Source organism: Paenibacillus sp. FSL W8-0186, from assembly GCF_037969765.1.
Lineage (GTDB): Bacteria > Bacillota > Bacilli > Paenibacillales > Paenibacillaceae > Fontibacillus > Fontibacillus woosongensis.
In genome coordinates this window covers 1,616,715-1,674,385 of the sequence record NZ_CP150207.1, presented here as the reverse complement: position 1 = coordinate 1,674,385, position 57,671 = coordinate 1,616,715, and the positions used below count along the sequence as shown (strand labels likewise).

Annotated in this window: 54 protein-coding genes and 5 tRNA genes (2 of these 59 cut by a window edge); 11 read left to right on the top strand and 48 right to left on the bottom strand. The window is 52.1% G+C overall.

The window, feature by feature from the left end:
- From MKX50_RS07225 to MKX50_RS07215, 3 genes are all read right to left on the bottom strand, one after another.
- A protein-coding gene (locus tag MKX50_RS07225) for a TetR/AcrR family transcriptional regulator (protein WP_213589159.1) crosses the window boundary here: on the bottom strand, positions 1-581 show its 5' portion. 16 nt of this gene lie to the left of the window's left edge; only the first 581 of its 597 coding nucleotides appear in the window; the start codon lies at positions 579-581; its stop codon lies off the left edge, out of view.
- A gap of 5 nt (positions 582-586) precedes the next feature.
- A complete protein-coding gene (locus tag MKX50_RS07220) occupies positions 587-1,219 on the bottom strand; it encodes a YigZ family protein (protein ID WP_339158967.1) in 633 nt (210 codons plus the stop codon).
- A gap of 132 nt (positions 1,220-1,351) precedes the next feature.
- Entirely contained in the window at positions 1,352-2,707 is a 1,356-nt protein-coding gene (locus MKX50_RS07215; RefSeq protein ID WP_155609440.1) for a glucose-6-phosphate isomerase, read from the bottom strand.
- 175 nt (positions 2,708-2,882) lie between these two features.
- Here MKX50_RS07215 and MKX50_RS07210 point away from each other — a divergent pair, with 175 nt between their 5' ends.
- Positions 2,883-3,779, top strand: a complete 897-nt coding sequence (locus MKX50_RS07210) for an NAD(P)-dependent oxidoreductase (RefSeq protein WP_339158965.1) — start codon at positions 2,883-2,885, stop codon at positions 3,777-3,779.
- A gap of 124 nt (positions 3,780-3,903) precedes the next feature.
- On the top strand, positions 3,904-4,275 hold the full coding sequence (locus tag MKX50_RS07205) for a hypothetical protein (protein ID WP_213589162.1): 372 nt from the start codon (positions 3,904-3,906) through the stop codon (positions 4,273-4,275).
- 618 nt (positions 4,276-4,893) lie between these two features.
- Here MKX50_RS07205 and tkt read toward each other — a convergent pair.
- The 11 genes from tkt to MKX50_RS07150 all read right to left on the bottom strand — a co-directional run bounded on the left by tkt (position 4,894) and on the right by MKX50_RS07150 (position 22,333).
- A complete protein-coding gene (tkt, locus tag MKX50_RS07200) occupies positions 4,894-6,918 on the bottom strand; it encodes a transketolase (protein ID WP_213589163.1) in 2,025 nt (674 codons plus the stop codon).
- Between the two features lie 183 nt (positions 6,919-7,101).
- A complete protein-coding gene (locus MKX50_RS07195; RefSeq protein WP_339158962.1) occupies positions 7,102-10,026 on the bottom strand; it encodes a VWA domain-containing protein in 2,925 nt (974 codons plus the stop codon).
- Entirely contained in the window at positions 10,010-12,022 is a 2,013-nt protein-coding gene (locus MKX50_RS07190; protein WP_339158960.1) for a BatA domain-containing protein, read from the bottom strand. Before MKX50_RS07190 ends, MKX50_RS07195 begins: the two co-directional genes overlap by 17 nt.
- A gap of 39 nt (positions 12,023-12,061) precedes the next feature.
- Positions 12,062-13,051, bottom strand: a complete 990-nt coding sequence (locus MKX50_RS07185; RefSeq protein ID WP_213589166.1) for a DUF58 domain-containing protein — start codon at positions 13,049-13,051, stop codon at positions 12,062-12,064.
- Positions 13,048-14,040, bottom strand: coding sequence for a MoxR family ATPase (locus MKX50_RS07180; protein ID WP_283927508.1), 993 nt, complete (start codon positions 14,038-14,040; stop codon positions 13,048-13,050). Before MKX50_RS07180 ends, MKX50_RS07185 begins: the two co-directional genes overlap by 4 nt.
- A 28-nt stretch (positions 14,041-14,068) precedes the next feature.
- Entirely contained in the window at positions 14,069-15,742 is a 1,674-nt protein-coding gene (locus tag MKX50_RS07175; protein ID WP_339158958.1) for a phage tail tape measure protein, read from the bottom strand.
- 57 nt (positions 15,743-15,799) lie between these two features.
- Positions 15,800-16,741, bottom strand: a complete 942-nt coding sequence (locus MKX50_RS07170) for an ABC transporter permease (protein WP_213589168.1) — start codon at positions 16,739-16,741, stop codon at positions 15,800-15,802.
- Positions 16,728-17,666 carry an ABC transporter ATP-binding protein gene (locus MKX50_RS07165; protein WP_155609448.1) on the bottom strand — a complete coding sequence of 313 codons (939 nt, stop codon included), beginning with the start codon at positions 17,664-17,666 and terminating at the stop codon, positions 16,728-16,730. Before MKX50_RS07165 ends, MKX50_RS07170 begins: the two co-directional genes overlap by 14 nt.
- Positions 17,663-19,996 (bottom strand): DUF4350 domain-containing protein, encoded by a 2,334-nt coding sequence (locus MKX50_RS07160; RefSeq protein ID WP_339158955.1) that lies wholly within the window; start codon positions 19,994-19,996, stop codon positions 17,663-17,665. Before MKX50_RS07160 ends, MKX50_RS07165 begins: the two co-directional genes overlap by 4 nt.
- Before the next feature lie 249 nt (positions 19,997-20,245).
- Positions 20,246-21,145 (bottom strand): formyltetrahydrofolate deformylase, encoded by a 900-nt coding sequence (gene purU, locus MKX50_RS07155; protein WP_213589170.1) that lies wholly within the window; start codon positions 21,143-21,145, stop codon positions 20,246-20,248.
- Between the two features lie 72 nt (positions 21,146-21,217).
- Positions 21,218-22,333, bottom strand: a complete 1,116-nt coding sequence (locus MKX50_RS07150) for a deoxyribonuclease IV (protein WP_339158953.1) — start codon at positions 22,331-22,333, stop codon at positions 21,218-21,220.
- A 136-nt stretch (positions 22,334-22,469) separates the two neighbouring features.
- Between MKX50_RS07150 and MKX50_RS07145 the strand changes: the two genes are divergently transcribed.
- The 3 genes from MKX50_RS07145 to MKX50_RS07135 all read left to right on the top strand — a co-directional run bounded on the left by MKX50_RS07145 (position 22,470) and on the right by MKX50_RS07135 (position 24,765).
- Positions 22,470-22,943, top strand: a complete 474-nt coding sequence (locus MKX50_RS07145; RefSeq protein ID WP_196427054.1) for a DUF2621 domain-containing protein — start codon at positions 22,470-22,472, stop codon at positions 22,941-22,943.
- A gap of 96 nt (positions 22,944-23,039) precedes the next feature.
- Entirely contained in the window at positions 23,040-23,975 is a 936-nt protein-coding gene (locus MKX50_RS07140) for a TIGR01777 family oxidoreductase (protein WP_213589172.1), read from the top strand.
- A gap of 154 nt (positions 23,976-24,129) precedes the next feature.
- Positions 24,130-24,765, top strand: coding sequence for a hypothetical protein (locus MKX50_RS07135; RefSeq protein WP_339158950.1), 636 nt, complete (start codon positions 24,130-24,132; stop codon positions 24,763-24,765).
- A 93-nt stretch (positions 24,766-24,858) separates the two neighbouring features.
- On the opposite strand, the gene MKX50_RS07130 is transcribed toward MKX50_RS07135, so the two are convergent.
- The 19 genes from MKX50_RS07130 to MKX50_RS07040 form a co-directional block, all read right to left on the bottom strand.
- Complete coding sequence (locus MKX50_RS07130; protein ID WP_339158948.1) at positions 24,859-26,505, bottom strand: DUF6382 domain-containing protein; 1,647 nt, start codon at positions 26,503-26,505, stop codon at positions 24,859-24,861.
- Positions 26,506-26,525: 20 nt separating this feature from the next.
- Positions 26,526-27,038, bottom strand: a complete 513-nt coding sequence (locus tag MKX50_RS07125; RefSeq protein ID WP_213589175.1) for an A24 family peptidase — start codon at positions 27,036-27,038, stop codon at positions 26,526-26,528.
- Positions 27,039-27,052: 14 nt separating this feature from the next.
- A complete protein-coding gene (locus MKX50_RS07120; RefSeq protein WP_339158946.1) occupies positions 27,053-28,054 on the bottom strand; it encodes a pilus assembly protein in 1,002 nt (333 codons plus the stop codon).
- On the bottom strand, positions 28,023-30,248 hold the full coding sequence (locus tag MKX50_RS07115) for a hypothetical protein (protein WP_339158944.1): 2,226 nt from the start codon (positions 30,246-30,248) through the stop codon (positions 28,023-28,025). Before MKX50_RS07115 ends, MKX50_RS07120 begins: the two co-directional genes overlap by 32 nt.
- Before the next feature lie 24 nt (positions 30,249-30,272).
- Positions 30,273-30,926, bottom strand: a complete 654-nt coding sequence (locus MKX50_RS07110) for a TadE/TadG family type IV pilus assembly protein (RefSeq protein ID WP_339158942.1) — start codon at positions 30,924-30,926, stop codon at positions 30,273-30,275.
- Positions 30,926-31,123, bottom strand: coding sequence for a Flp1 family type IVb pilin (locus tag MKX50_RS07105; RefSeq protein WP_155609457.1), 198 nt, complete (start codon positions 31,121-31,123; stop codon positions 30,926-30,928). Before MKX50_RS07105 ends, MKX50_RS07110 begins: the two co-directional genes overlap by 1 nt.
- 29 nt (positions 31,124-31,152) lie before the next feature.
- Positions 31,153-32,028, bottom strand: coding sequence for a type II secretion system F family protein (locus MKX50_RS07100; protein WP_213589179.1), 876 nt, complete (start codon positions 32,026-32,028; stop codon positions 31,153-31,155).
- A gap of 19 nt (positions 32,029-32,047) precedes the next feature.
- Positions 32,048-32,848, bottom strand: a complete 801-nt coding sequence (locus MKX50_RS07095; protein WP_339158940.1) for a type II secretion system F family protein — start codon at positions 32,846-32,848, stop codon at positions 32,048-32,050.
- Positions 32,848-34,107, bottom strand: coding sequence for a CpaF family protein (locus MKX50_RS07090; RefSeq protein ID WP_339158938.1), 1,260 nt, complete (start codon positions 34,105-34,107; stop codon positions 32,848-32,850). The genes MKX50_RS07095 and MKX50_RS07090 overlap by 1 nt, the downstream gene beginning before the upstream one ends.
- Positions 34,104-35,261: a hypothetical protein gene (locus MKX50_RS07085; protein ID WP_339158936.1), complete on the bottom strand. Its 1,158-nt coding sequence runs from the start codon at positions 35,259-35,261 to the stop codon at positions 34,104-34,106. Before MKX50_RS07085 ends, MKX50_RS07090 begins: the two co-directional genes overlap by 4 nt.
- Positions 35,262-35,409: 148 nt before the next feature.
- Entirely contained in the window at positions 35,410-35,841 is a 432-nt protein-coding gene (locus MKX50_RS07080; protein ID WP_155609460.1) for a thiol-disulfide oxidoreductase DCC family protein, read from the bottom strand.
- Between the two features lie 169 nt (positions 35,842-36,010).
- A complete protein-coding gene (locus MKX50_RS07075) occupies positions 36,011-36,289 on the bottom strand; it encodes a hypothetical protein (RefSeq protein ID WP_213589182.1) in 279 nt (92 codons plus the stop codon).
- A gap of 165 nt (positions 36,290-36,454) precedes the next feature.
- A complete protein-coding gene (locus tag MKX50_RS07070) occupies positions 36,455-36,880 on the bottom strand; it encodes an organic hydroperoxide resistance protein (protein ID WP_339158932.1) in 426 nt (141 codons plus the stop codon).
- 98 nt (positions 36,881-36,978) lie between these two features.
- On the bottom strand, positions 36,979-37,890 hold the full coding sequence (locus tag MKX50_RS07065; protein ID WP_339158930.1) for a hypothetical protein: 912 nt from the start codon (positions 37,888-37,890) through the stop codon (positions 36,979-36,981).
- Positions 37,891-37,904: 14 nt separating this feature from the next.
- Complete coding sequence (locus MKX50_RS07060) at positions 37,905-39,128, bottom strand: FtsX-like permease family protein (protein ID WP_213589185.1); 1,224 nt, start codon at positions 39,126-39,128, stop codon at positions 37,905-37,907.
- Complete coding sequence (locus MKX50_RS07055) at positions 39,125-39,829, bottom strand: ABC transporter ATP-binding protein (RefSeq protein WP_213589186.1); 705 nt, start codon at positions 39,827-39,829, stop codon at positions 39,125-39,127. The genes MKX50_RS07060 and MKX50_RS07055 overlap by 4 nt, the downstream gene beginning before the upstream one ends.
- 90 nt (positions 39,830-39,919) lie before the next feature.
- A complete protein-coding gene (locus MKX50_RS07050) occupies positions 39,920-41,638 on the bottom strand; it encodes an alkaline phosphatase (RefSeq protein WP_213589187.1) in 1,719 nt (572 codons plus the stop codon).
- A 196-nt stretch (positions 41,639-41,834) separates the two neighbouring features.
- A tRNA-Leu gene (locus MKX50_RS07045) sits at positions 41,835-41,917 on the bottom strand.
- 62 nt (positions 41,918-41,979) lie between these two features.
- Complete coding sequence (locus MKX50_RS07040; protein ID WP_213589188.1) at positions 41,980-42,342, bottom strand: helix-turn-helix transcriptional regulator; 363 nt, start codon at positions 42,340-42,342, stop codon at positions 41,980-41,982.
- Between the two features lie 222 nt (positions 42,343-42,564).
- Between MKX50_RS07040 and MKX50_RS07035 the strand changes: the two genes are divergently transcribed.
- Positions 42,565-43,200: a PAS domain-containing protein gene (locus MKX50_RS07035; RefSeq protein ID WP_213589189.1), complete on the top strand. Its 636-nt coding sequence runs from the start codon at positions 42,565-42,567 to the stop codon at positions 43,198-43,200.
- A gap of 22 nt (positions 43,201-43,222) precedes the next feature.
- Here MKX50_RS07035 and MKX50_RS07030 read toward each other — a convergent pair whose 3' ends face one another.
- Together MKX50_RS07030 and MKX50_RS07025 are read right to left on the bottom strand one after the other, a co-directional pair.
- A complete protein-coding gene (locus MKX50_RS07030; protein WP_213589190.1) occupies positions 43,223-43,933 on the bottom strand; it encodes an AzlC family ABC transporter permease in 711 nt (236 codons plus the stop codon).
- A 14-nt stretch (positions 43,934-43,947) separates the two neighbouring features.
- The gene (locus tag MKX50_RS07025) at positions 43,948-44,265 is read right to left on the bottom strand and encodes an AzlD domain-containing protein (RefSeq protein ID WP_213589192.1); all 318 of its coding nucleotides are present in this window, start codon (positions 44,263-44,265) and stop codon (positions 43,948-43,950) included.
- Between the two features lie 194 nt (positions 44,266-44,459).
- Here MKX50_RS07025 and MKX50_RS07020 point away from each other — a divergent pair, with 194 nt between their 5' ends.
- On the top strand, positions 44,460-45,317 hold the full coding sequence (locus tag MKX50_RS07020) for a Cof-type HAD-IIB family hydrolase (RefSeq protein WP_213589193.1): 858 nt from the start codon (positions 44,460-44,462) through the stop codon (positions 45,315-45,317).
- A gap of 149 nt (positions 45,318-45,466) precedes the next feature.
- On the opposite strand, the gene MKX50_RS07015 is transcribed toward MKX50_RS07020, so the two are convergent.
- The 6 genes from MKX50_RS07015 to MKX50_RS06990 form a co-directional block, all read right to left on the bottom strand.
- A tRNA-Leu gene (locus MKX50_RS07015) sits at positions 45,467-45,549 on the bottom strand.
- A 193-nt stretch (positions 45,550-45,742) separates the two neighbouring features.
- Positions 45,743-45,817: transfer RNA gene (locus MKX50_RS07010), tRNA-Glu, on the bottom strand.
- A 143-nt stretch (positions 45,818-45,960) separates the two neighbouring features.
- Positions 45,961-46,052 (bottom strand) — tRNA-Ser (locus MKX50_RS07005).
- Positions 46,053-46,059: 7 nt separating this feature from the next.
- A tRNA-Asn gene (locus tag MKX50_RS07000) sits at positions 46,060-46,135 on the bottom strand.
- A gap of 269 nt (positions 46,136-46,404) precedes the next feature.
- Positions 46,405-46,650 (bottom strand): hypothetical protein, encoded by a 246-nt coding sequence (locus tag MKX50_RS06995; protein WP_213589194.1) that lies wholly within the window; start codon positions 46,648-46,650, stop codon positions 46,405-46,407.
- Positions 46,651-46,719: 69 nt separating this feature from the next.
- Positions 46,720-47,193: a SprT family protein gene (locus MKX50_RS06990; protein ID WP_213589195.1), complete on the bottom strand. Its 474-nt coding sequence runs from the start codon at positions 47,191-47,193 to the stop codon at positions 46,720-46,722.
- A 128-nt stretch (positions 47,194-47,321) separates the two neighbouring features.
- On the opposite strand from MKX50_RS06990, the gene MKX50_RS06985 reads away from it, so the two are divergent.
- Both MKX50_RS06985 and cmpA read left to right on the top strand, forming a co-directional pair.
- Positions 47,322-47,672, top strand: a complete 351-nt coding sequence (locus MKX50_RS06985; RefSeq protein WP_213589196.1) for a hydrolase/acyltransferase — start codon at positions 47,322-47,324, stop codon at positions 47,670-47,672.
- Between the two features lie 76 nt (positions 47,673-47,748).
- Positions 47,749-47,886, top strand: a complete 138-nt coding sequence (cmpA, locus tag MKX50_RS06980) for a cortex morphogenetic protein CmpA (RefSeq protein WP_213589197.1) — start codon at positions 47,749-47,751, stop codon at positions 47,884-47,886.
- A 159-nt stretch (positions 47,887-48,045) separates the two neighbouring features.
- On the opposite strand, the gene MKX50_RS06975 is transcribed toward cmpA, so the two are convergent.
- From MKX50_RS06975 to MKX50_RS06965, 3 genes are all read right to left on the bottom strand, one after another.
- On the bottom strand, positions 48,046-48,681 hold the full coding sequence (locus MKX50_RS06975) for an XTP/dITP diphosphatase (protein WP_213589198.1): 636 nt from the start codon (positions 48,679-48,681) through the stop codon (positions 48,046-48,048).
- On the bottom strand, positions 48,678-49,436 hold the full coding sequence (gene rph / locus MKX50_RS06970; protein WP_213589200.1) for a ribonuclease PH: 759 nt from the start codon (positions 49,434-49,436) through the stop codon (positions 48,678-48,680). The genes MKX50_RS06975 and rph overlap by 4 nt, the downstream gene beginning before the upstream one ends.
- 209 nt (positions 49,437-49,645) lie before the next feature.
- Positions 49,646-50,707 (bottom strand): GerMN domain-containing protein, encoded by a 1,062-nt coding sequence (locus MKX50_RS06965; protein WP_213589202.1) that lies wholly within the window; start codon positions 50,705-50,707, stop codon positions 49,646-49,648.
- A gap of 165 nt (positions 50,708-50,872) precedes the next feature.
- Between MKX50_RS06965 and MKX50_RS06960 the strand changes: the two genes are divergently transcribed.
- Positions 50,873-51,433: a phosphatidylglycerophosphatase A gene (locus MKX50_RS06960; RefSeq protein ID WP_213589204.1), complete on the top strand. Its 561-nt coding sequence runs from the start codon at positions 50,873-50,875 to the stop codon at positions 51,431-51,433.
- 75 nt (positions 51,434-51,508) lie between these two features.
- Here MKX50_RS06960 and MKX50_RS06955 read toward each other — a convergent pair whose 3' ends face one another.
- From MKX50_RS06955 to MKX50_RS06945, 3 genes are all read right to left on the bottom strand, one after another.
- Entirely contained in the window at positions 51,509-52,519 is a 1,011-nt protein-coding gene (locus MKX50_RS06955) for an MBL fold metallo-hydrolase (protein ID WP_213589206.1), read from the bottom strand.
- The gene (locus tag MKX50_RS06950; protein WP_213589208.1) at positions 52,516-53,259 is read right to left on the bottom strand and encodes a class I SAM-dependent methyltransferase; all 744 of its coding nucleotides are present in this window, start codon (positions 53,257-53,259) and stop codon (positions 52,516-52,518) included. Before MKX50_RS06950 ends, MKX50_RS06955 begins: the two co-directional genes overlap by 4 nt.
- Positions 53,260-53,451: 192 nt before the next feature.
- Positions 53,452-54,708: a peptidylprolyl isomerase gene (locus tag MKX50_RS06945; RefSeq protein WP_213589210.1), complete on the bottom strand. Its 1,257-nt coding sequence runs from the start codon at positions 54,706-54,708 to the stop codon at positions 53,452-53,454.
- Between the two features lie 259 nt (positions 54,709-54,967).
- Between MKX50_RS06945 and MKX50_RS06940 the strand changes: the two genes are divergently transcribed.
- Positions 54,968-56,323 (top strand): dipeptidase, encoded by a 1,356-nt coding sequence (locus MKX50_RS06940; RefSeq protein WP_213589212.1) that lies wholly within the window; start codon positions 54,968-54,970, stop codon positions 56,321-56,323.
- 398 nt (positions 56,324-56,721) lie between these two features.
- On the opposite strand, the gene thiC is transcribed toward MKX50_RS06940, so the two are convergent.
- Positions 56,722-57,671 carry the 3' portion of a phosphomethylpyrimidine synthase ThiC gene (thiC, locus tag MKX50_RS06935; RefSeq protein WP_213589214.1) on the bottom strand. Its footprint extends 832 nt past the window's final position, so the window shows 950 of its 1,782 coding nt (coding positions 833-1,782); its start codon lies beyond the right edge, outside the window; its stop codon occupies positions 56,722-56,724.

The following is a 57,671-nucleotide window of genomic DNA, read 5'->3' as shown; positions in this document are numbered from 1 at the left end:
TAATTGCTCTGGCTGAGCATTTTGACATGAGCAATGGCAGCAGGCCTAATTTCTTCGAACGTCAACCGATCTTGAATATAGAACGATATGAACCCATGGATTCCCAAAAACATACTAAGCGGAAATGCTTGATTGTTTTCCATCGGATGTCTCTCTTCCTTCAGAAACTTTCTGACGATCGATTCGAATATATCGAAACACTTTGCCTGCTCGCTGCGACAATAGGCCAATATTTCTTCATCCCGAAGCATGAACATAATTTCATATTGATGCGGATGCTCCAGGCCGAACTTAATGAACTCCAGCATCAACTGTTCAATTTTGGTCAGCCCTTCGACCGGCGGTGATTTCGGGACATGGCTGCACAGCTGGATCAGATGGTTAAAATCCTGCACCACGATGGCGTAAAACAGCTCCGCCTTCTCTTTAAAATGGTAATAAAGAGAGCCGTGACTATAGCCTAAATGCTGCCCGATGCTTCTCATCGATATCCCCCGGTATCCTTTGGTGATAAACAAATGCCTGGCCGCATCCATTATTCTTTCCCTCGACAATTCCTGCTCTACTGCTCTTCTTGCCATAGGCGTTATTCCCCTTCAATAAAGTAAACCCGGTTACCTTCCTTCAATACGACCTGTCCTTGTGTCAAATCGACCAGCCAAGCCTTAAAAGCTTCAGCTTCGCTCTCCAGCGGCAGACATAACAATGTAACGTTATCCGCAAAAGCAGTCTCTCCCGTCCGGATTTCCCGGTTTCTCAGCTCATTCTCGACCTTGCCCAGCCAGGTATAATCAAGCTCGGCAAATACTTCGCGATGAAGCACACGGGTAATGACCTCTCCTGCCTCGGTTGCCGCAACCGCACCATCGGTGTAAGCCCGGATCAAACCGCCTGCCCCAAGCATGATGCCGCCGAAATATCTTGTTACGACGATCGCTACATTTTTGAGACCCTGCTGCTTAATCACTTCCAGAATCGGTTTGCCCGCCGTCCCGCTCGGCTCTCCGTCATCCGACTGCTTCTGGATTTCGTCCCGTTCCCCAATCATGTAGGCGGAACAGTTGTGGGTGGCATTCCAGTGCTTCTTCTTAATTTCTTCAATAAACGCAATCGCTTCGGCTTCGCTTTCTACCGGCTTGATCTGCCCGATAAAACGCGACTTCTTGATCACGATTTCCTTTTCTCCGGCTCTGCGAACCGTCTTATAACGCTCTAGCATAGTTGATCATCCTTATAGAATGTGCCAAGAAGCAGCTCAACCGGCATACTCCGGCGAACTGCTTCCCTGGCGCTAATATCTTCTGGTTGAAACGATGTTGTCCCTTGTCCTATTGAAAACTGCTTCAAAATGCTATTCGGACAATCTTGCTTCCAGTTCTGCTTTTTCTTTCTCAAAGCCCGGTTTGCCGAGCAATGCAAACATATTTTTCTTGTAGGCTTCAACACCCGGCTGGTCAAACGGATTTACTCCGAGCAAGTAGCCGCTGATGCCACAAGCTTTTTCAAAGAAATATACGAGATAGCCGAAAGAATACGGCGTCAAATCAGGTACGTTAACGATCAGGTTAGGCACTTGTCCGTCCGTATGAGCGAGCAGCGTACCTTGGAAAGCCTTCTTGTTCACGAAATCCAGCGTCTTGCCGGCAAGGAAGTTCAGTCCGTCCAGATCGGCAGGATCGGATTCAATCGTGATATGGCTAGGTACTTCGGTCACTTGGATTACCGTCTCGAAAATGTTCCGGTTCCCCTCTTGAATAAACTGTCCCATCGAGTGAAGGTCTGTACTGAAGTCTACCGATGCCGGGTAAATTCCTTTGTAGTCTTTGCCTTCGCTTTCGCCGAACAGCTGCTTCCACCATTCGGACACGTAGTGCAGGGATGGCTCGTAATTCACAAGAATTTCTGTTACTTTGCCTTTGCGGTACAGGGCGTTGCGCACTGCCGCATATTGATAGCTGGCGTTCTCGGCCAGGTTAGGGTTGCTGAATTCCTTGGCAGCCTCTGCAGCGCCTTGCATCATTTCCTCGATGTTGATGCCTGCCGCTGCGATTGGCAGAAGACCAACTGCCGTAAGTACGGAATAACGTCCGCCTACATCGTCCGGAATGACGAAGCTCTCGTAGCCCTCTTCCGTTGCCAGCTTCTTAAGAGCGCCTTTCTCACGGTCAGTAGTAGCGTAAATGCGCTTGCGCGCTTCTTCTTTACCGTATTTCTTCTCAAGGGCGGCGCGGAAAATGCGGAACGCGATCGCGGGTTCCGTCGTCGTGCCGGATTTGGAGATAACGTTAACCGAGAAATCCTTGCCTTCGATGAGGTCAAGCAAATGATTTACATAAGTGGAGCTGATATTGTTGCCGGCAAAATAAATTTCCGGAGTTTTGCGTTTGTCTTTCGGAAGCAAATTGTAGAAGGAGTGCGACAACGATTCAATCGCTGCACGCGCGCCAAGGTAGGAGCCGCCGATCCCGATGACAATCAGAACGTCGGAATCGCTTTGAATTTTGGCAGCAGCCTTCTGGATACGGCTAAATTCTTCCTTATCATACTCTGTCGGCAGATTGATCCAGCCGAGATAGTCCGAACCGGCCCCCGTGCCGTTATGTAACTGTTCATGAGCCAGACGCACCGACTCCGTCAAGTAATCTATCTCATGCTGACCTACGAACTGGAGAGCTTTGCTGTAATCAAAAGTGACTTTTTTAGACATGGTATTTCATTCCTCCGTCTACACAATATTGTTTCTATCTACTGCCCTATCCACAATTAAACTTACACCTAGGATACTGTAAATTCCGAGTGAAGACAAGGCACAATATGCAGTATTCCAATAGTCGTGATAAAATAATTAAATGCTGTTCAATTCCTTATGGAAGGTGATTGCAATGAAAAAAATCGGATTTATCGGCCTTGGCACAATGGGTGCTCCCATGGCCGCAAACTTACTTAAACAAGGCTACGAGGTTACCGTGTTCAACCGCACAGCGGAAAAGGCTCAGCCGCTCGTCGAGCAAGGAGCGGTTCTCGCAGCCACTGCGAAGGAAGCGGCGCAGGCTGCCGATACCGTAATTACGATGGTCAGCGACGATGCCTCGATTAGCGCCGTTTACGATGGCGATGAGGGTCTGCTGCAGGGACTGCGCCCCGGCAGCACCGTGATTGACTGCAGCACGATCTCTCCGTCGCTTGTTCATAGATTAGCCGGCGATATTGCCCGGCTCGGCGGACAGTTCCTCGATGCCCCCGTTACCGGCAGTTCTCCGGCCGCTCATGCTGGGACGCTCGTATTCATGATCGGCGGATCAGCCGAAGCGCTGGCCGAACAGCGGGACATCTTTGAAACGATGGGCCAGAAAATACTTCACATGGGACCAAACGGCAGCGGAGCCGTCGCCAAGCTGGCGCACAACACGATCGTCGGCATCAACAACCTCGCCCTAGCTGAAGGCTTCGCCATCGCCGCCAAATCCGGGCTGCCTGCCGACCTCTTCCTGGAGCTCGTCCAAAACGGCTCAGCCGGCAGCAAGCAAGCCGAGCTGAAGGGACGCAAAATTATCGAGCAAGACTTCACCAACCAGTTCTCCCTCTCCCTGATGCTCAAGGATTTGAAGCTTGCTTCCTCACTGACGGACGGCGCTGGCATCCCCGCCCCCATGCTGAACATGGCCAAAAGCATGTTCCAGGCCGGCCAGACCGAAGGCTACGGCGACGAGGATCTCTCCTCCGTCGTTAAGCTGTACGAGGCCTGGATCGGCCAGACGATCGGCGGCAGCAAGCTGTAGCCGGTCGGTGGCCGTGTTGACCGTACCCTGACCAATACGGGAAATCCGGTTGGGCCGGGGCTGGGTCCGGCCTGCTTGGCCAAGACTGGCACGGGTCTAAGGCAAAGGGCCGGTCGACTCTGTCGTGCCGGTTGAGCTGGTAGTGCTGGCTGTTCTGGCCGGGCTGGTCGATACGGCAAGCCGGGTTGAGCCGAGCCTGGTGGACCATCGGATACCCCGGGATGGAGCCTACCCAGGGCGTGGGCTGCTGGCGGGAGCACAGGGCCAGTTGAGCCGGTTGTGCTGCCGTGCTCGTCAATACGGGAAGCCCGGTTGGGCCGAGCTTGGTGGACCATCGGATGCCCCGGGATGGAGCCTACCCAGGGCGCAGGCTACTGGTGGAAGCACTAGGATGTTGGCGGTGCCTGAGACGCAGGTTGCTGCGAAAGTGTCGGGAACCTGGCAGAGACTGAGGCAGGGCTGCCGACAGAAGCACCAGGATGTTGGCAGAGACTGAGACGCAGGTTGCTGCGAAAGTGCCGGGAACTTGGCAGGGACTGAGGCAGGGCTGCCGACAGAAGCACCAGGATATTGGCAGAGACTGAGGCAAGACTGCTTGCAGATGCGCTAAGCCCACCTGGCCAAGAGGCAGCTGTGCCCTTGGGTTTGTGGTTCTAGCCAGTGCCGAGCAGCATAGCACTCTAACGGATATGAGATGCGTTATTTGTAACTTTTAGACGCGTTCTAGCATCTAACGGTTTCAGGAGGCGCTATCCTAGGTAGAACTGCCTCTATTCGTCTGAAATCTAACTAATAACGTTTCCTGCATCCGTTAGCTTCACATTTTCCACTATTTTAGTTAAATAGCGGAACCTAGTTCCGTTAAGCTCCCATGTGCCCATTCTGTGCGCATTCCCTGTCCTGAAATTCCGCTCGTTTGGCGCGTTGATCTTCTGATCACAGATTTGGAATCATCGCCGAATTACTCGCGTACAACAGAAGTTCTCGTGCGACAGGACGCAGAACACAACACCGCATGATGGCGGCAACCCGACGTCTTCACCCGTACTAACGATGAACAAAAGACAGGCCCCTTGCGTCCGCACGGTGCCTGCCTTTTTCATGCTCATCTAGTCTATTTCAACTGCTCTTTTACATGCTTCACAACGTTCTCGACCGTAAAGCCGTACTCTGCAATGACTTTGTCGCCAGGTGCAGATGCGCCGAACGTGCTAATGCCCATAATAGAGCCTTTCTCGCCAACGTAACGCTCCCATCCGAACGGATGTGCCATTTCAATAGCTACGCGTGCTTTAACGTCTGGGAGAATAACAGAATCTTTGTACGTTTGATCCTGCTTGTCGAACAGATCCCAGCTGGACAGGCTGACAACGCGAACATGGATGCCTTCCTCAGCAAGCGCCGCTTGTGCTTTAACCGCCAATTGCACCTCAGAACCAGAAGCAATCAGCTGAGCAACCGGTTTGCCGTCCTTCGCTTCAGATACAACGTATCCGCCGCGTTGTACACCTTCGCGGGCTTTCTCGGCCGTACCTTCGAGCACAGGCAAGTTTTGACGAGTCAGTACCAGCGCTACCGGATTGCCTTTGTTCTCTACCGCATAAGCCCAAGCCGCAGATGTCTCGTTGGCATCAGCCGGACGAATCACCGTCAGGTTAGGAATGATGCGCAGGGAAGCAAGCTGTTCAATCGGTTCATGCGTAGGTCCGTCTTCGCCGACTGCGATACTGTCATGCGTAAGAACATAAGTAACCGGAAGCCCCATCAACGCAGACAACCGTACTGCCGGACGCAAGTAGTCTGTAAAGACGAAGAACGTACCGCCGAATACTTTAAGGCCGCTATGCAGCGCAATACCGTTCATCGCAGCAGCCATGGCAAACTCGCGAACACCAAAATACAGGTTGCGGCCTTCACGCGATTCAGGTGTGTAGAGCGGCAATCCTTTCAGGTGAGTCATCGTCGAGCTTTCAAGGTCAGCGGATCCGCCAAGAAGTTGAGGAACGCCGCCAGTCAAGCCGTTAAGCGCATTACCGGACGCCACGCGCGTCGATACCGGTTTGTCCTCTGCACTGTATTTAGGAAGATCAGCATCCCAGCCCTCTGGAAGATCGCCCGCAATAGCAAGCTCGAATTGAGCTGCCAGCTCTGGGTATTCTGCTTTGTATTTCGCAAAAAGCTCATCCCAGGCTTTATTTGCAGCAATGCCTTGTTCTTTAACTTTTGCAAAATGCTCGCGCACTTCTTCAGGAACGTAGAAGTCCTCTTCATATACCCATTTGTAATATTCTTTCGTCAGCTTCGCTTCATCCGCGCCGAGCGGTGAACCGTGCGTTCCGCCGGATCCGCCTTTACCTTGCTTGTTCGGGCTGCCGTAACCGATAACCGTCTTCACTTCGATCAGTGTAGGACGCTCGGTATCCGCTTTGGCCTCAGCGATAGCTTTTTCGATCGCATCCAAATCATTGCCGTCTTCTACAAGCAGCGTTTGCCAGCCGTATGCGTCAAAACGCTGTCTTACATTCTCGGAGAAGCTCAGGTTCAATTTGCCGTCCAGCGTAATGTCGTTGGAGTCGTACAGGAAGATCAGCTTGCCAAGCTTCAGATGGCCTGCGAGAGAAGCCGCTTCACTAGCTACGCCTTCCATCAGGTCTCCGTCGCCGCAAATACCGTAAGTATAGTGGTCGATGATTTTGTAATCGCCCTTGTTGTAAGTAGCCGCCAATTGAGTTTCGGCCAGAGCCATACCCACGGCCATCGCAATACCTTGTCCAAGCGGACCTGTCGTCGCATCTACCCCTGCGGTATGTCCGAATTCAGGGTGACCCGGCGTTTTACTGCCCCATTGGCGGAATTGCTTGAGGTCGTCAAGAGAAAGATCATAACCGCTCAGGTGCAGCAGGCTGTAGAGCAGCATGGAGCCGTGTCCGGCGGACAAAACGAAGCGGTCGCGGTTGATCCAGGTTGGTTGGTCAGGGTTGTGCGTCATCGTTTTGGCGAACAGCTGGTAACCCATTGGCGCTGCCCCCATCGGCATGCCCGGGTGGCCCGACTTAGCTTTCTCGATCGCATCTATGGCAAGAGTACGAATCGTAGTGATCGACAAATTTTCGATGACCTTGTTGTCTGAAAGTGGCATTCTAGCTTCCTCCTTAGTAATGAAGAAATACGTTTTGTTTACAAAACAATCACTTTGAAAAAATCATTTTGACTTTATATATTGTAACACGTTGTTAAGCACCTTTCCATATCCCTTTTTGTCATACCCTGCCCTGGATGATGACTTTTTTATGCATTTCCCGGGAATATGAAGAAAATGCGGCTAGCGCCGCCCCCGCCGCTTGGCCTCCAGCAGCCGGCCAAGCGTGCCCTCGCCCGGCGCCTCGGCTGCGCCGGGCCCCGTGCCTCCGGCTTCCTCCTGCGGAGGGGAAGCCGGCCTGGCCCGCGGCGCTGGCCCCGCGGGCTCTCCGCCCGTCCCGCCAGCAGGCGGACGGGCCCTATGCGGCGCAGGCTCCCCGGGGGCGATACTATCGCCCCCGCCCTCTGCGCCGTAGAAGCTGGCCGTTCGCGCCTTGCGCGCGGCCAGCCGGGCCAGCCCGGCGTCCGCTCCCGCAGGGGCGGCGCCGGCTTCTGCCGCTGCAGGCGTACCGCCGCGGCGGCGCCAGGGCATGGCGGCGGCAGCAAGCCGCTCCGCCATGCGGCCCCAGGGCAGCGCCAGACGGCGCACGGCGATGTCGGCGAGCCAGAGCAGCAGCGCGGCGATGAGCAGCGCGCGCTCCCAGCTGAGCAGCGACTTGTGCGGCTGCACCGGGAAGTCGAACGCCGCGCCCGGCTCCTCCCAAGCCAGCACGCGTCCGCCCGTTAAATCGGCCAGCTTGGCCAGCTGCTCCCCGGCGTCCTCTGTCACGATCCGGTACTCCGGAGAATAGGGAATTACGAACCCTGTGCCCGTTCCCCCGCCTTCCACGACTTCATCCCCGCGCTTGCCCTGCAAATGAAGCAGAAAGGAGCCCGGCTCCCTTACTACCGTCACTCCGCTGTAGATTCCGGGTGATGTCTGGATGAGCGGCACGGCAGCATCATTCAGATCCTCGCCGGAAATGACCGCTTCCAGCTCATCGGGCGGTACTACGCCTTCCGATGCAGCCACTTCAAAATAAACCTCATTCCCCTTCACCGTCGTGCTCACTTCAAATGGAGCAGCCGAAAATTGGGGGAAAGTCCATTTCACCATATCCGCAAACGCATCCGGGAAGCCCGGCCAACTCACCCAATCACGCGACCATTTTCCCGTCAAATCGCTCGTCCAGGCCACGGTTCGTCCAGAACCGTATTGCCAACGGGCGAGCAGCGGGTCGGGTTCCGGGCTCGCCAGCACCGTCTGCGCCGTCGATTTGGCCGATGCGGCTACATAACCGTAGATGGTCGGCAGCCCGCCGGATAACGATTCGCGCCAGTCTCCAGGCTGCACAATCGCCGGAACAAAAGGTTTGTCCACAATATAGGTTCTGGCGATCACGGCCGCTTCCCGGCTGAATATCGTAGGCAGCGTCGTTGCGTCTTTAACGAAATAATAACGCCCCTTGGCCCCTCGGGCGAGCGATTCCAGCAGCTGTGTGTCCGCGCCGTCGCCGACAGCCACGGTCGACATCGTCATATGGTTGTCATTCATCGTGTTTAGCAGCTCAGTATAACCCGAATTGACCGCCGACTGTCCATCCGTGAGCAGGATGATATGCTTGCGCTGGGCCTCAATGCCCAGCAGTTTATCCGTCGCCTCCGCTACGGCAGGGTAGATATCCGTCCCGCCCGCGCTCGGAATGCTGTTGATTTTGGCAATAACATCGTCTTTCTGGTCGCCGAGCTTCGTCGGCTCTACGACCCACCACGGCCTGTCGTCAAATGCGACAACCCCAACCGTGTCCTTGGAGCGCAGCATCTCCACCGTCCGCATCGCCGATTCCTTGGCCAGCCTGATGTTGTCTCCTTCCATGCTGCCCGAACGGTCTATGACGAGAATCAGCCCCAGAGACGGAATTTCCCGCTTGCCCTGCAGCTCCATCGATACCGGCAGCAGCTTCTCGATCGGCGTCTTGAAATATCCGCCCATGCCGAAGCTCTCTTCTCCGCCGACCATCATAAAACCGATGCCGTAGGAACGTACCGCCTGCTCGATAAGCTCCATCTGCTTGCCGCCAACCTGTTCGCCGGACACATTATTGAAAATAATGCTGTCATAGCCGGCATATTTCGCCAACTCCACCGGAAGCATGCCGGGGTCGATGACTGCATATTGAATTAATCCTGATTTCAGCGCGTTCTCCAGATTGGAGGACGTTCCCGGCTTGCCTTCCACGATCAGCACCTTCGGGCTGCCGGTGACGCGGGTAAACGCATAACTTTCATTGTTCGCCGCCTGCTCATCCCCGTCTATGAATATTTCCGCCTTGTAGCGATGAAGCCCCGGTTCCTTGGCCAGGCCTTGCAGGGCGAAGCGGTTCTCCCCCCGCTCCAGCGCAACCGTTTTGCGCCCGATCTCCCGGTTATCCTCATACAAGCGAAGCTCTCCGCTGCCGGAAAAAGTACTGCGTAGCGCTACCTCGAACGTAAAAGACTCCGCTCTATACAGCTTCTCCGGAAGATGCAGCGATTCGACGGCGACATCCTTCCGCTCTTTAGACGGGGCCTGGAGCACGTCGACAGCAATCCCTCTCTCCTTCAGCATTCTTGCTGCGGAGAGGGCATCTCCTACATTTTCTTCGCCGTCCGAGATGACGACGATCCGCTGGTTCCCTTGGCCCCCGAACAGACTGCCGGCCAGTTGAAGCCCCTTCTCCAGATTGGTAAAAGCCGCATTCACCTCGGCCCGGGCTCCGCCATTAGACAGCGGCAGGGGATCGAGATTCTTCTCGATGGCGCCATCCAGCCCGGCTGATACGACGGCAATGCTGTCCTGCTCCCCTTTGGCCCCCGCTGCCTGCACGGCCCAGGCCAATGCGGTATCCGTATCCTCCATGCTGGCGGAACGGTCGATCAGAAACACGACTTCCTTATTTTTAACCAATGTAAAGGTCTGAAAACCGGCCAGGGCCAATATCAGCAAAATAACGATCGCCGCCCGCAGGCCGACGGCCCATTTCTTCCTCCCGCCATGCAGGCGGAAATCCGAACGGTACGCGTAAAATGCACCAGCAGCGGCCAAAATCAGCAGCAGCAATACCCACGGATGATTAAATTGAACGCCCACGCTGGTACACCCCCCATTCTGCGATAATGACGATCAGCGCCAGCAATGCGGCCAAATACGTAAGAGAATGCTTGGCACTTCGCTCAGGATTAGGGCCTACACCGCCCGAAGACTGGCCTGCGCCTGTGCTGTTCCCTGTGCCATTCCCTGCGGCCCCTCCTGCAGACGCGCCTACACCGCCGCCGCCAAAACCAAGCGGCTTAACCTGCCCGATTGCCGATTCGGACGGATGGGCAATCACCTCGAGATTATATCCGGGCAATACGCTGCCATCCGCGCCTTTCATCTCAAAGCGCCATAAGCCAGGAAGCGGCGGTACGGTTTGTACCGCTGCCAAGCTGTGGTCTTTAGCGGCAGCCGGAATTGGAGCAGCGCCTGCGTCCACAGCATAACCGTCCGCAGCCACCCACGAGGCCTGCGCTGCTTCAACGTTGAACGGCATCTCCAGCTCCGCGCCGGCAACCATGCGGCCGAGCCCTGTCGTTCTGCCCGCCTGCAGCCACTGGACGGCGTTATTGACCATGACCGGGAACTCCGGACGAAGCGGCAAATCGCCGTCGCTTAACGCGAATAGAAAGACCAGCCGGTTAACCCCGTTCTCCGTGCCGGCATAGGCCGCCGGCGTAGAACCGATTTCCATGAGCGGTTTGCCCCATGAAGGCATGTCTCCTGCCAGAACGGCTGCAGCCGGCGGATCATTCAGCGATATATAGCGGGTTACCGGATGATTGGCGACGGTTGTTCTTCCGCTGTCCGGCTGTATCTTCCCGCCATCTCCCCCTAGTGTCCAGGAAGGCGTCTCCTGAATCAGGCGGCTCCACTCGCCGGTCTTCAGATAGGCCGGAGTTATGCCATCGATAATGATCATATCCGGCTTATCCTTGGGAAGAGCTGGTCCCTTATCTCCTTCGCTATCCGGTTCGTTTGAGGGCGCACTTGTCCCCGGCTCCATGCGGGTCACCCTCGCGCCGGACAGCTGGAGCGCTTTTTCCAGGAATAGATTTCCCTCTGATATAAGCAGCACATGGGGAGCTCCGCCTTTCTCACGAAAAGCATAAGCCTCGTTATCCGCCGCATAATCGTCGTCCCGCTCCAGTTTTATTTTATAAACGTCCGAGGCGGGGAGCTCATCGAAGGTAACGGTCACGGCTTTGCCACTCTCCACCTTCACGGATTTTGAAGCCAGAAGCTGGCCGTCCCCAAACAGATTCAAGCCGGTTTCAAACGGCCTTGCGCCGTAATTCCGAATAACCGCCACTCCAGTGCTGTGATCACCGTCATTTTTTATCCCAAACTGCTCTACCGCAGCATTGCTTGTTCCTTCACCTTTCAGGGATACAATCTCCACCGGAGCAGCAAACAATATATCGTCCGCCCGCTCGCTCCACTGTTCATCGGTAAATACGAGCACGCTCGCATCGGGATCATCCTGAGTCATAGCCGCGGCAAGCGACATCGTTTCCCGGTAGGCGGCTTTGCCGAACTTGGCCTCCAGCTTGTCTACCTGATCACGGATAGCCTTCTGATCTGTCTCGCGAGTGAGCAGCACTTCCGGCTCCGTCCCCAGCTTGAGCAAGGTAACCTCGCCATCCGCACCCATCGAGTCGATATATTCATGAACCTTTATCTTGAGACGATCCAGCGCCGTAGAGGAAGAAGGAGTATCCTTTCCCGGTTCCCCTTTCCGCTGCCCGCTCATACTCGCCGAAGCATCGACGACAATGACCGTATGTCCCGACAGGCCGCCTTTGACCCAAATGAATGGCGTCATCAGGGCAAGCACAAGCAGCGCCGCGGCCAGAAGCTGCAGCCACAGCAGCAGCCGGTTTTGCAGCTTTTGCCATGGACGGTTGGCCTCGATATTGCGCAGCACGCGATTCCACAGCATATGGCTGGGAACCAGCGTATCCACATACTTCCGCTTAAACAGATACATCAGTATGATCAACGGGATCGCTAAAGCGAACCACAGTCCGGACCAAGAGGCAATTCCCATCCCTTCACCTCCTTCTTGTTGCCTAAGTCTCGCATATTGCTAACCGAGCACCCCAGCTCCGCGCAGCGTTTCGAAGATCCCTGTCTCTAGCGGAACACCCGTGTTCATCTGTATATAAAAAATAGCCCGCTCGCTGCAGAATCGCGCAATATCCGCTTGATATGCCTGCAGCGTTCGTCTGTATTCCTCCAGCACCTTTCCGGTCAGGGCTATTTCCTTGCCCGTCCCAAGCTCGCTGTCCACCAGCCGCAAATCTCCGCTTAAGGCAGGCGAGATTTCCTCCGGCGATAATACGTGAACCAGGACGATTTCCTGCCCCGCAGCAAGGTAATAAGACAAAGCCTCAGCCAGCTCATCTATGCCCCCGTCCAGCCAGAAATCAGAAAAAATCCAGGTCATTCCCGGCTGCTTCGGAAGCGCTTTGGGCTGACGCAGCGCCTGGGACAACCGGCCCTCGCCGCCGGGCTCTGCCGATTGCAGAAACGAAAACAACCGGGCGGCCGAGGCTTTCCCGCGTACAGGCGGCAGCTGCCTATCTACCTCCGAGTCGAAAACGGCTGCCTGCACGCGGTCATATGACGCTAGCGCCATATAGCCAACCGAAGCGGCAAGCCGCTTCGCATATATCAGCTTGTTCCGGTCTGCTTTGTTCCGGCCGGTTGGATTTCTGCCGGGTTGGTTCCCGTCAGACTTGTTATCATCAGACGTTAGCCCGTCCGCCGGGCCGGACGCCCCGCCGCCCCCAAAATCCATCGAGGCGGATGCGTCTACATACAGACTAACCTGCAGCTCCTGCTCGTCCCAATACTGTCGGACGAAAGGACGGCCCGTCCGCGAATAGACGCCCCAGTCGAAGCGGCGGATGTCGTCCCCTGGCGCGTATTCGCGGTAATCGGCAAATTCCAGGGACGAGCCAAACCGGCTGGAGCGCCTCTTGCCCTGCATCGTTCCGCGCACCCGGCGCTTGGACGCAATCGACAGCCGCTCCAGGCGGGGGAGAAGAGACGGCGGAAGCAGAGGCTCGCTCATCTTCTTCCCCCCTCAAGCGCGGACAGAATATCCTCAATCAGTGAATCCGTGGAAATTCCCAGCGCTTGCCCCTCGAAATTCAGAAACAGACGGTGGCGCAGCGCAGGAACGGCAACCGCTGCAATATCTCCCGTGGATACATGCATCCTTCCTTTGGAGATCGCTCTTACCTTCGCCACCGATACGATGGACTGGATTCCTCGCGGTCCGGATCCGAAGCGTAAATACTTGCGGACAGAATCCGGCGCCGAGACCTCCTCCGGATGAGTCATCATCAGCAGGCGCACACCGTAATCCAGCACATCGTCGGCAAGCAGGACCTCTTTCGCGGCCTGCCTGATTTCCAGCAGCTCGCTGGCCGAGGCCAGCTTGTCGGCCGTCGGCTGGCTGCTGGAGGTCGTACGGCGGACGATCTCCTTCAACTCGTCAGGCGAGGGGTAACTGACATGGATCTTCAGCAGGAAGCGATCCAGCTGCGCCTCCGGCAAAGGATAAGTCCCTTCGTTCTCCAGCGGATTCTGCGTCGCCAGCACAAAAAACGGCTGCGGCAGCCTGTGTGTCTCTCCGCCGACGGTAACCGTCTGCTCCTGCATCGCCTCAAGCATAGCGCTCTGCGTCTTCGGCGTAGCCCGGTTAATCTCGTCCGCAAGTACGATGCTGCTGAATACGGGCCCGGGCTGAAAGACGGTATCCGTGCTGCCCTGCGGGCCGAAGCGAATGACATTCGTTCCGGTAATATCGCTCGGCATCAGGTCGGGCGTAAACTGAATTCGCGAGAATGAAAGGTCGAGCGTATCGGCGATCGTCCGGACGAGCATTGTCTTTCCGAGTCCCGGAATGCCTTCAAGCAGCGCATGTCCGCCGGCAAAAACGCACCAGAGCAGCTGCTCTACGATTTCCTCCTGGCCCACGATCACTTTTCCAATCTGCTCCCGCACGCCGGATATCGTATTTTTCCACGACTCCACCTGCGCATTTGCTTCCAACATCATAAGTCCCCCTTCTCCTCATCCTCAACTAATATCCCGGGTCTATTTCCGTAAAATAGCTCTCCACCAGGCTCTGCACGCTTATCGGAAGCTCGCTCCGCTCCAGAGAGCGCTTGGCCTCGGCAGCGTAGTCGCTGTACACCTCGTCATAGGGCCGGCTCACGCCGTCAAATACGGGCGATTTGCCGCCCTTTTGCACGTCTCCGCCGCCGCCGTGAATTTCGCCGCTGTCCCGCTCAACGTTTCCGCTGCCCTTCAGATCACGCGGCGTCGTCACGAGCTCGCGCCCGCCGCTGCCGAGTCCAGCGCCCTGGCCGCCGCTTCCGTTACCGCTGCCTCTTCCAGAGCCAGAGCCCTGACCACTACCCTGGCCACTACCCTGGCCACTGCCCTGACCTTGACCTTGACCCTGTCCCGAACTTCCGCCAGCTCCGCCTTCGCCGGATGCCCCGCTTCCCGGTTCCCCGCCGGCCAGCATAGCTTCGCCGGCCCACTGCTCGGCGATTCCACCCATGCTCCACGTATCGGATACCGCGAGCCCGGAGGCAGCCATCTGCTCCGCCAGCCCCATCCCTTGCTTAGCCAGCGCGGCGGCCAAAGCGGCGGCAGCCTCAGCTTGGTTAAGGTCGGATTTCAGGCCGGCCATACTCTCTTGGATCGCTTGCTCCAGCAGCTCCAGAGCCTGCTCTATTTCTTGCGGATTTCCCTTCTCAAGCGCTTCAGCTGCTTTTTTTAGAGCTTCGGCAAGACGCTGAGCCTTCTCATCATTCTGAGGAGCGGCCTCTGCAATTTGCTGCAAATCCTCAGCAAGACGCTTGCGCTCCTCGGTGGACATGGCAGCAGCCTTTTTTCGGAATTCCTCCATTTTCTCACTTAGGCTCTGCTGATTTTGCTGCTTCAGCGACTCCGCCAGGCCCTGGGAAAGCGGATTGGCTTTCCAGTCCTCCAGCCACTTCTCCATTTCCTGCTGCTTCAGCTCTATTTTGTCGGACATTTCCTTCAAGCTCTTCATCGCATGCTCTACGCTATCCAGCGCCTCTTCCGGTTCTTTACTGAGTTCCAGCGCCCGCCGCAGCTCGGCGATTTCCTTCGCCAGCGCCTCCTTCGCGATGGGCTCAAGCTTGCGCGCCTCCAGCTCCATCAGCTTTTCCTCCGTCTCTTGCTGCTGAGCGTTCACCCACTCCCTTTGCTCCTTGCGCTTCGCGATCTCCTGCTGCATCGGATTCGGCAGGATGGCCAAAATGACAAGCGCCATGAACAGGCAGGCGGCCGAGAGCCAAAATTTACGGCGAACCGGGAATGGCAGACGCCGCTTGATTTCCTTAATGTAGGCCGAACCGTATTGAGCGGCCTGCGCCCGCTGCCATTTTGCCGCTAACGCGTCGGATTCGCCATACGCCAAAGCCGTCGCCATGTCGTCGCGCGGCTCTTCATCGGCAATCGCCCGGTCCATCATGCGAGCTGCCTCCGGCAAAGACACTCGTTTGGCAAAGTATCCCCATAGCAGCCCGGACAGCGCAAAGAGCACGACTAGCCCCGCCCCTTGCCACAGCAAGCCTTCCAGCGGCCACAAACGCCCGGCGGCAAGCCACAGCAGCGCGGCTCCAAGCCCGGCAAGCAGTCCGCAGCGGGTCCCTTTCCAGGCTTCGAGCCACTGCATGCGGCGCCGGACGATGTTAAGCTGCTCGTAAATTTCCTTCATGCTGCCCGCCTCCCTTCCTCCATCGTTCTGCAACCCATTACCTAAAGCGGCTATTGTTTATTTCTCTGCCTGCTCATGCTCCTGCGGTTCCCAGTCCGTCTGCAGCCGCTTCTTGATCCTGGCTCGTCTGACCGGGCGAATATAACGGATGGCCAGCCATAGCGCCAATATAATGACAACACTGTATACAAGCAGGAACTCCTGCCACAGCTGGATCGGCGCACCGGCTTGCTGGCTGCCCCACCGCGTCAGAAAAATGGAATCCGAAAACGAAGGTTCAAAAATGCTGATCAATGCTCCCGCAGGATTAAGCCCGAGAATGAATCCGATCCACGAATAATCCGGCGCCATCGTCGTCCCTGAAGCATAATAGTTAGCTTGAACTACGCCCATGGCAAGCAAGTAAACGATCCCGGTAATGAGGAAAATAACAAGCCCTACGCCATAAGTCATAATGACCGCGACGATCGTCCGCTTGAACAGCGTAGAGAACAGCACACCCAGCGAACCGAGCAGCAGCATGATAAACAAATAAAACAGAAAAACGAATACAAGCTGCTTCGGGGCGACTCCCCCGTAAAGAAACGCAATGCTGTACACAGGCAGCGTCGCCAAAATGACAAGCGTCATGAAACTCAAGGAGGATACCAGTTTGCTCAAAATAATCGTCGACGAGCTCTGCTGTGTCGTCAGCAGCATGTTCAGTGTCTGCTTCTCCCGCTCCCCGCTTATGACCCCCGCCGTTAACGCAGGCGTCATAAATGCGATGAGAACAAGCTGGGCGATGCTGAGCGCGTAGAACATGACGCGGCTGGTGCCTGGATCGATCCGCCCTGACAATCCGGCCCCGCTGCTCATCATGACATAGATGATGCCCATCGCCAGAAGTCCCATGACCAGTACGTATGCCAACACCGTCACCGCGGAACGGGAGGTGCGCATTCTCAGTCTGAACTCCTTATCCATCACGGGATTGATTAGAATTCTACGCCAATCCATCTGACGCGCCCCCCTTCGTGATCTCCAGGAATACATCCTCGAGATTCGTCTGTGCTTCATGGAAAGATACGACCCCATAGCCTGCGCCGATGACTTTGTTCAGCAGCTGGGCCTGCTCGGCGTCCCCGCCGCCGAAATGCACATGAACCCCTGTTTCGTCGCTCAGCACCTGGCTGACATGACGCTCATCCCGCAGCATGGCGGCGAGCTCATCTCCGCGGTCCATGACACGAATATGCAGCACCCGCTTGACACGCAGGCGATTTTGAATGTCAGCCACCTTGCCTTGAGCAACCATCTCACCGTGCTCAATGACGCCGATCTCATCCACCATCTCCGCAAGCTCGGGCAGAATATGCGATGAAATGATAATCGTCTTGCCCATCAGCTTCAGCTCTTTCAAAATCTCTCTCATTTCGATCCGCGCCCGCGGATCCAGACCGGATGCCGGCTCATCAAGGATGAGCACGTCCGGGTCATGCACGAGGCAGCGAGCCAGGCACAGCCGCTGCTTCATGCCGCGGGACAAGCTGTCCACATAGGCATCCCGTTTATCGCTTAAATTAACCAAGTCCAGCAGCTGCGGAATAAGCTTCTCGCGTTCAGGCCGCGGAATCCCGTAACTGGCTCCGTAGAAATGCAGGTATTCCGTCGTTCTGAATTGGTCGTATACCCCGAAGAAGTCCGGCATATAACCTATTCTCTTGCGTACCTCATGCGGCTGCTCAGTCACCTCGAAGCCGCCTACCGATGCCGTGCCGGAGGTCGGCAGCAGCAGCGTTGCCAGGATCGACATCGTCGTTGATTTGCCTGCTCCGTTCGGCCCGACAAAGCCGAATACGGTTCCTTTGGAAATGGAAATATTCACCGACTTCAGCGCTTCGAAACCGCCGTAAGTTTTAGTTAAATTACGTATCTCGATCATTGGCTGCTGCTCCCCTTTACAGAGATTTCGGGCAGGTCGAAACTGCTCCAATCCTGCGCCGTGACGATAAGGCGCAGCGTTGTTCCCCCAACCAGGTATTGCTCGATCGGCTGAGGAAGCTGCGCTGTCCCTTGATTCCATTGGATCGGCTCAGCCTCCCCCTTGGACGCGTTCCATACCGCCACGGTCATGTTGTACCCCCGGTTGTTCTGGCGCATGGCAAGCTCCGAATATTTCATATTCGGCAAAGTGTATTCGAGCTCCATCTCGCCCCCGGACATATGAATGCTGCGGCTTGTTTCGTATCCCCAGTCCGAGGAAGTCGCCTTGCTGACGGAAGGCGCGATATAACCATAAGGTATGTTCCACTGTCCGTCTTTATGGATTTCCGGCTCAATACGCTGAACCCACATGTTCAGCGGGTCGGCGGCTACTTTTTTGCCATTCACCTCATAATTCAGCAGCTCATCCTGGCTCCAGCCGATAAAGGCATAGTTATCCGTCATATTGTTTCGGCTAAAATAGGCGTTAATGAGACCGCGGGGCCGCTCCAGCTTCATATCCTCCAGGCGATTGCCCTGGGAAGGAAATATGAAGTAGCCGTAATCATAGTGGTTGATGGTCAACGGCAAGGAGGTAATCGCTGCCGTCTGATTTCTGGCGATATCGCCAAGCAGATACATTTTATCGTTCAAAATAATCGCCGTGTCCGTTAAATCCGCAATAGTCTTGTTAGTCACTGTCCCTTGAGGAACACCCTGTTCGTTAATGGAGATATCGAACTCCACCTGGCCCAGCTGCCGGTCCTCCAGCTGCCTCACGGTTAACTTGGCCAGGGAGCGATGCGTCATTCCCTTTAAATCGACAGACGTACCGCTGTCACCGAACCGAATCAGCTGCCGCTCCGAGTCAGCCGCCTGTCCGCCGGAAATAAGTCCGTCTTCACGCTGCACTGTGATGTGCGTGCCAGCCGGAAAGCTTAGTTTGTAATCGCCGCTTCGCGGGATGAATAATGCCGTGGACGTGCTTCGCTCGGCATACCCGTGGCCATTCAATTCGACGATGCTGAGCGTGTTCGTGCGCAGCGTGCTTTTCCCCGTCGTGCCGGCCACATAGATGCCACCGCTGGCTAATACGGCAATAACCGGAATGAGCAGCCAGGCCCACTCGCGTTTATCGAGCTTTTTCAGTACGAAATAGAGCCCTGGCGCAACGATGACAGCATATCCCAGCAGCAGCCAGAGCAGCAGGGAATAAGGAGGCAACGTAAGGCTCGGGAAATAGTCCAGTAAATAGTTGATTCTTTGCGCCAATTCCCCCTTCCCAGGCATATTGCCTTGCGAAGCCGAAGCCAACGGGGAATGCTGCTGAAGTACCTTATTCCATATATCAGCATGACCGGACCACGATTGCAATGGCTCCATGGAGACATCGTAAGCGGCATAAATAACGCTGCCCCTGCTCACGTTCCAGGAGGCGAACAGCGGCTGCTCGCCTATTACGATTGTTCGTGCCCCCTCCTTCAGCTTGGCAGCCGAAACAGGGAAGGCCCCATCCAGAGAAATCAACTTGCCTGTCGCTTTCTCCAATTCCTGCAGCGAGGTGACATCGGCAAGGCCCGAATAGTCTACGGGCGACAAATCCTCGAGCCCCTGGACCGTTTTCGCATAACCAGCGCCTCCGCCCAATACAAGCGTTCCCCCTGACTTCACCCACGCTTTAATCGCATCCGTTCGCTTATCCCCGAGATTGCCCGCCGGGTAGTTGTTGATGACGAGAATATCCAACCCCTCCAGCAGCACGCCGTCCTCGGGCAGCTGCTCCGCTTTGAGCGGAATAACCTTCACGTCCTTCCCCTTGCCGTTCAGCACATTTAGAAAGTTCATGCTGTCTGGATCCGAAGCGAGAACACCGATCAAGGTGCCATTGTCCCCGCTGGCATTCAAATACGGGGTCGAAGCTTGAAAGGGGATGTACTTCCCCTTTTCTGCCGAATCTTTATAGAAACGAATCGAGTTGTTATCTTTATGAAAGGATGTTCCTAGGATGCCGAAAGTGACTTCCTTTGGTGTACCCGCCGGCAAATCGACTTTTGCCGCGTATGAAGCTCGATTGGAATTGTACGGGTATTCCGTTTGAACGACGAGTTCCCCGGAAATATCCGTGTCGCTGGTCAGCGTAATTTTTAGCGGCGTCCATTCTCCAATTTTGTAATGGCCATCGTAGCCGACTTCCGTCTTCATGCTGATCGACGGCTCCGCCGCATGGACAGCTTGAGGACTAACAACCCCCGGCAGCAGCGCAATTATGGCGGTTAAGAGCCACAGCATAGCCAGGGTTCCCCTTTTCTTGTCATATAAGAACAAATGATTCTCTCCTCTCATCATGAAAATGACCCTATATATAAGGACGTATTCAACCGCAAAATGTTTACAAGCCGGCTTCTATTTTTCTGCATAAAACGGCAGCAACTTACAAGTATCCGCGAAAAACATACAACTAAAGCCGTCCAGTATGACAGGCATGCCAACTGAGACGGCTTTCTAGTTGTTAAGGTAATTTAATATTCTTGTTTGCTATTAGCTGAATACGACAGTTTTATTCTGATGCACGAGAATGCGGTCCTCGATATGCCATTTAACGGCCCGGGCCAGAACGACTCTTTCAATAGTGCGGCCGATCCGCTTGAGCTCGCCAACGTCATCACGGTGGCTAACGCGCTGAACGTCCTGCTCAATAATCGGTCCGCCATCCAGTTCCTCGGTGACGTAATGAGCGGTTGCGCCGATGATTTTCACGCCGCGGTCATAGGCTTGGGCGTACGGTTTGCCGCCTACGAAGGCCGGCAGGAACGAGTGGTGAATATTAATGATCCGGTTCCGGTAAGGCTCGATCAGAGCAGGGGACAAAATTTGCATGTATCTGGCCAGCACGATTAGATCGACCTTCCCGTTAACCAGTTCCAGCTGCTTCTGCTCGGCTTCCTTCTTCGTATCCGGCGTAACCGGAATGTGATAGAAAGGAATGCCGAACGATTCGACGTATTCTTTATTATCGGGATGATTGCTGATGACCATGGAAATTTCCGCATCCAGATCCCCGGCCTGCCATTGCCACAGCAATTCTACGAGGCAGTGATCCTCTTTCGAGACAAAAATAGCCAGCTTCTTCTTCTCATTCAGCGGATAGATTTCCCACTTCATCTCGAATTTGGCGGCAATCACCGCAAAATCCTGCTTTAGTTGCGCCAGATTGTCATGCAGCCGCTCGAGATCGAATTCGATCCGCATGAAGAACATGCCGCCTTCGGGATCCATCGTATACTGGTCCGACTGCACGATGTTTGCGCCATGCTGATGCAGGAAATCCGACACCGCGGCCACGATACCAGGCCCGTCCGGACAGGAAATCAACATCCGCGCCCGGTGATTCTCATAAGGTTTGACAGGTCTTGCGCCTGATTTTACATGTATATCCATCTTTCTCTCAAATCCTCCCGCTAACTATTGTAAACAACTGATTTTGGTCTTGATTCTATTTTATGCTGTGATTTACAGGCCTTTGGCTGCAAGCCAGCCGATCAGCCGGAAATTGATTTGCTCCTCGCTGTAATCCGGGAACAAATTGGCTTCCAATACGAGATCATAGAGGCGCTCCAGCGGTTCGCGCGGATCCGCCTTTCTTGCTTTGGCGTCATCCTTGAGCAATTTCCAGGTATCCAGCACGAACGCACGCTGTTCAATATCGCGTTTTGCAAAGAAGCTGCTCAGCATCTCTATTTCCGACAGGAAGGAATCGCCGAATCTCTCAGGCACGCTCCCCCGAAGCAGGGCGATTTCGACTTCATACATCGGCCGCTGGGTTTTGGCTTCCTTGCCGATCCAAGGCGTCTCCAGAATAAACGGACGCCCCTGCAGCAATTCGTGATGCACCACGCGGTTAAGCGCCTCGAATCCGATCCATCCGGTTCCGACGGGCGTATGGCGGTCTTTCCGCGCCCCCATCGGGTTTTTACTGTCATTGACGTGCACGACGGCGATCCGGTTCAAGCCGACCAGCTGATCGAACTGGTGCAGCACGCCGTCGAGATCATTGACGATATCGTAGCCGGCATCATGGATGTGGCAGGTGTCCAAGCAAATCGTCAGACGCTCATTACGCTGGACTTTATCGATGATCGCGGCGATTTCCTCGAAGCTGCGTCCCATTTCCGTCCCTTTGCCAGCCATCGTTTCCAACGCGATGTTAACTTCCGTTTCATCTGTTCCGTTCAACACCTCATTCAAGCCTTCGGCGATCCGGTTAATGCCGTATTCGGCATCTTTATCCGTGAATGCGCCCGGGTGAAGCACGATATTTCGCACGCCCAGCGCATGGGTGCGGCGGATTTCCTCTTGCAGGAAGTCTACTGCCAGCTGGTACGTGTTCGACTTATAAGAGCCCAGATTGATGATATAAGGCGCGTGAACGACAATTTCGTCAATGCCGGCAACGGCCATCGCGGCCTTGCCGTCCTCGATATTCATCGATTCGATCGGTTTGCGGCGCGTATTCTGCGGTGCGCCGGTATATATCATGAACGAGCTGGAGCCGTAAGATGCGGCCTCCTCCGTTGCGGTTAATAGCCCCTTGTCCGAGAACGAGACATGCGAACCTATTTTTAACATTTCTTTATCCCCCTTATGGACAACGTTCTTTAAACAAACCTATTTTATCTTGAATATCGATATAAATCCACAAATAAGGTATAATTCTTAAAGATTGAAGGGTTTTAAGGACTAATTATTCGAGGTGAATGAATCGATGCCGCACTTGAACATCACTTGGCTTGCACTGGCTTCGGCAGGGCCGAATCGCTGGTTTATGAACTCGATCGCATTCTGGGGATTCGTCATGCTCGGCGTCATGTGCATCGGCGGTTTTTTCATGTTCCGCAAATTTCTGAAGGTGCTCCCCAAGGCGGACGGCATGTCCAAGCTTGATTGGCAAAATCATTGGGTCGAGAAAAGCCGGCATTTGTGGACGGATGAAGCGAAGGCATTCCTTGATCTACTGGTACAGCCCGTACCTACCCCGTTCCGGGATATCGCCAAGCATTCGATTGCCGCGGAAATCGGCAAAATTGCCCTGCAGGAGGAAGCTTCCGAGGTTACGCAGGATCACTGTATCAAAGGCTATATCGTAGCGACGCCAAAGCGGGATTACAAATTCCTGATGAACTTTTTGGAAAAGAGCAATATCGACTACCGCCCCTATCAGCATTTGATCAACAAATAGAACAAATTATACATCCGGTCGCGACGTCTGAAGAACGCCCGCTAGCCGGATGTTTTTCTTATGACTATCGCGGAAAAATTTCTAGGAGGGATCGCTATGAAAATCTATATTACCGGGGGAACGGGATTCATCGGGAACGCTTTAGCCTCCTATTGGCAGCAGCAGGGACATCATGTTGCGGTCATCACGCGCGGCAAGCCCGAGCAGCACAGCCAAGGTGATCCCAAGTCTCAAGCTAGAGAGGGGGCCGCTCCCCTTGACTACCTGACCTGGGAGCAGCTTGCACAGCCTTCTTCGCGCGGGATCGAGGTGGATGCAGTTGTCAACCTCGCCGGCACTTCCCTGAATCAGCGCTGGACCGGCAGAGCCAAAGACAGCATTTTGCATTCGAGGCTGCAAACAACCGATTTGACGGCTAAATGGGTACAGTCTTTGAACAGCAAACCTGAAGTTATCATTCAAGGCTCGGCCGTTGGAATATACGGAACATCTCTAACGGATACATTTGATGAGAACTCCCAGCCTGAAGCGGATGACTTTCTCGCAAACGTGACCCGACAGTGGGAAACCGCTGCGGAGGATGGTTTTCGTGGTATTCGGCTCGTAAAGCTGCGTACGGGCGTAGTGCTCGGTAATAAGGGCGGAGCCTATCCACTCATGCGCCTTCCTATTCTGTTTGGAGCTGGCGGTAAAATCGGGTCTGGCAGACAGTGGGTCCCCTGGATTCATATCCAAGATATCGTAGCGTTGATCGATTTCTGTGTGAAGCATTCGGAAGTCGAAGGCGCTGTCAACGCAGTAAGCCCAAACCCCGTGACCAATGACGAATTCGGCAGGATTGTCAGCCGGGTTCACCGCAGGCCATACTGGCTTCCACTGCCAGCCTTCGCATTAAGGACGATGCTTGGTGAAATGTCCGTTCTGCTGCTGGAAGGACAAAGGGTCCTGCCCCAAGCGGCTTTGCAGCACGGTTTCCATTTTCAATATCCGGAACTGGAATCGGCTGCAGCGAATTTGAAGACACGCCAATAAGCCCGTCGTCTATGCAGAGACAGCGGGCTGTGCATACATATTTTTTTACGATCACTTGATTTAAGGCCCTCCAAAGAATATGTTCTTTGGAGGGCTAAATATTTATGTAATACAATCTTAATTTATTAGTTGAATAGCATGGAGGTTTTATATAATGAAATGCAAAATTCATTTTCTCATTATATTCTCAACTTTCTTGTTAATAGCTGTAGCTTGCGACAAAAATACCCCTTTCAACGCCGGGGAGAATATAACAAACACTACTAAAAGTGAGATTCGGACTGATGAATATACAAAAATTTCTGAAAAAGAAGATTTAGAAAAGAAAATATCCCAAGACAAAAATGTTTTTAAAAAAATTCAATCAAGTAAAAAGTACAATATATCTGCAACTGTCACTTTTAATCATGAGGAAGACGATGATCGTTTCATTTATGAAATTGTAATGGATAACTATACAGAAGAACTGAAAAATGTCATTCAATCATTTACTTTGGAGCCAAGTATGATTGATTATCTTTTAACCGGTGACCTGACAACTACAAATGCGCTAAATGATACCGAAACGAACCTCAAGCCTAATAAAGAGCCTTTCGGATTAAGTTTGTTTAGAGGTTACGTTATTAATAAGGAAACAATAAATAAACAGATCACTGATTTTTATCGGAATATGTATATAAAAATATCTTATGGTGAAGAAGAAAACAGGACTGAAGAGTATTGGTGCATAGAAGCAACTCCTTCTAAGGAAATAATCGATTACTTTAATTCATTAGAAAATAAAGTATGATCCCGATTTAAACAAAGACCGGTAAGCCCGCTGTCCAGATTGTAACAACGGGCCATGCAAACATGTTTTATTAACCCATTTTCTTTCCCTTCGTCATGCCGAATTTCGAATCTCTCTACCGTAACGAAACGTAACCTCGGCCATGGTAAACGAATCTCCGGGTTCGAGCGGATAGTCTTTGTAAGGCGCAATCAGTTCGCCGTTTAACTTGGTGCCGTTTCTGGAGCCTAAATCCTTGATGCGGCAATCACCTTCCAGGATCATAAGCTCGACATGAGCCCGGGATACCCCGGACTGCTTCTCCACATATTGGGCTAATTCCTCAGAACGGCCGATTATAAAGCTGCCTTTGGATAAAAGGATTCGTTCAAATCCGGCACCTGATGAGGTTATTTTCTCCAAATAGTTTACGCTACCAGCCTGCGGTTGCTCCTCCTTCGATATATCCTTCAACAATACGGTTGCCGGGGAAGCCGCGGCGGGCGGCTCCAATTCAACATGCTCACGATACGGCTTGGATACCGGTGTCTGAATTGATTCATAGGATTCGGATGACCTAATTGGAGAAGGCGCAATAGATGAGGAGGGGGACGGGGCGTTCCATCTCCATTTCTCCTCATACCGCTCTGGCTTGCGGCGTTTGGTGAACCTAGATTTTTCATGTTCCTCCTCCCCAGCTAAACGAACATTATCCTCAATTTGAAAATCCCCTTCCTCATTGCCCTTGTCCCTAAAAAAACGAACCAAGTCAAATTTTCCGCTCTGGATTAGCAGCGCAATGAATATTACAGCCAGCGATGATCCCGCACTAATGTAAAGTCCATTGCCAGCAGACCCATCCAAATACGCAAGCTTCCAGATGAGCGCAACCAGTAACGCAGCGCCTAGCCATATATATGCAGGTTTAATTTCTGTCCGGCTCTCCGCCTCCTCCTCATATATTCCTCCCTCTTCTTCCATAAAAGCTCCTTCGTAAATGCTGGCAGAGGACATTGCATTTATCCGGCTAGGAATTAAGCTTGAGCTTGGTTCAGGAGCGGCAAACGGTACTTGGAATGTATTTTTGGAATTCGGCGGCATCGGCACTTCAGGAGCATCTAACTCACGTGGTCTTCTCCCGGTATCACGGATATGTACGTTTGATCCCTGCCCTTCACTAGAATCTTCCTCGAGCAGCAGTGATATCAGTAAATTCTTTAACCCGGTTACCGAGAACTGCTCTCCCCCACATAAACCGATAATTTTCTGGATGCCACTTCCCTCTATATTCTTAACCCTTGTCATCATACGGTTGACGAGATGCAGCATAGATTGGGCAATGGAATGATCTGGAGGCATATGGAGCAAAGGCAGATAAGCCAGATAGATGGTACCGCTCGGCAATAAATCTTCCACAAAAATATGATCTTCATCCAAGAGATAATTTCCGGAAGAGAGCATATATTCCTTGCTGCTATCGAGAACTTTAACGATTTGCAGCGAAATGCTGTAGAATTCCGTCATCGTCATCCAATCGCTTTTCAGGCACTGCGACAGCATTCTTTTTCCGGTAATCTCATAATGCAGCGTAACGTTAAAATCAATCTCTCTCACTTCCAGCCGCAGCAGATGGGGGATCGCTACCGAATTCACCATACTCCGCTGTACCTCGTTCAACAGCTCTGCATGCAGCCCATCTTCCGTATTAACCACCATATATGTCCCATCATTTCTGACAAAATCAGTTACTATCCCTTTCAACGAAAGCTCACTCCCTGCCCCTAAAAATAATAGACTGCCATGATGGCACCGGGCAACACTGCTAGCATGAACGGAAAGGTCAGCGGCTTATCCTGCGCTGCAATGGATCGGATCGGACTTATACTGCGCAGCATAATGACTCCCAGGACACTGCGCAGTATGCCGCCAAGCCGCCTCACTGCTTCTCTTCTGCAAATCAGAATCAAGATGCCAATGCAGCCGGCAGCCAGAATCGAATACATCAGCACGGATAATGTCAGCGGTACGCCAACCCAAGCTCCGATTCCTGCAAACAGCTTCACGTCACCTCCGCCTACGGCCCGCACCGCATACAATACTGCCATTACGCCAAAGCCGACAGCAGCGCCCTTTACGGCAAATATAAAACCTGCTGCCCCGCCGGAAATCCCATGATATGCGATACCAAGCACCGTACCGGTTATTGTAATCACATTGGGGATTTTCATCGAGCGAATATCGGTAATGAACGCAGCAGCAAGCAATAAAAAGCAGCCCCAAATTTCAACATGCATAGCAGCTCTCCTCGTCATTTTTTGTTCGGACTTTCAACAACGAACTCCGCTGTTGTACGCAGCCCGTCCTCTGTCTCGACCACGAATGTCCAAGTACCGGGCGTCGTATTGCCGCCGACAAGCCACTGCCACTCCACAATGCCGTTTTCATCCGCAGAAGCTTCCCCCAGAAATTTGGCCTGGCTTACCCCACTCTTGTAATAAACCGTCAACTTGACGATCGCCCCCGGCTCAACCTGGGCGCTGACCAGCGCTTTACGGCCGGCATAGGCCGGATTCGGCTTGCTCAAAATCACCGGAGCCCGTCCCTCGGCCTGCTCCCCGCTTGTATCCTTCTTCAGCTCCCCCGTATCCCCAACCCAGAGCCGTTCCTGCGCCCTCGCCTGAAGCACGATTTTCCGATTGCTGAGGGGCACTTGAATCGGCAGTTCATAGCTTAACTCGATTCCGAAGTACGGGCTCCTCCCCGTCTTCAGATCAGGGACAGTAATTCTGCTCACATGCAGCCGCCGCTCGCTAAGCACTGTATCCTGCACAAACGGCTGCAACATTGGTTTTACTACAGGATCAAGAACTGCTTCCAGCACGTTGTTCTTCAGGTCGCTCAGCGGTTCATCCCCCTTGGCTGCCGCATCCATAATCCACAGGGATAGAGGTTCGGGAAGCTTATCGGCATATTGCCCGGCCCATTCCGCCAGCGATAATTTGGGCATATTCCAATCGAACACGCTCCCTTGCCCTACAGCGCCGCCATCGTTCTTACCCCCTCTGTTGTTTTGCACCGAATACTGGTCAACGGCCAAAGCAACGGGATATATATGCGCGGATATATGCCTTACCGCATTGGAAGCAACGCTGTGCAATTGTATGGAATAGACCGACATTTGAACCATGTAAATGAAGAAAAACATGATCATAATGAAGATAGGCAGTACAAGCGAAGCTTCCAGCACGATGCTCCCGCTAGAGGTTTTGTCAGCAGACTCAATATGAATAATGCGCTTGCTTGACGGCATAATATCGGCTTCCTTCCACTCGTCCCTGTAAAGCGCCGGCGCTGCCAATGGCTTTGGACACTCCCGGCAAGAACCATAATGGCAAAGCTACGGTTACTTCCCCTTGAATATAAGTAGCCCGTTCATCGGGATTGATGCCTGTATTAAAACGAACTACCGATAACATCCGCGACAGGCGTTGGTCGCTGGTACCGTGGAGCAGCAGAAATAACCGAAGGTGATCCCTGTACGTTAATTCGACTCTCAAATAATTGCTAAGCTGTAAGCCTCCCTTTTGACATAGCCGCACCATATCCTTGACGGCCTCAACAACTCCGTAAAGTAAGGCGGAGGCCAAAATCAACAGCGGGTTGACCTTGCTCGCATGCTTGATGAGTCCCTCCATCGTACGGATCGCAAGACGCATAGTGAATATTTCACCGTAGGCAGCGGCAACATTTCCTGCTGGATTATGAAAACCGTACAATATATATTCTACCTCCTGCCGCTGCGGGGCAAATTGTTCTATCATCGCATCCAGCTTATCCGATCGGCCTTCCATAAGCTCCTTAAGCGTGCTGACGTCGAAGAAATCAAAGTAACTGACAACATACTCTGTCTGATAGCCATTGTCCGTTATGCCGGACATCATTTCAGACAAGGAAGCGTACAAAACATCCATGCCCCCCATGGCTTGCTCGCCCGCCTCGTATGGATCTGGATTGCGACCCCGGATACTTTGTCCCGTTTCCGCGGAATGATCTTGATTTAAGGCGCGATTGTTATCAAAATAAGACCTCAGCACATCGAATTGCTTCTGATGCTCCCCCATTTTGTTCTTAAGTTCTTCGATCTGCCGAAGCAAACTGAACGCATGCTTTAGTTCTGCAGCAGCTTGCTGTTCTGTCTGCTTGCGCTGTGCGTCGCTTGAGCGATGAGCCTCTACTTTGGTTTGAACTTGCTGCAGCGCATTACCGCTCCCTGGATCGGAATAAGTCCGCAGATATCGATCGATTTCCCGGCTGGCATGCACCGTCTCCGATTTAAAACCGCTGGCGCTGCCAAAAGATGCGGCACCGATAGCTGAGGATTTTGTTAACAGGGTGACAACCGCTTGATGAGCGCTGTTGAAGCTCGCCTCTTGGGCTTCGATCCCTGCTTCCAAATCCTCTAAAAGCGTTGTCTGCAACAACAAGTCCTCGCTCCTGCCGCGGATTTCGGCGATTTCCGCCTCGCCGGAGACTGCTTCGTCTCCTCCAATGCTTAGTCCCCGGGATACGGAATCATATCCATGCTGTGCCGTCCTGCTCTCGGACTCCTTGATGACCAGACGCATTTGCTCATTGATTTCCCGTATCCCTTCAAGCAAATCTCTAGCCGAGGATAGCTGTTGAGCATGCTGAGCTGCGGCCTCCTGATCAGTTTGCGAGAGTCCTCTAAAGACCCTCCCAGTATCATTCCGGTAATCCTCCAGCAGTTCGGAGTATATACGTTCGGATGGCTCCCTATCCCGATCCTCCTCCGCTTTGGCCAAATAGTCGTTATATTGGGAGGCCGCATCAGCTATCAGGCGAATGCGGCCTCCCAGCAAATGATCCGGAATGTACGTATAATTCCCCCGGGATAGGCGGTCTGTATATCCCTTGGCCGACGAAGCGGCTTGCTTCTGCGCAGACAGCAATTGATCCAATTTATCCTCCCTCTGATCATACAACCTTTGAAGCTTGCTAAGTAAATCCACCGTGTTGGAGGCCTCTTTCATGATCTGAGATATCGGCTTGAATTTGTTAACGACCTCAATCGCAAAATCAACTGGTGCCTTATATTTCATTTCCTCGCGAATTTGCCGTCTGAAGACCGAGTAGTACCCCAGGGGTCGCAGCAATTCTACGGCGGAAGAATCCAATTGTGCTCCCAGGATAGGCAGATCATCGCTCCGTATGGCCAGCTGAAAGTTGTCCTGGAGCACCTTGGACATTAAATAATTTTCATCCGTCTCACCGAACGCAAACAATCCGTATTTCTCCAGCAGCTGCTTATCGTACGCAGATAGAACGGAACGTGCTGCCGCATGAGCGAGCCCCTCCGTTCGCGCCTGCAGTGCCGACATTCTGGCGAAATCAATAAAAATCGCCACAAAAGCAAAAACAGCCGCAAAAATAACAATCAGAAATACCGTTACTGCCCCCTGTTCTGATCGGCGCTTGTCCAACATAGGAACCCCCTTCAAGATGAGGCCTTATTTCGCATATAGTTTCAGCGCTTTCCCCGCGTCGGCCTGACCGACATGCTCCTTGCCTGTTCCTTTAAACCTCGCTCCGTAATAACGGACAAGATCAACGGTGCGGATCCATTCCACCGGCTCTACAATATAAGAAGCGGAATGCCCTGCTTGCCTGACGTCCCCAATGACAGTCTCCAGCGGAGCAAGGGGGATGTTCCGGTGTAGTGTTACGGAAACTTTACGAAACAGCAGCCTGTTATCGTATATCATTTGCCCTTCCATCCCAGCCGGAATTTTACGGCCGATATTTCCGAGCTTCTTCAATGGCAGATTGCCGCTGGACTCTGTACTGCTTGGCAGCTCCAATACAGCCAGGGAATTTCCGCCAAACGATCCGAAGAGAAGCTGCAGCATCCCATCGTCATGTATTCGCCAGTACAGCGAATCATACTGATCGTCCTCATAAGCCCCAGTCTTTGGTTCGCGGTAGCTGTTATCCCATACAAAGGCGCTGCGCTCGGCAGCTGCGAAAGCCGTATGGCCCAACACCGCATTTTGGTATAAATACATGCAAAAAAACAGCAGCAGCAGTAGCGTAAAAAATATGACCGGAAATACAAGCGAGGCTTCTATCGTAAAGTTCCCATCCTTGTTTCGCAGCAGCTTCACTATTCTCCGCCGTCCATAAAGGAGTCCGTCTTCTTGTCAGCCTTGGACAGCAGATTTTCAACAATCGCCTTCAACTCCTTACGAAAGATCACGGCAATAATAACGATGACCGCGATGATCAAAATCATCTCGAGCATACCGAGACCGTCTTCATCCCGCCAAAGCTCTCCCATTCTTCCGCGCAATACCTCTAACATCAGCAAACCCCTCCTCGAATTAATAAAAGCTACAGATCCATAATCAGGAATGCGGGAGTCCCCACCAAAATAACAATTATTAAAAACAACAGCACCATTGGAAAAACCAGTTTGGATGAAGCCTGCTCTCCCAGGGTCTTGCCGACCGCTTTCCGTTTCTCCCATAGCGAATGGGACAGATCGCGAAGCGCCATCACGAAATCGCTGCCGCCGCGGCGAAAATTCAGCAATACCGCCGTCGTAAATGCGGACACCTCCTGGATGCCGCAGCGTTTGCTAAAGCCTTCCATAGCCTGAGCAAAGGAATATCCTCCTTCGCATTCCCGCTGCATTTGAAACAGCTCGCGATACAAAGGATGGCTCTCTTGCCCGCGCTTCCGTTCCAGGCAATGCTTGATCGCCTGCTGAACTGTCGAGCCGGCGCCGACAAGCAGGACGATTTTATTCAACAGCTCTGGCAATTCAAGCAGAATCTGCTGTTCCCGCCGCTTCACCTTGCTGTGCAAGTCGCTAATTAGCGCGACAGGCAGCAGAACGGCGAGCAGGAACCCGATGAGGAACCCGCTGGCTTCCCCCTCCATCGCTATTGAAATCAAGCAGCCGCCAATGAGCAGCAGATAACTGTAGGTAAGCATCTCCGCCAAGAACAGCAGCGTATACTCCCCGCCGCGCTGCTGGCCGTTAATCTGCCTGACCGAACGCTGGATTTTGAAGAAGAACAGCGGAAATCTTTGCGACACCTGGATCCGCTCCAGCACATAAAGCATGGGAGGAGCCAATTTTTGCAGCCGGATGCCATCCATCTGCAGTTTTACAGCGCCGGGATACCGCCGCGACGTTTGACTGTACAGCAGCAGCCAGGCCAGAAGGAGGACGATCGCCAAAATTCCCCACAGCAAGTTCATGTCAATATGAGCACCCCTCCTAAACCCGGATATCCATGATCTTCATCATGATCCAGGCGCTTACGGCAAACAGCATTAGGGCAGCCGACGAAATGACCAGTCCGGCGCCTTGATGCAGCGGCTGCATATAGTCTGGAGAAGTTAAATCCATAAATAATAGAAACAGGACCGGCGATGCCAGCATCGCCTTGGCCTCAAAGCGCTTCTGAGCAATCATGACGCTGATTTCCTGGCTGATTTCCAGCTTCTCGCTAATAATAGATGAGGTTCTTCTCACAACTTCTACCAAATCGCCTCCGGAGCGTTTACAGGTCGTAAACACATCCGCAAAATTGCTGATGTCCTCCATGCCCGCCCGTCTGCTGAAATCCTGCAGCGCATCCTCGATCGGCTCCCCGTACTCCATCCGGGTGCATATGATCCCAAGCTCGATCATGAGATCATTTTTGCCGTCTGGATACAGCAGCCGAAGATCCTGAATCGCTTCGCGAAATCCGTTCTCGACGGAACGGCCTGCTGCCAGCGAGGAGGACAATGAATAAAGCGCCTGTTTAAAATTCAGGCTGAGCGCTTCCCTTCGCCTACGAAGCAGGTACCTGCTCCACGGCTTCGGGACAAACACCGCCGCGCCGGCAAGCAGAAGCGCCAGCAGCCAGGAATGGAAAAAGATATATCCGACAGCCGTAAACAATACGGCCCCTGCAGCCAGGCAGAGCATAGTTTGCTTTCCCGACAGTACGTAGTTCTGATAATCCGGCAGCCCTTCCGCCTCACTCCCCGGGGGCGAAGGTCTGCGGATTAATCCAAACCCCAATTTCATTATGCGTTCCCGCCTCCTGCCATTTTCGCTTGTACAAGCTCCTGTTCCAAATCAATCCCCGCCATACGCAGCTTGTCGAGATTCGCCAGGCTACTCCGCTTTGTCAGCCTTCCGCGGATTTTCCCCTCGATCTCTGCTTCTTCCTGAAAAACAAATAACGGATTCAGCATCACCTCCCCCTCGACAAGACCGCGTACTTCCGATATTTCCATGACCCTGCGTGATCGGTCCCTCAGCCTGGATAAATGAACAAATATATCAATCGCCGAGCCGATTTGCTGGCGTACCACTTGAACAGGCAGTGCAGCCCCGCTCAGTACCATCGTCTCCAGCCGGCTAATCATGTCCTTCGTGCTGTTAGCGTGGCCGGTTGACAAGCTCCCGTCATGTCCTGTGTTCATCGCCTGCAGCATATCGATCGTTTCGCTGCCGCGTACCTCGCCGACAATAATCCGGTTAGGCCTCATTCGCAGTGAAGCTCGAATCAAATCACGAACCGAGATTTCTCCTTTTCCTTCCGTATTGGCATTGCGTGTCTCCAGCGAAACTAGGTTCGGCACCGTGACGATCCGCAGCTCCGCCGAATCTTCAATCGTAATCACCCGTTCATCCGGCGGAATATATTGCGAAAGTGCGTTTAGAAAAGTGGTCTTCCCGGACCCCGTTCCCCCGCTAATAAAAATGTTGTATTTCCCTTTGACGAGACCTTGCAGAAAAAGAGCCGCCTCTTCGGTCAGCGAACCCCATTCCACCAGCCGCTCCATCGTTACAGGCTGCTCCGGAAACTTGCGGATCGTCATGGTGGGCCCCTTGAGGGCTATCGGAGGAAGCACAATATTCACCCGCGACCCGCCCGGAAGCCTTGCATCCACGATCGGCGAGGAGTCATTCACGACACGGTTTACCGTAGAAACAATGTTCTGAATCATGTCCTCCAGCTTCTCCTGCGATTCAAAGCGCACATCAATCCGCCGTACCTGGCCATTTTGTTCAATAAAAATTTCCTCGTGGCTGTTGATCATGATTTCAGACACTGACCGGTCGTCTACGAGAGGCTGAAGCACATCAAGTCCCCGAAAAGAGTCATAAAGCCTGCGCACCCATTTACGCTTCTCAGAAGCCGTCAACTCATTAAGTCCGCTATCTGAAAGAACACGGCGTTCAATGTAATCCATCAGCTGCGAGTCAGATAGCGTTGATGTCATATCCAGTCCCGAGCGAATGCTTGCGCGCAGCTCCGTAAAAAAAACCTCCGTCACCCCGATGCTCCCCCAATTCCAAGCGCATGACCCCAGCTGTATAGACTGCGGCTAAGCTTAAGAATTTCCTTCTGAAAAACCGGGGATTGCATTATGGCCCCTTGTCCCGCCCCCTGATTCCAGGAAGGTATATTAGGTAACACGATCTCTGCTGTCATGCCAGGTCTTGGCAGCGACAGACCCGCTTCCCCCATGCACCGGTTCACCGCGAACAATGCTTTTCCCATAATCAAGCGACAGCGTTCTGGATTTGACCGTTCCATGTGAGATATCCATAATCCGCTCTTGCGCACCACATTCTCTTCGTCGGCCAGCAGCCAGACCAGCTTGTCGGCACGATCCAGCACCGTTTCCGTTCGCGCATTAGGATACGAATCGGCATCGGCGACGATGACATCATAAAGTCCGCTGTCCGCAATAAAATCAATCAGCCGAGCAGTATCCCCGGACTCCATTTCCAGCATTTCATTTAAATTGTCCACTGGCCCAAATGTATCGCCTTCAAGGGCCGGATGCCTGTACGCATAAGACGAGACCGGTTGATTTATAGGCTCGCCCCGCTCCCCCGCCGCCTTCAAGTCGTATAGAAGCCGGGCAAGGCCATGGGTACGATGCTGCCCTTCCTGTACAGAAGAATTTTCGGATAATATGCCGCTGCTGATCGTTTCCAGATTCAGATAAAATACCTTGCGGCCTTCTCCGGCAAGCTGCTTTACAAGATGAGCGGCCACCGTTGTCTTGCCGCATCCGCCTACTGCGGAATATACTCCGACGACAAGCGCCTTGCCATCCACCGGCTCCCTGACTGCGGCTCCTCCCCTCGCATATTCCAGTACCGCCGTTAGAAGCAAAGGCAGCGGCTGATACTTGGAAATGCTCTTTCCGCAACCTTTCGCAGTCCCCTCCTCCTCAAGATGAATATATGGAACTTGGGGCGTCTCCCCGCTACCCAGCCACGCTTCAAGAAACGATTTCTCGGCCAAAACGGCATCTGCGTAAAGCCGGCTCGATTCCATATGCCGCACGAAAGCATCCTCGCGGCTGAAAGCCGTTACGGAAAAGCGGCGGTCAAACTCGCTGTGGCGGACATAATGCAAAAAAGGCTCGATATACTGCTCATCCCTAGCGGCCAGAACAAGCCGAACTGGAACCACCCTTATCACAACCTTTCAAGAACGCAATAAAGCACCGTCCAATAACCGCAGATGCGGTTGTTGGACGGTGCTTCCGTCGTTCATCCCTGAAATTTACAGTTAGAATAACATACTTCTCTGACTCTCGCAAGGCTTTTTCTGAAGATGATTATCCATCCTGCAAAAATCGTTCCTTATTCTCTTTCGTGGGCACAAGGCATGTCTCGTCCTTGCCGAACCAGCGATAGCGATTAGCCGCAACGATGCGGTATACGGCATCCCGTATAAATCGCGGTACAATAATGAATCCAAAGGCAAGCGGCCAAGGATACCGCAATCCTTTTGCGATTCGCAGCGCAGCGGATGAACGCGTATAATAAACGCCGTTCTGATACAGGACAATTGTGTTTATCCGATCAGGAGAAATGTCCGGGCGCCGGCTGCCCTGCAATATTCTCTCCCCAGCTTCTGATTGGAGGGAAGCGAACCGAAAGCGGCGTTCTGGGTCCCTTCTGATTATAAATTTAACGGCTCCCTGGCATAAATGGCATACGCCATCAAACAGGACGACGTTATCGTGCTGTCCCGAAGTTTGCGCCATCGTTCCTTCACCTCGCTTTTATTGCAATTATAGCATGACTTCGGACAAACGAAAAAAGCAAGCGGGTCAGCCAAGGAAACTCCTTGGTCGACCCGCTTGCTTTTCAATCTTATGAACGTCCCATAGATCCCTCTACGAGCCCGTCTCCCAACGTTGATTGACTGCTATCTTACTGAGCCAGCGCCTTCTCAATCCACTGACCGTCATCCAATTGCTGCTTAATCTCTCCGCTGAATTTGTCCATGCATTTGCAAATGAAATCTTTGCGGCATACCGGACAAGGTGTTCTCTGAAGCCGGCTGACGTTCGTAAGCCGCCACTCCGGATTCCGGTGGAAAAATACCCGGCACGCTGAGCCATCAGCCATTGTGACGATGAATTCATACAGTCCTTCTTTTTCGTTGCTGCTGGCCTTAGTCACGTTCTGTACACTCGGTCTGTAAGACATGGTCATCACCCGTATTATCAGATTTAAGTCCTATTTAGTACTTAGACATATTAAATAATTTTTTACGGTGTGTCAACTTGGAATTGAATGCCAATTAAATCCATTTCAACGTGACAAAAAGACTTCTCCAGAACAGTATTGCCCATGAGAAGTCTTTTCATATCATTAACCTTCGATTAAGTTCAGCTTCACCTCGATATTGCCTCGCGTCGCCTTCGAATAAGGGCAAAAATCATGCGCCTTATGAAGCAATTGTTGGGCTGTGCCGCGCTCTACTCCCGGAATTTGCGCATCGATGGCCACGGCTAATTGGAATCCGCCATCTGCAGGATCCTTGCCGATGCTCACATGATGCTTCACGATTGCCTGCTCCAGCTGTATGCCGTCTTGTTCTGCTACATGCTCCAGAGCGCTGGCGAAACAAGCGCCATATCCGGCCGCGAACAGCTCCTCCGGGTTAGTGCCGGAGCCGCCTTGTCCTCCCATTGCTTTGGGCATGCTCAGTTCCAGCTTCAACGCCCCGTCCGAAGTCTCCACGGTGCCAGATCTTCCTCCCTGAATCGTAGCTGTTGCCGTATACATTGCTTCCATGAATCGTTCCCTCCTTGTTAAAAAATTCGGGTCATTGTCCATTTAAAGCAATAAGACCGGTTTGAAACGCCTGCCCTGTTTATTCTCCTGTTCCCCCGTTAGGATTTGATCTCCTTGAAGGAGGCGTCATACAGACGGAACATCGTTTTATATCCCGACTCGTCGATTTTAATACCGACGTCGAGACGGCCTGTGATCTCCAGCGGCTCCGACTTATATCTCAGCTTCACATCTTCTGGCACAAACACGATCATGATCTTGTTCCAATAGGTCTCGTCTCCATTGTCAAAAGGGCATTCCGCGCCGGGCTCGGGGATAAGCAGAAACCAGTTTTTCTCAAAGGACAGCACCTCACCCATAAATCCCTTAATCGTTACGGTAGAACCGCTGAGATCCCAGAAGCGGTCCGAAGGCGTCGTTTGGTCATCCCCATCAAAAAATTCCGACCAGCCGATCTTCATTGGCCCCGTTGTCTTCGTCTCCTCTGCAGCTTGCGGCTTATTTTCCTTCGCAGTCACTGCTGCTGCCTCCGCTTTGGGAGCTGCAATTGCCGCAGTCTGCTTGGCGCCCTCCTTCACGTTCTTCTCAGCCGAAACTGACGCCCGGCTTTCTGGCGCCTCGCTCTCCGGTGGGGCTGCAGAAGGTTCGGCCGCCTTGCTTCCGTCCCCCGCATTAACGATCGGTTTCGCTTCGGGGACAGGAAGTACCTGCGCGGCTAGCTCCTCTGCAGGAAGCTCCGCCTTAACAATATCATCCCCATTAGCCGGCTGCTCCAACCCGTCTATATCTTCCTCTTCATCAGCAGGTGGGTCCTCCGGCGCCTTGACCACTGCATTAGCTTCTTTACCTGTAGATAAAGGGTCATAAGAATTTGGCGTAACTGCTGCCGGGCTGTGGTTTGTTGCGGCCGCAAACGAACCTGCTTGTTCGCTGGCCAGTTCTTTCTGACCGCACGCTTGCAGCAAAACGACGGCAGCGAGAATCGGCAGTACGAGTATTATTTTTTTCAATCCAGGATACCTCCTTACGCTTTGAATAGCGACAATGAATCCATCCGGTACAACCGCAGGGCCGGTCCCAGGGATGCAAGGGCACCAATCGCCAGTGTTGCCGCCGCAATCATGATATGATCAGCACTCCATTGAAAAGGAGTGATCTGGATGCCGGCATAACTGAACAGCGCATCTTTCAGAACATAACTCGCTGCATGCCCGGCCAGGAGTCCCAAGACAAGCCCCGCCGCCGTTACCAATATCCCTTCCCCGACCAGTGTCATCAGCACGTAGGTTTTTGATTTTCCGAGCAGACGCAGGAGACCCACGTCCTTTGTTCTTTCATTGACAGCTGCGATAAGCGACAGCAGAATTGATATGGCAGCCAGGATGACACAAAGCATCGTCACCACCTCAATGATCCCGGCCCCTTGATCCACGAGATTTACCACATCCGCTACAGCTTTGCTTGTATACACGGCCTGGACTTGAGGCATGCCCTCGAGTTTAGTTTTTAATCCCTGCGCACCGAGCAGGCTGGCCGGTTTGATCAGAATTGCCGTAATCTCCCTCTCTCCCGGCACCTGGCCATGGACCGCCCAAGCGTAGTCCAAGGTCGTGAAGACCGCACGATCATCCGGGGTATTCAACACGGGCAGAATGCCCTTTACCGTATAAATGAAGCTTTCGTGGTCATCATGATGTTCGCCTGATTCGCCATGACCTTCGTCGTCCATGTCCGCATGATGTGCGCCTTCGACCAATCCGTGCGCCCCCGTAAAGGTATCTCCTGCCCGCAGCCCGAGCATTCGAGCCACATAGGCCCCGACGACCACTTCGCCAGTCTCGCTGTATAAGCTTCCTTCCTGCAGCTTCTGGTCGCCATACCGGGTTAGAAAATATTCCGGGTTAACACCCACAATCGGAAAACCGTTATAGTTATCGCCAGTTGTGATGGCATAAGCCTTTTCGACCCCGCTGTCCTCCAGAACCATATCCATTATACGGCCAGGAATATTCCCGACAGGAGCGCCAATGTGATAGAAGGTATTCAGCACCAACTGAGTCTGGCTTCCCTGCGCGCCCACGACAACGTCAAATGGACCGTATCCCTTCTGTGCCCCTTGTTCAACGCTCGCCTTGGATAACGAGAGAAGCAGGACGAATGCGACCGTGGCCGTTACCGACAGAATCGTCAGGAGGGACAGAAATTTCCGGTGCAGCATATTTCTTAGGATGAGGTGAAAAAAGTTCATATCGCCCTCTCCTCCCGACTTTCGGCCAAACGCTTCACTCCGCTGATCTGATTGATTTCGCCAATATGGACCCGTCTCGGAAAACGGTTTGCCATATTCAGATCATGCGTTACGACGATTAATGTATGCTGTTCTTCGCGGCAAAGCTCGAGCAGCAAATCCGTCACTTCGTCCGCCGTTTCCCAGTCCAGGCTGCCTGTAGGCTCATCCGCCAAGACGATCGGCGGCTCATTGACCAGCGCCCGAATGATCGCGACGCGCTGCTGCTGTCCCCGGGACAGCTGTGACGGCAAATGGCGGCTGCGATCGCCGAGCCCAACCCGCTCGAACCAATGATCGATGCGTTTTCGCCGCTCTGCGGCACCCATTTGGGCAGGCATCACAATTTCGACATTCTGCCTAGCCGAAAGCGAGGGAATCAGGTGAAAATCCTGCAGGATATAGCCGATGCGGCTGGCGCGAAAGCTGTCCCTCGCCGGCTCCGTCATGCGATGGAGCGCTTGCCCGTCGATATGCACCTCCCCTTCGTCCGCCCGGAGAATTCCGCTAATAATATGAAGCAAGGTGCTTTTTCCAGAGCCGCTTGGTCCGATGATCGCTATTTTCTCCCCGCGCCCGACGTCCCACCGCGGAATGTCAAGGATCGGAATACGGTTTCCGCCTACATGGAACCCTTTCTTCACCCCTTGAATAAGCAGCATATTCTTTCCTCCTATATGAAAATACAGGAAAACAGGAGAAGCACATTCCCCTGTTTCCCAGCTGGGCATCCCCATTTGTATGTTTTATCGTTATTTTAGTACAATCCGTTCGGACAGAGCGTCCCACTTCAAGGGTTGTCCCGATACTTGACTAAATGCCGTTAACGGAAGGTACAGCACATCATTATCAATATCTACGGAAATCGAGGAGTCTTTTCCGTTCAATTTAGCCTTCTTCGCGTTCAAATCCACAGTAACCGTGCCGCCCTTGCCGCTGATCGTAGCTATGCCGTTTGCAACCTGGTACTTGCCTCCAAGAGCTTCCGTTAACGCTTTGGCCGGATAGAGAACTTCATTACTGCGGTTAATTTTGAATTTTGGATACAGATGCTTCGCTTGCAGGTTAGCCGTCGCTTGTTGCAAGTCAACGCCCAGCACCTCAGCGCTAGCAGTAGCGATCCGCGTATTGTCGATTTGACCCTTTACTTTCTCGGCGATCGGCCCGTAAGCCCACACGCCTACATCCACAGCGGAATGCCCGTGACCGGACCAGCCGACAAGCAGACGCTTGGAGATGACGGCGTTATACCCGCCTTCACGTTTATAAGAGGAGCCGTCGCCATCGAGGATGTATTGCGCCTCTTCATCAGTCAGATCAGTAATCCAAGTATTGTCTGCAACGATTTTCTTAACGTCCGCGATCGTTTTTGCCTCATTCAAAACCGTTACCAAGCTCTCGGAGGAATTCTTCTGTTGATTCCATAGATCTACATTAAGCTCGTAAATGTTGTCCCTGGATAAGGACAGGCCGCCCGTTTCATGATCCGCGGTAACGACGACCGACGTATTTCCGTCCTTCTTGGCGAATTCAATCGCCACCTTAAAGGCCTCGTCAAAATCAATCACTTCTTGAACCATCGTTGGCAGATCGTTCGCATGGCCGGCATGGTCGATGCGTCCTCCCTCGATCATGATAGCGAACCCATTCTCGTTGGCGGACAAAATTTCGAGCGCCTTCGAGGTCATCTCAGCCAGGCTTGGAACTTCAGCCGTACGATCCGGCACGTAAGCAACGTGGGAGCTTCCGAACAATCCCAGCACTTTGGAATCCTTGGCAGACAGCTTGCCCAGGCTTTGTCCTGTTTTTACAACTTTATAGCCTTTGGCCTCGAATTCAGGAAGGAGATTTTTATCGCTGCGCTTGCCTTTTTCTTCTTTTGTCAGGAAAAATGATTCGCCCCCGCCAAACAGCACATCGATCCCGCTATCCAGATACTGCGATGCGATTGCGTTCTCGTTGTCACGGTTGCGCACATGCGAAGCGTATACGGCCGGAGTGGCATGGGTGATACGCGCAGTCGTAACGAGACCTGTCGATTTGCCATTCAGCTCAGCGGCTTCAAGCACGGAGGCAAACGGTCTGGAGACGTCTTCGTTGGAGACGCTGATACCTGCGTTATACGTTTTATTTCCCGTCGCAAATGCCGTGCCCGCAGAGGCCGAATCCGTCACAATTCCGGAGACGATTTGCCCGCCGTCTTCCCCGCGATCCGCATACGTCGTCGCTTGTCCCACATAATACGGATCTAAATTCAGGCTTTTTACATTATTCTCGTATTGTTGAAAATAACGAGCCGCCGATACTTGCGCCGGCCCCATGCCGTCCCCGATCAGAACGATCAAATTTTTGGACTGCCCTTTCGAGACTGCCGCCCCCGAGGTATTCTCCTTCGCTGTTGCCAATGTTCCGGCGGAAACAACGGATAATACCAACCCGCCGATTGCCAAGCCTTTCAGTAGTTTATTCACTAAATCTCCTCCCAACAATGTTCAGAACTATTACGAGTGTAAATCCCAATCTTTAGGGGAATGTCAAATAATTGTTCTCTGAATGTTAAACCTGTCAGTCGGCTTCGAGAATGATCCAGATCCAATTCACAGCAAAAAAGCCGTCTCTCCAGCAGATATAATCTACTAAAGAAACGGCTTTTCTTCATTTGCCATATGCGGTCGAGAGGACTCGAACCTCCACGGGTATACACCCACTACCCCCTCAAGATAGCGTGTCTGCCATTCCACCACGACCGCAGGTTATGTTTGAAGCGAACATTTTATATTATATCGCCGCGGTAACTAAAAGTAAAGTGTTATTATTTTCCTCCCATCCTCTTTAACTTTCTGCGGTATTCGGTAAACTCCAGATACTCCTGAATAAAAGCCTTCTCACGCTCTGTCAGACGGCTGCTAAGGCGGTTCCAGTCCGGCTCGTCCGCAGCATAGGCTTCTCTTTCCTCATGCACCTGTACTGCTTCGCGTTCCCGGCCGGTCATCAGCCAATCCAGACTCACATCGAAATACGCGGCAATATCGATGAGCTTATTCGTGCCGGGCGAAGATTTGCCGCGCTTCCAGTCGCCCAAGTTTCCGGTGCTGATGCCAAGTTCCTTGCAGAATTCCTTCTTGGTCATAGCTTTGCTTTTGATGAGCGATTCGATCCTTTCATAAATAGACAACTCTTCGGCCCTCCTTCGCAAAACTATTACGTTTTTACGTCATTTTGTTGTAAAATTACGCATTTGCGTGTATAATTTGATTAAACCTCTTTATGTCTTGGGCAATCCTTCCAGGCCATTATATCATAGACCATCCAGGTCCTTCACTTCTTGATCCCGCACACGGTGACAATAGCCAGGACAGCATCTATCCTTTAGTAATTTCAGATAGGAGTGTTCGCGATGACCCATAGTCCGTCTTTATGGATTTCGGCTGCCCAGTCCCTGAACCAAAGCCTGGCCATAACCGATTCCCAAGGTACCATCCAGCAGGTGAACCCAACCTGGGCAAAGAAAGCCGCGCAGTTGGGCCTATCTCCTTTATGGGATCGGCCCGGATTAAATCTTATCGAGTTTCTAAAGAATCCGGACAATCGGGATGTGTGCCCTAATGCCCCGATGTTCCTTTCTCAGCTGAATAACATCCTCCAAGGGGACTGTTCTTTCTATAGCAAGGAATTCCACATTCATTTGTCGTTGTCGCAAGAAACGATATGGTTCCAATTGGAGGTTATTCCGCTTATGGAAGAGAACTGTATTGGCGGCGTTGTCCTGAGCTGCATAGATATGACGCGTTATAAGAAATATGAACTGCAGCTTGTAGAAATTATCACGCAAATCCGCACGCTGCGCGGTCTGCTTCCGATCTGTGCGGTATGCAAGCGAATCAAGGACGAAGATAACCACTGGGACGATATCGAGAACTTCCTGATCAGGAATACTCATGCGGAATTTACTCATGATATATGCCCGGATTGCATCCGTGTCTTGTATCCCAAATATTCTTCAATCCTTGATTTACCCGTAAATGAGGACTAGGGCTAACGCTAGTATCCGGATATTAGCTTTTGGCTTGTTTGCTGATTCTGCTCTTTTGCCTGTACAGCAGTTGGCCTGCCGTAGCCCCGACAAGCCCCCCAGCGATAAGGCCGATTCCGCCTAAATTCATGAGCCCTGCCAGCGTAGCTAATCCCGCTCCTGTGCAGGCTGCCAGCAAATGCGGAAGGGTACGCTCGCCAGCAAACAATAGTGCCAGGAACAGCGCTGGAAGCGCAAAGCTAAGCACAGCGGCGGCCTCTGAGGGAACAATCCCGCCGATTCCCGCACCGACAACCGTACCTGCAATCCATGATCCGTATGCCGCCAGCGCAAAGGTCAAATAATAGGAAGGCGCCAGCTTTTCGCCGGCAGCGGCACGGTTGTAAGTTACGACAAAACTCTCGTCCGTTAATCCTACCGCCGCCAGCCATTTCAATGGCTCCCGCCAATGCGCCAAATTCGGCCCCATTGTGGCACCATACAGAATATGCCGCATATTCACAAGCAGGATGGTGGCGATGATTGTAGCTGGAGCCGTCGCCGTATCCAGCATGCTGATAAGCATAAACTGGGCCCCTCCGGAATAAATCCATATCGAGCTAAAGATCGACGTATGCCAGGGCACCCCGCTCGCAGCTGCCAAGACACCAAACGTAATCGATAAAGGAAAATATGCCAGCATGATTGGCAGCACATCCTTTAACGCCAAAGCTACTCTATCTCTTCGACTCATGCTTATATCTCCTGTCACATGAAATAATATAATACAGCAAAACAGGCGATGCCTGCCGTTACAGTCAAGAGCAACCGCCGCGTCCACCAGGCTACTGCTATCGTTGGTATGGCCGCTAACAGCATAATATTATCCCTAATGGGCACCCACTGCCCCTCGTCCAGCAATAATAAAGGCCCTAGCAAGGCACCCAGAACTGCGGGGGACACGTAAGAAAGCCATTCCTTAGTCCGTTCCGACCATTGTACCCTGCTTCCAAGCACAAGCGAACCTGCGCGAAACAAATAAGTACCTGCTCCAATGAGAAGAATAATCCAAAGTTGAGATTCCATTTACCCATCCTGCTCCTAAGTTGTTCTTTTATCTTTATATAAATTCAAGCGGCACTCCAATAAAATGCTGGGTTTTCCGCCCTGCTTACCTATGATTTATAGTAACATAGTTTCCTTGTATTGACCTGAAATCATTTTCATACTTTATACTCTTAGCAAGCAACCGCAGAACAAGCTATAGGGAGGCTATATGCATGAAATTAATTGCTATCGATTTGGACGGAACCTTGCTCACCGCCGAGAGCAAGCCTAGCACAGAGGGCCTCGCGGCCATTCGCAATATTTTGTCCGGCGAGGATCATAAAGTAACGATATGCACAGGCAGAGCCCGCTTTGATGTGAAAGGAATAATTGGCGAGGATCTATCCATTCCGATCATTTCATCCAATGGAGCTGCTGTCCACGATGAGCGCGGACGTCTTCTGAACGAGACTCCGATTCCCCACCCCATTGCTGCTGAATCCATAAGTTACTTATTGGAGCAGGACGTATATTTCGAAATATTTTGCCCGGAGGACATTTATTCACCATGTGGCGGAGAAGGCAAGCTCCAGGCCGAAATCGATATCCTTGTCAGCGCCAATCCCGACATCGACGCAGATACGCTGCAGGCCGGTGTGCAAACCCAGTTTCAACAATTCGGCTTCAAGCAAATTGATGATCTTCGTGAGGTGGTACAAGCCGGGAGCCCCATTTATAAACTGTTAATTTTTACTTATGATGATGCGAAGCTGGATCGAATTCGCCATCATTTCCGCGATCAGCCTTTCGTCCATACAACGGCCGCTGCCAAGCATACGCTAGAAATCATATCGACCGAAACAGACAAGGGAAGCGCCCTTCAATTTCTGGCTTCCTATTACGATATCGACATGGCTGATACGATCGTTATCGGTGACAGTTATAATGATATTTCCATGTTTCAGATTGCTGGAACAAAGGTAGCGATGGGCAACGCCGTCGAGGAAGTCAAGCGGCTAAGCACTTTGACTACCCGCAGTAACAACGAACACGGAGTTGCCTATGCCTTAAATACGCTTCTAGATCTTTAAGTCTCCATTATAGAGCATCCTCGCCAATGGCGAGGATGCTTTTCTTTTTACCGTATGTAGATTCCTTAAGCTGCTTTTACTATATATTTCGATGTAATAAAAAGTTCAAAAGAACCCTGCTTACGCAAGGTTCTTCCCTTTGTTATCAATGCGGTCGAGAGGACTCGAACCTCCACGGGTATACACCCACTACCCCCTCAAGATAGCGTGTCTGCCATTCCACCACGACCGCATATTAAGTTATAATACTTCAATACTCCGACGAACCCCCAAGGGATTCTCACCCTACTGAAGCATATATATGAAAGTGGTGACCCGTAGGGGATACTCTCTCTCCGTTCGAGACTGCGAAGTATTCCTACCGAAGCCGATGCTCCGACGAACCCCCAAGGGATTCTCACCCTACTGAAGCATATATATGAAAGTGGTGACCCGTAGGGGATTCGAACCCCTGTTACCTCCGTGAAAGGGAGGTGTCTTAACCCCTTGACCAACGGGCCATATTTATAATTAAGGTGAAGTCTTTTTTGGAGCGACAACAAAAATGAGTATAGCAAAGTTCGCGAGCGTTGGCAACCCCTTTTTTTATAATAGAAATAAAAAAAAGCCCATCAGAACTTTGGCTTTATGATTCAATCTATAGTGGCGGAGAGAGAGGGATTCGAACCCTCGCACCGCTTACGCAGTCTAACCCCTTAGCAGAGGGTCCCCTTATAGCCACTTGGGTATCTCTCCAAAGACATGGCTCCCCGAACAGGACTCGAACCTGTGACAACTCGATTAACAGTCGAGTGCTCTACCGACTGAGCTATCGGGGAACGCTAATTGTTTACTATAGATTTACGGTATAATTTATCATGATTTTGATGCAAAGTCAAGAATATGGACATGCCATAAAAGGGTTGGAAAGGCCTGGCACCAAAGGCCAGACCTTCACGGAACTTCAGGAATCCTTTCGGTGCCGCGCCAGTTCGATGAGCATGACGATAAGTACTAGCAGTTGAATCAGCATCTCTGCACTCATTTTGCTTCGCCTCCGTCCGCATATTGCTCTTCGGGGCCGGCTGCTCCTCTCCCATTTGGATCCTTACGCTCCCACTTCATATATATGACAAGCCGAGCTGCTTCTTGCCAACAAAAAAGAACCATCATCTCCATAATAAGAGATCAGGTTCTTCTGTTTATGCTTACTTTGATTTAACAGCTCTTGCTTGGTTTTGGTTCTTCTCGTTCTTAAATCTGCTGCGGCAAAGGGGCTTCTCCCCAATTCCGGGTTGCGTCTGCCTTCACGCGTTAATTTGTCGCGCATTCGTTTGGCTTTGGACTTGGCCATAATAGATCACTTCCCTATCTTTTTTTGTAGTATACCACATTTCAGCTCTGGTGCTTATTTCAATTTACTTCAATTCTGCTGCCCATAACTCGACAGATGAAGGCTTCCCGAGCATTTACCGCAGCGGTATCGCCGAGGATCAACGCGGCGTTTGCGCAAATATTCCATACCGCAGCTTGTACACTTGAGCATATACCGATAAGGCAATGTTCTTCTGCCCTGGTCTCCAGGCAGCGATTGACAGTATCTGCTTCCCCCTACCCGATTTAATAACGCTTTGAATTCCGGGTCCCGGTGTCTGTAGCCTCTGCCCATAATATGCAAATGATAATGGCATAGCTCATGCTTAATGATTTTCTCCACTTCCTCTACCCCGTAAGCAGCCAGCTGGGCCGGATTAATCTCGATATGGTGGGACTTCATGAAATATCTGCCGCCTGTCGATCTGAGCCTCCGGTTAAACCTGGCTTCATGGCGAAAAGGCAACCCAAAGCTGCGAAGCGAAATCTCCTCGACCCAGGCCTGTAGTTGTTCATCCGTCATGAAAATCCCCCCTTACTTGCCGCCATTCATATTCCTGGCCTCGATCAAACACGCTTTGTACTTGAATTCTAACTTCCTGTTAAGCTACACTGTCAAGTAGCAATAATTGAAAAGGAGACTGTAAACAAATGTCCTTAATGAGATATGTCATTTTGCAGCAGGGCAGCGATTTGCGTTTTGTAGAAATGCCTGCGGATTACGCTTACCAGCTAAGCGCCCTCAATTTGCGCCTGAACAAAGAAATCGATAAGCTAACCGCGGCCCAGGTTCCATCTCTGCCGCAAGCGATTGCCGAATGCGACCAGCTTGATCTGCTGCAGGAATCGCTGCAAATTACAAGCGGCTTAGCCTACATCAATGAGCTTGAAGCTGCATTCTCCGCAATACAAGAAGAGAATTATCCCTTGATCTCTTTGCTTACGGAAATTCGCGCGCTGCAGGCCCAGCTAGAGCAATGGTACGAAGAAGAGGGCCAATAGAGTTCATGGACCTGCACACTTCACGGCTTCTCCCCATATGCTAACGTACATAGGGAAAAGTCGGGAGGAGATTGTATTGCCCAATTGGCTCAGCAACCAGATGATGCGCGCCTTTCATAAAAAAGACCGGCGTCAAATTCGCCTGCTTAATGACTGTTGGTTTTTTTATTATAGCCGCCGTAAAGATAACAATGAAAACAACCAGCTTCAGTAGCATACCGGCCACAACCGTGTCATGCTAAAAACCCCCTTTAAGTTAGCATTCAGTCCGTTCTTAAGGAAATGAACAGGCTCGTATACGGTCACTTAAAGGGGTTATAGCAACTTCATTACGTAATCAATTTCTCAGAAGCCTCCGCACTGCCGGGGCTTCTTATTTATTCATGTCCTCCATTTGCTGGGCCAGCTGGCGTAATGCCGCACCGCGATGGCTGATCGCCTGCTTCTCCGAGACGGTTAGCTCGGCAAGGGTTTTCTCGTACTCCGGCAGATAAAACAGCGGATCATATCCGAATCCGCCTTCTCCGGCCGGCTCTGATGTAATCCAGCCTTCCACCGTTCCAGAAGCCTCTGTAAACTCCCCCGTCGCCGGATTATACAGGGCAAGATGACACACGAACCGGGCCGTGCTAAGCAGCGGCTGCTCCGTATCTTCCCCTAGCCGCATGTGCTCCAATTCGCTCAGAAGCTTAGCATTGTTGTCCTCATCCGAAGCCCCTTCCCCAGCATAGCGAGCCGAATAAACGCCAGGCGCGCCTTCCAGCTTGTCCACGCATAACCCCGAATCATCGGCCAGCACAGTCTGGCCAAGGAAATCGCCCACTTCCTTTGCCTTCTTGCGTGCGTTCTCCGCAAACGTCTTGCCGTCCTCGACCACTTCCGGAACCTCGGGATAGTCGTACATGCTCTTCACGGGCTTGCCCAAAAAGGCAAGCGCATGGGCAAATTCCCTCACTTTCCCCTGATTCCGGGTGGCTACAATAATAACTGATTCCTGGCTATGGTTCATATATCCGCTCCCGATTGCTTGCTTCCAATCTTCATGGCGATGGGTCCGAGCGCTTCACGCTGAATTTGAATCATTTCGCGGATGCCTTTCTCTGCAAGCTCGAGCATTTTATTCAGTTCTTCCCGGGAAAATGGATTCTCTTCGCCGGTCCCCTGCACTTCGACGAACTGGCCTTGCCCCGTCATAACTACATTCATATCCACCTTGGCCTTGGAGTCCTCGTCGTAATTAAGATCCAGCAGCGTCTCCTGGCCGACGATACCGACGCTGACGGAAGCCAGATAATCGGTGATGGGGAATACTGGCAAAGCGTGCTTCTGCACGATCTTGTTCACTGCCAGTGCCAGAGCAACGAATGCACCAGTAATCGACGTGGTACGTGTTCCTCCATCGGCTTGCAGCACATCGCAGTCAATGGTGATCGACCGCTCGCCAAGGGCTTGCAAATCAACGATGGAACGCAGAGCTCTGCCGATCAAACGCTGGATTTCCATTGTCCGTCCGCTTTGCTTGCCGCGTGCCGATTCGCGCTGGTTACGGGAGTGGGTTGCCCGGGGAAGCATAGCGTATTCTGCAGTTACCCAACCTTTGCCCTGGCCTTTCATGAACATCGGCACCTTCTCTTCGACGGTAGCCGTGCATATTACCTTCGTGTCTCCAACCTCGATGTATACGGATCCTTCTGCATACTTGTTAATATTTACTGTTAAGTTCAATGGCCGCCGCTCGTTTGCTTCACGCCCGTTTATTCTCATCGTAACCCGCCTCCTACGTTTCATGCTGTCTTTACGCTTTCCCTATTCTACCAAAGTGTAAGCATAAAATCACCATTCCATTCCTTCCTCGCCATTTATCTGTATTCCCCTTTCGCAGAACGGTGCTCCATAAGCCTAAATGCCTGTATAACAGAATTGGACTTGCCGCAGCAAGCCCAATAAGCAATCGAAGCATCGTCATTACAGCATCACAGAGGGATTTCGTTAATGGTTTCCGGCCTGGAAACCGGCTCGCTGTATTTCTGGTTATCAAGCCCAATGACATCTTTTTCGCCATTCAGCCAGATCCGTACCTGTTCTTTCTGTGTATTCTCCGTTACGGTAAGAACAAGCGATTGCAGCATTTGGGCGGGAACTCTCTCCCCGGGCTCAAACATATCGTCACTGATTGCTACAGTAACGATCCCATCCTGGGATACGTCAATACTGTCGACGCTAGTATTATCCGTTACGACCCGCTCCAGTCCTTCGCCCTGGGCCGGTCCTTTAATCAGCTCATGCAGCGCCGATTGAACCCGGTCGGTGGTACTTGAGACAAAACGGGTAACCGGTACAAAATATTGCACTCCCTCCGGTGTCGCAGCTGAGAAATACACAGTGACCGGACTGCTCAGCGAAAGGCTTGTGCCGCTGCTGATTTCCAAGTTGATGCCTAAAGCACGCGTCAATGGCCGATCCAGAGGCGTCCCATCCACAGGCATTTCGTTCAATTTGGCTCCGTCAACCCAGAGCTGAACCTGCTGAACGTCCGGATTCTCCGTTAACGTCCAGGCAAGAGCCTCCATAATCTTGCGCTCATCACGGGCATCGTAATTTGTGAATGGCTCCGTGAATTCAACGATTGCCAGCTGCTGATCCTTCTGCAGCGTAACGGCCTCGACTTCCGTCCCTTCCGGCAGCACACCAGTAAATCCTTCCGGAATAAGCTTGGCGTAAGGACCGTCCTTCACCAAGCTCTCCAGTGCCCTTGTCAACTGCGTGCTGCTGTCTTCATCAGGCAGCCGCAGGGCTACCGGAGCAAGTAAACCGTGCTCGTTCTCCAAATAGACGGTGGACATTAAACCGTCCGTACTCAGGCTTGTCTGATCTTGCGCTTCAAGATTCCTCAGCATCTCGTATTCAACATCTGCAGGCGGAGGATCGATTTGACCCGACGATTTTGCGGCAAAAGGATTACAGGCTGTCAGCAATAACGGAAGCGCGAGCATTCCCGCTACGGCAGTATTGCGTAATGAGCGGTTCCAATTCATGACCAGGGTCCTCCCTAACATTTTTCTAAGGTTTGTATTACTATATATACGAGCCCCTTCTTGAAAAATAACTAATTTTTCCCGGAAGTGGACACACTGCATCTTAGCCGAGTCAGACGATTCAAGCACATGAACATCATATAAGAGGGGTAGAGGTGAATGGGGATGGACCAACCAAAAGCAAAAGTGCCTTATACTTTGAACAGTAAAAAGGTAGCTGATGCCACCATGGAGTGGCTGCATAAACGCGGGGTGACACTCGGCGAAATTGCCGAGCTGGTTATGCTGCTGCAGCAGAAGTATTACCCAAACCTGACTATGGAGGAGTGCATCCACAACGTGGAGCAGGTTCTCAGCAAGAGAGAGGTCCAAAATGCCGTGCTGACAGGCATTCAACTGGATATTTTGGCAGAGCAAGGGCTTCTGATTCCAGAGCTGCAGGATATGATCGCCAATGACGAAGGTTTGTACGGCGTCGATGAAATTTTAGCATTCTCCATCGTTAACGTTTACGGAAGCATCGGTTTTACGAACTATGGCTATGTGGACAAGCTTAAACCCGGCGTCTTGGAGCGGCTGAACGATAAAAGCCTAGGCCCCTGCAACACGTTTCTTGACGATATCGTTGGAGCCATTGCCGCTTCAGCGAGCAGCCGGATCGCCCACCGCAAACAGGCGGAGCGCGAGAAGGAACAGGGCGAAGAAACGATCGATTCGGACCGCTAAATCTTACTTGCCGAGAAAATAAAGAACAAGCTGCGTTAATGCGCGGCTTGTTCTTATTTTAGTAATCAAACGCCTCTAACGAGTTCTATAAGATTCCTGCAATGCCCTGAATTGGAGCTCCCCGTTCCAGCCCGTCTCTTCCAAGGCCGTGCGGCCTTGGCGGACAAGCTCAAGCAAATGAGCCAGAGTCTCCGACATCGCAAACCGCATTTGATGGATGCCCAGCTTGGTTCCAAATACGGCGCTGCACACCTCGAAGCCTGTCATTGGCTTCTCCAGCAGCAGCTGTTCCATTCGCTCCAACCGCTGCTCATGATGCTGGATTAACAAACGAATCCGCTCATTGAAATAATCAAACGGACTGCGGTGTCCTGGAAAAGCCATACTGACTTCGTAAGCACCCAACCGCTTCAAGCTATCCATAAAGGACTGCAGCGGATCCGGCTCGCTGCCGGGCACTAAGCTGATGTTGGGAGATATTTGCGGCAGTACGGCATCGCCGCAGATCATGATTTTGCTGCTCCGATTATAATACGACATATGACCGGGAGCATGACCGCCGGTAACAATAGGCTCCCAGTTCCCCCCTCCCATGGCGATTGGGCTGCCTTCCATTACAAAAGTAACTTCGGGGAAAGGCGTCACTTGAGCCATAAAGCTGTGCAAATGCGACGGCAGCTGGCTCAACCACTCTTCAGGCATGCCATGCTGCCGAAACAGGGCGGGCAGCGCCTCATTAACCGTACTTTTCGCTCCCCACATTCGCTCGGCTTCTTCATACGAGCGAGCGGACATGTAGACCGGAGCTTGGGTCAATTGCTGCAAATACCCGGCCAGTCCGAAATGATCGGGGTGATGATGGGTGAGGACAATCGCTGCAATATCGGCTGGTTGAAGCCCAAGCTCCCTTAAGACTTCTTTCCATTCCTGCTCCGTCACATCCGTTCGCGGCCCTGGATCTATAATAGTGACTCCCTCTGGACCGCGAAGCAGATAACTGTTCACCTGCCGCAGCGGCGGAGCCATGGAAATTGGAATTTGAATCACACCAGCCTCGGCCCACTCCTGAAATCGCCTGGCCGTCATAGGGATCTACCGACCATGATCATGCGGGGAGACGTTTCCGGCTCATAGGGAATATCGCCGTAGCCCCCATAAACATGCTCCAATTGCAGGCCGCTGTTATTCAACATTTCGGTAAAATCCGCCCGATTATACAGTTTGATTCGTTCCAAATAATGTCTCGGTTCATCCGTCGTCCCCGAGTCCATATTCCGGATCGTTATATGTTTCTTCACGTATCCGTTCTGGATGCTGCGCTCTTCTATAATGTGCTGTCCTTCATCCACCCGCTCGGAGCGAGGCACCAGATGCTCCACCGTATATGCCGGATTTAGGAAATCAATAATAAATTGTCCGCCCGGCTTCAATACTCTGCGAATTTCCTTTAATACCTTGATATGCTCCGTATCCTCCTCAAAGTAGCCAAAGGAAGAGAACAGGTTGACAACGGCGTCAAAACCGCTCTCAAGCGGCAATTGGCGCATATCGCCCTTTAGCCAGATAACGCGGCCATTGGGATCATTTTTCCGCGCCTCCCGCAGCAGCACGTCCGATAAATCCACTCCCGTAACCTCGTAACCCGCTTCAACCAACGCCATGGAGTGTCGTCCCATGCCGCAGCAAAGATCTAGCACCTTTGCCCCTGCAGGCAAATCCAGCCAAGAAATCATCGTATGTACTTCGCGTTTCGCTCCTTGCACGTCGCGATGTTTATAGACAAGTAAATAATCTTCACCGAAGCTGCGTTCATACCACTCCGCCATCAGAACTACTCCTCTCCTACCTATACAAAGAAATCATCTATTCATAAGGTTATACATAAACTCCGCAACTTGCAATCGAAATTGACATCTGCAGCAAGCTCCTCGCCATCAGGACGAAAATGCAGCAATAGCCAGCATCCCTATTTAGGAGACGCCGGCTATCCTTGAGTCGAATTCTTCTTTGCTCAAAAATTAGCTTGCGGAATTATCGCTGTTCGCTGTATCCGCACCCGTCAGTTTATTAGTGATCTTCGCTTGGCTCTCTAGTTCATTATACCAATCCCCGAACAGTTCCTGAACTTGCTGCGCTACCAAGCCCTTGCGAATCTCTTCTTTATTCTCTTCAAACGTACCCTCTTTGGCTTCCTTACGGTCGGTCAATTTAATGACTTTGTATCCCTCGTCAGTCTTAACGGCGCCGCTGATTTCATCCTGCTGCAGCTTAAATGCGGCCTCCTCGACGGCAGGCTCCACTTGTCCACGTTCAAAGAATCCTGTATCCCCGCCCGAATCCTTGGTGAAGGTATCCAGCGACTTGTCCTTAGCAATCTCGGCAAAATCCTTGCCGTTCTTCAACTGCTGAATGACCTCGTTAGCCTCATCTTCGGTCTCTACCAATATGATAGAAGCCCGGACCTGCTCAGGAGTGCTGAAGGACTCTTTATACGTTTCGAAAGTTTGCTTTACTTCGTCTTCTGTCACGTTCGTTTTATCCTCAAGCAGCTTGGTAATCATGACATTCATTTCGGAGTCCTGCTTCAAATCATCCATCGTCATGCCATACTGCTGAAGCATTTGCTCCAGCATTTCAAGGCTGCCGAAGGATTTGATATAGTTATCGATTTCCGCGTTGATATCTTCTTCCGTCACTACGATATTCTTTTTCTTGGCCTCCTGCGTGATCAAAGTCTTCATAACCATAGCATTCAGCGCTTGCTTGGCTTGCTCTCCGCCGCCAGCCTTCACAAGTTCATTATACAGTTCATCCTGCGTAATTTTAGTACCGTTAACCGTAGCCACAACATCCTTCTTGTTATTCAGCAGTGGAAATACCAATGCAATCACCAGCCCAGCGGCTAGAATCAGAGAGATGATCGGCCACGCTTTGGACGAACTGGAAGATGGGGGTGGCGTAGATCCTGCCCCTGTATTGGCTTGTCCGTCAAAAAAATAATCCGGCTTGGCCGCAGCCTGTGTTGGCTCAATCGCCTCGATCGCTTGAACAGCTTCCGGTTCCGTGAAGTCTACCTGAGCTTCTGCTTCCGCACTACCTTCAGCAGCCGCTTCTGCCTCCTTGCTGTCATCTGCATTTACGCCTTCTTCGGTTCCAGCTCCTGTATCCGATCCCGTTACTGCCTCATCAGCTGTTCCCGGTTCAGCAGAATCGCTTCCTTGCTCTTGTTCTGCCCCCTCTACTGATTCCAGTTCCTTCTTATCTTTATCATCCATTTACGCAATAACTCCCTTCAATCTACTAACAACCCAAGCTCTCAAAATTGAGCTCTCTTTAAAGAGAGTACCAGAATTAGTGATATCGTACATTAAAGAAAAATAAAATTAACGAGATTATTAATAAAATCTGTCAAATTCACATGACAAATGATCCGCACGGTTAGACTAACAGTACTGTCTCTTTGTATTCGTGTTAGCGGGCAAAACGTAGTAAACTAAAGGAGTCACAAAAAAGTCCGGGAGGATATGATCAACGATGAGCTATGAATCCTATTTTCAACAACACAGAGAACAGCATTTAGACGAACTTAAGCAATTGCTAACGATACCAAGCATTTCCGCCCTATCCGAGCATAAGCCGGATATAGCCAGGGCAGCAGAGTGGATTTCCAGCTCACTATCGAGCGCAGGACTGGAGAATGTGGAAATCATCCCAACCAAGGGACACCCGATTATTTACGCAGACCATCTGCATGCTCCAGGAAAACCAACCGTGCTCGTTTACGGGCACTATGACGTTCAACCGGTAGATCCGCTGCACTTATGGGAGACCCCTCCGTTCGAGCCAACGATCCGGGACGGCAAGCTGTATGCCCGCGGAGCAACAGACGATAAAGGCCAGCTGTTTCTGCACATCAAAGCTGTGGAGGCTATATTAAAGGAAGAGAAGCAGCTCCCGGTCAACATTAAGTTTTGCATTGAAGGCGAGGAGGAAATCGCCAGCCCTAACCTTCCGCCCTACTTGGATGAGCATAAGGAAAAGCTAGCGGCCGATGTCGTACTCATCTCCGATACGGCTCTGCTGGAGCCTGGCAAACCAGCGATCTGCATCGGGCTTCGCGGCCTTTGCTCCCTGGAAGTCACAGTGCACACCGCCAATACGGATCTGCACTCGGGAACCTTCGGAGGCGGCGTACCGAATGCGCTGCATGCGATAGTCTCCCTACTGTCCTCGCTGCATGACGACAAGGGTAGAGTAGCCGTGGAGGGCTTCTATGAAGGAGTGCCGGAGTTGACTCCTGCCATGCGTGAGGAATTTGCCAAGCAGCCATTCAACGAGGACAAATTAAAAGCCGACCTGGGTCTAGACACGCTCTATGGCGAGGAAGGCTATAGCTTCGTGGAACGGACCGGTGCCCGTCCAACGCTGGAATTGAATGGGGTATACGGCGGATTCCAAGGCGAAGGCTCCAAAACCGTCATTCCAAAGGAAGCTCACGCCAAAATTACGTGCCGTTTAGTCGGCAATCAGGATCCTCAGGATATTCTGGATAAAATCGAGGCGCACCTCAAGCAGCACGTACAGCCTGGCGCCAAGTTGAACATCGTCCAAGTCGAGAAAGCCCGGGCGTTCACTATCAATCCTGCGAATCCGATGCTGCAGAAAGCCGCGGACGCATACGAACGCGTATACGGCACCCGCGCCCTCTTTACGCACGACGGCGGCTCTATACCAATTGTCGAAACATTGTCGCGCGTCCTGAATGCCCCGGCCGTCATGATGGGCTTCGGGCTTCCCGACGAGAATCTCCATGCTCCCAACGAGCACTTCAATCTGGAGAATTTCGATAAAGGGCTGCTAACGATCGTAGACTATCTGAATTCGCTCTAGCACAGGTGACCATAAAACCATCCAGCCCCCTCCGTATGGAAGGGGCTGGATGGTTTTATGGCTATAATAAGTTGATCTAGAAAGTTCAACTTATTATAAATGGATTTATAGCAGTTCATTTCTGCAGCAAAGAAGGAAAGATGGATTTAAATGGATTTCATGTCGTTAGAAGTAAAGGAATTGTCAACCATGGCTGGATTCTTGGTTTTAGGTGCGTAAAATCCATTTAATCCTTTAAACCATTCACTTAGAGTGCGATTAGATACATGAATTCCATTTAGTGCACGACAGCCTACATACCTAAGCTTGATAAATCAGGAACCATCTGCGTACAACCCTTATTATATTCAATCTTTCGATTTCTGTATGTCATTCGTCATATGATTTCGAATAAAATTTTAACGATAAATGACATTTCCCGCTTCTTTGAACTGCCGTGATTTTTCCTTAAGGCCATTGGCGATAGCCTCCTCTTCTTCAATTCCATGCTGCTTGGCATAATCGCGAATGTCCTGAGTGATTCTCATGCTGCAAAATTTAGGGCCGCACATGGAACAGAAGTGAGCGGTCTTGGCTCCTTCCGCGGGCAGTGTTTCATCATGATACTCCAGAGCCCTCTCAGGATCGAGCGAGAGGTTGAATTGGTCCCGCCAGCGGAATTCGAACCGGGCCTTGGATAACGCGTTGTCTCGTTCCTGGGCCCCAGGATGTCCCTTCGCTAGATCAGCTGCATGTGCAGCTATTTTATAAGCAATGACTCCCTCGCGAACATCGTCTTTATTAGGGAGGCCGAGGTGTTCCTTAGGCGTCACATAACACAGCATAGCCGTCCCGAACCAACCAATCATGGCCGCTCCTATCGCTGAAGTAATATGATCATAGCCTGGAGCGATATCCGTAGTTAGCGGACCCAGCGTATAGAAAGGAGCCTCCTGGCATATCTCCATTTGTTTGTCTACATTTTCTTTAATTAAGTGCATCGGTACGTGGCCCGGCCCTTCGATCATCACCTGAACGTCATGCTCCCAAGCGATTTGGGTCAGTTCGCCGAGCGTCTCGAGCTCAGCGAACTGAGCTTCGTCGTTAGCATCCGCAATCGAACCCGGCCGCAGGCCGTCGCCAAGCGAAAAAGCGATGTCATAGCTTTTCATGATTTCACAGATTTCTTCAAAATGGGTATAGAGAAAGTTTTCTTGATGATGAGCAAGGCACCAGGCTGCCATGATGGACCCGCCGCGAGATACAATGCCTGTGACACGCTTAGCCGTTAACGGAATATACCGCAGAAGCACTCCGGCATGGATCGTAAAATAGTCGACACCCTGCTCCGCTTGCTCGATCAATGTAT

Excerpts from the sequence above, each read along its gene's own strand:
- MKX50_RS07220 (WP_339158967.1), bottom strand. The coding sequence starts at position 1,219 with ATGCTAGAGCGTTATAAGACGGTTCGCAGAGCCGGAGAAAAGGAAATC.
- MKX50_RS07215 (WP_155609440.1), bottom strand. The coding sequence starts at position 2,707 with ATGTCTAAAAAAGTCACTTTTGATTACAGCAAAGCTCTCCAGTTCGTA.
- MKX50_RS07210 (WP_339158965.1), top strand. The coding sequence starts at position 2,883 with ATGAAAAAAATCGGATTTATCGGCCTTGGCACAATGGGTGCTCCCATG.
- tkt (WP_213589163.1), bottom strand. The coding sequence starts at position 6,918 with ATGCCACTTTCAGACAACAAGGTCATCGAAAATTTGTCGATCACTACG.
- MKX50_RS07190 (WP_339158960.1), bottom strand. The coding sequence starts at position 12,022 with ATGGGAATTGCCTCTTGGTCCGGACTGTGGTTCGCTTTAGCGATCCCG.
- MKX50_RS07185 (WP_213589166.1), bottom strand. The coding sequence starts at position 13,051 with ATGAGCGAGCCTCTGCTTCCGCCGTCTCTTCTCCCCCGCCTGGAGCGG.
- MKX50_RS07180 (WP_283927508.1), bottom strand. The coding sequence starts at position 14,040 with ATGTTGGAAGCAAATGCGCAGGTGGAGTCGTGGAAAAATACGATATCC.
- MKX50_RS07175 (WP_339158958.1), bottom strand. The coding sequence starts at position 15,742 with ATGAAGGAAATTTACGAGCAGCTTAACATCGTCCGGCGCCGCATGCAG.
- MKX50_RS07170 (WP_213589168.1), bottom strand. The coding sequence starts at position 16,741 with ATGGATTGGCGTAGAATTCTAATCAATCCCGTGATGGATAAGGAGTTC.
- MKX50_RS07165 (WP_155609448.1), bottom strand. The coding sequence starts at position 17,666 with ATGATCGAGATACGTAATTTAACTAAAACTTACGGCGGTTTCGAAGCG.
- MKX50_RS07160 (WP_339158955.1), bottom strand. The coding sequence starts at position 19,996 with ATGCTGTGGCTCTTAACCGCCATAATTGCGCTGCTGCCGGGGGTTGTT.
- purU (WP_213589170.1), bottom strand. The coding sequence starts at position 21,145 with ATGGATATACATGTAAAATCAGGCGCAAGACCTGTCAAACCTTATGAG.
- MKX50_RS07150 (WP_339158953.1), bottom strand. The coding sequence starts at position 22,333 with ATGTTAAAAATAGGTTCGCATGTCTCGTTCTCGGACAAGGGGCTATTA.
- MKX50_RS07145 (WP_196427054.1), top strand. The coding sequence starts at position 22,470 with ATGCCGCACTTGAACATCACTTGGCTTGCACTGGCTTCGGCAGGGCCG.
- MKX50_RS07140 (WP_213589172.1), top strand. The coding sequence starts at position 23,040 with ATGAAAATCTATATTACCGGGGGAACGGGATTCATCGGGAACGCTTTA.
- MKX50_RS07135 (WP_339158950.1), top strand. The coding sequence starts at position 24,130 with ATGAAATGCAAAATTCATTTTCTCATTATATTCTCAACTTTCTTGTTA.
- MKX50_RS07125 (WP_213589175.1), bottom strand. The coding sequence starts at position 27,038 with ATGCATGTTGAAATTTGGGGCTGCTTTTTATTGCTTGCTGCTGCGTTC.
- MKX50_RS07120 (WP_339158946.1), bottom strand. The coding sequence starts at position 28,054 with ATGCCGTCAAGCAAGCGCATTATTCATATTGAGTCTGCTGACAAAACC.
- MKX50_RS07115 (WP_339158944.1), bottom strand. The coding sequence starts at position 30,248 with ATGTTGGACAAGCGCCGATCAGAACAGGGGGCAGTAACGGTATTTCTG.
- MKX50_RS07105 (WP_155609457.1), bottom strand. The coding sequence starts at position 31,123 with ATGTTAGAGGTATTGCGCGGAAGAATGGGAGAGCTTTGGCGGGATGAA.
- MKX50_RS07100 (WP_213589179.1), bottom strand. The coding sequence starts at position 32,028 with ATGAACTTGCTGTGGGGAATTTTGGCGATCGTCCTCCTTCTGGCCTGG.
- MKX50_RS07095 (WP_339158940.1), bottom strand. The coding sequence starts at position 32,848 with ATGAAATTGGGGTTTGGATTAATCCGCAGACCTTCGCCCCCGGGGAGT.
- MKX50_RS07080 (WP_155609460.1), bottom strand. The coding sequence starts at position 35,841 with ATGGCGCAAACTTCGGGACAGCACGATAACGTCGTCCTGTTTGATGGC.
- MKX50_RS07075 (WP_213589182.1), bottom strand. The coding sequence starts at position 36,289 with ATGTCTTACAGACCGAGTGTACAGAACGTGACTAAGGCCAGCAGCAAC.
- MKX50_RS07070 (WP_339158932.1), bottom strand. The coding sequence starts at position 36,880 with ATGGAAGCAATGTATACGGCAACAGCTACGATTCAGGGAGGAAGATCT.
- MKX50_RS07060 (WP_213589185.1), bottom strand. The coding sequence starts at position 39,128 with ATGAACTTTTTTCACCTCATCCTAAGAAATATGCTGCACCGGAAATTT.
- MKX50_RS07055 (WP_213589186.1), bottom strand. The coding sequence starts at position 39,829 with ATGCTGCTTATTCAAGGGGTGAAGAAAGGGTTCCATGTAGGCGGAAAC.
- MKX50_RS07035 (WP_213589189.1), top strand. The coding sequence starts at position 42,565 with ATGACCCATAGTCCGTCTTTATGGATTTCGGCTGCCCAGTCCCTGAAC.
- MKX50_RS07030 (WP_213589190.1), bottom strand. The coding sequence starts at position 43,933 with ATGAGTCGAAGAGATAGAGTAGCTTTGGCGTTAAAGGATGTGCTGCCA.
- MKX50_RS07025 (WP_213589192.1), bottom strand. The coding sequence starts at position 44,265 with ATGGAATCTCAACTTTGGATTATTCTTCTCATTGGAGCAGGTACTTAT.
- MKX50_RS07020 (WP_213589193.1), top strand. The coding sequence starts at position 44,460 with ATGAAATTAATTGCTATCGATTTGGACGGAACCTTGCTCACCGCCGAG.
- MKX50_RS06995 (WP_213589194.1), bottom strand. The coding sequence starts at position 46,650 with ATGGCCAAGTCCAAAGCCAAACGAATGCGCGACAAATTAACGCGTGAA.
- MKX50_RS06990 (WP_213589195.1), bottom strand. The coding sequence starts at position 47,193 with ATGACGGATGAACAACTACAGGCCTGGGTCGAGGAGATTTCGCTTCGC.
- MKX50_RS06985 (WP_213589196.1), top strand. The coding sequence starts at position 47,322 with ATGTCCTTAATGAGATATGTCATTTTGCAGCAGGGCAGCGATTTGCGT.
- MKX50_RS06975 (WP_213589198.1), bottom strand. The coding sequence starts at position 48,681 with ATGAACCATAGCCAGGAATCAGTTATTATTGTAGCCACCCGGAATCAG.
- rph (WP_213589200.1), bottom strand. The coding sequence starts at position 49,436 with ATGAGAATAAACGGGCGTGAAGCAAACGAGCGGCGGCCATTGAACTTA.
- MKX50_RS06965 (WP_213589202.1), bottom strand. The coding sequence starts at position 50,707 with ATGAATTGGAACCGCTCATTACGCAATACTGCCGTAGCGGGAATGCTC.
- MKX50_RS06960 (WP_213589204.1), top strand. The coding sequence starts at position 50,873 with ATGGACCAACCAAAAGCAAAAGTGCCTTATACTTTGAACAGTAAAAAG.
- MKX50_RS06955 (WP_213589206.1), bottom strand. The coding sequence starts at position 52,519 with ATGACGGCCAGGCGATTTCAGGAGTGGGCCGAGGCTGGTGTGATTCAA.
- MKX50_RS06950 (WP_213589208.1), bottom strand. The coding sequence starts at position 53,259 with ATGGCGGAGTGGTATGAACGCAGCTTCGGTGAAGATTATTTACTTGTC.
- MKX50_RS06945 (WP_213589210.1), bottom strand. The coding sequence starts at position 54,708 with ATGGATGATAAAGATAAGAAGGAACTGGAATCAGTAGAGGGGGCAGAA.
- MKX50_RS06940 (WP_213589212.1), top strand. The coding sequence starts at position 54,968 with ATGAGCTATGAATCCTATTTTCAACAACACAGAGAACAGCATTTAGAC.